49 protein-coding genes (1 of these 49 running past the window's edge) are annotated in these 57,671 nt (G+C 43.5%); 24 read left to right on the top strand and 25 right to left on the bottom strand.

Annotated features, from left to right (window positions below):
* Positions 1-732 carry the 3' portion of a DUF4139 domain-containing protein gene (locus JMX07_RS11360; RefSeq protein WP_201608024.1) on the top strand. The gene continues 921 nt to the left of window position 1, outside the view, so only the last 732 of its 1,653 coding nucleotides appear in the window; its start codon lies beyond the left edge, outside the window; the stop codon is at positions 730-732.
* A gap of 108 nt (positions 733-840) precedes the next feature.
* Positions 841-1,662: an NRDE family protein gene (locus tag JMX07_RS11355; RefSeq protein ID WP_201608022.1), complete on the top strand. Its 822-nt coding sequence runs from the start codon at positions 841-843 to the stop codon at positions 1,660-1,662.
* A gap of 91 nt (positions 1,663-1,753) precedes the next feature.
* On the opposite strand, the gene JMX07_RS11350 is transcribed toward JMX07_RS11355, so the two are convergent.
* Positions 1,754-2,272: an RNA pyrophosphohydrolase gene (locus JMX07_RS11350; RefSeq protein ID WP_057761956.1), complete on the bottom strand. Its 519-nt coding sequence runs from the start codon at positions 2,270-2,272 to the stop codon at positions 1,754-1,756.
* A 475-nt stretch (positions 2,273-2,747) separates the two neighbouring features.
* On the opposite strand from JMX07_RS11350, the gene JMX07_RS11345 reads away from it, so the two are divergent.
* Positions 2,748-3,161 (top strand): OsmC family protein, encoded by a 414-nt coding sequence (locus JMX07_RS11345; protein ID WP_102078166.1) that lies wholly within the window; start codon positions 2,748-2,750, stop codon positions 3,159-3,161.
* Positions 3,162-3,172: 11 nt separating this feature from the next.
* Positions 3,173-3,601, top strand: a complete 429-nt coding sequence (locus tag JMX07_RS11340) for an MAPEG family protein (protein WP_371548080.1) — start codon at positions 3,173-3,175, stop codon at positions 3,599-3,601.
* 217 nt (positions 3,602-3,818) lie between these two features.
* Here the strand turns inward: JMX07_RS11340 and JMX07_RS11335 are convergent, their stop codons facing one another.
* The 7 genes from JMX07_RS11335 to JMX07_RS11305 all read right to left on the bottom strand — a co-directional run bounded on the left by JMX07_RS11335 (position 3,819) and on the right by JMX07_RS11305 (position 10,230).
* The gene (locus tag JMX07_RS11335; protein ID WP_201608020.1) at positions 3,819-4,853 is read right to left on the bottom strand and encodes a tRNA dihydrouridine synthase; all 1,035 of its coding nucleotides are present in this window, start codon (positions 4,851-4,853) and stop codon (positions 3,819-3,821) included.
* Positions 4,854-4,926: 73 nt separating this feature from the next.
* Entirely contained in the window at positions 4,927-6,426 is a 1,500-nt protein-coding gene (locus JMX07_RS11330; protein ID WP_201608019.1) for a UvrD-helicase domain-containing protein, read from the bottom strand.
* Positions 6,427-6,639: 213 nt separating this feature from the next.
* The gene (tatC, locus tag JMX07_RS11325; RefSeq protein WP_413786683.1) at positions 6,640-7,377 is read right to left on the bottom strand and encodes a twin-arginine translocase subunit TatC; all 738 of its coding nucleotides are present in this window, start codon (positions 7,375-7,377) and stop codon (positions 6,640-6,642) included.
* 149 nt (positions 7,378-7,526) lie between these two features.
* Positions 7,527-8,237: a Sec-independent protein translocase protein TatB gene (tatB, locus tag JMX07_RS11320; protein WP_201608017.1), complete on the bottom strand. Its 711-nt coding sequence runs from the start codon at positions 8,235-8,237 to the stop codon at positions 7,527-7,529.
* Positions 8,238-8,263: 26 nt separating this feature from the next.
* A complete protein-coding gene (gene tatA / locus JMX07_RS11315; protein WP_057761945.1) occupies positions 8,264-8,503 on the bottom strand; it encodes a Sec-independent protein translocase subunit TatA in 240 nt (79 codons plus the stop codon).
* A gap of 231 nt (positions 8,504-8,734) precedes the next feature.
* Positions 8,735-9,592: a phosphoribosyl-AMP cyclohydrolase gene (gene hisI / locus JMX07_RS11310; RefSeq protein WP_201608016.1), complete on the bottom strand. Its 858-nt coding sequence runs from the start codon at positions 9,590-9,592 to the stop codon at positions 8,735-8,737.
* Positions 9,593-9,786: 194 nt separating this feature from the next.
* The gene (locus JMX07_RS11305) at positions 9,787-10,230 is read right to left on the bottom strand and encodes an acyl-CoA thioesterase (RefSeq protein WP_201608013.1); all 444 of its coding nucleotides are present in this window, start codon (positions 10,228-10,230) and stop codon (positions 9,787-9,789) included.
* 443 nt (positions 10,231-10,673) lie between these two features.
* Between JMX07_RS11305 and rpmI the strand changes: the two genes are divergently transcribed.
* From rpmI to JMX07_RS11280, 5 genes are all read left to right on the top strand, one after another.
* Complete coding sequence (gene rpmI, locus JMX07_RS11300; protein WP_057761939.1) at positions 10,674-10,871, top strand: 50S ribosomal protein L35; 198 nt, start codon at positions 10,674-10,676, stop codon at positions 10,869-10,871.
* Between the two features lie 119 nt (positions 10,872-10,990).
* Positions 10,991-11,347 (top strand): 50S ribosomal protein L20, encoded by a 357-nt coding sequence (rplT, locus tag JMX07_RS11295; RefSeq protein WP_011281252.1) that lies wholly within the window; start codon positions 10,991-10,993, stop codon positions 11,345-11,347.
* A gap of 326 nt (positions 11,348-11,673) precedes the next feature.
* Positions 11,674-12,729, top strand: coding sequence for a phenylalanine--tRNA ligase subunit alpha (gene pheS / locus JMX07_RS11290; protein ID WP_201608011.1), 1,056 nt, complete (start codon positions 11,674-11,676; stop codon positions 12,727-12,729).
* Between the two features lie 188 nt (positions 12,730-12,917).
* Positions 12,918-15,335 (top strand): phenylalanine--tRNA ligase subunit beta, encoded by a 2,418-nt coding sequence (pheT, locus tag JMX07_RS11285; RefSeq protein WP_201608009.1) that lies wholly within the window; start codon positions 12,918-12,920, stop codon positions 15,333-15,335.
* A 215-nt stretch (positions 15,336-15,550) separates the two neighbouring features.
* Complete coding sequence (locus tag JMX07_RS11280) at positions 15,551-15,850, top strand: integration host factor subunit alpha (protein ID WP_057761935.1); 300 nt, start codon at positions 15,551-15,553, stop codon at positions 15,848-15,850.
* 245 nt (positions 15,851-16,095) lie between these two features.
* On the opposite strand, the gene JMX07_RS11275 is transcribed toward JMX07_RS11280, so the two are convergent.
* Positions 16,096-16,449: a hypothetical protein gene (locus JMX07_RS11275; protein ID WP_201608008.1), complete on the bottom strand. Its 354-nt coding sequence runs from the start codon at positions 16,447-16,449 to the stop codon at positions 16,096-16,098.
* A 543-nt stretch (positions 16,450-16,992) separates the two neighbouring features.
* Between JMX07_RS11275 and JMX07_RS11270 the strand changes: the two genes are divergently transcribed.
* Positions 16,993-17,880, top strand: coding sequence for a neutral zinc metallopeptidase (locus JMX07_RS11270; RefSeq protein WP_102092076.1), 888 nt, complete (start codon positions 16,993-16,995; stop codon positions 17,878-17,880).
* A gap of 194 nt (positions 17,881-18,074) precedes the next feature.
* On the opposite strand, the gene JMX07_RS11265 is transcribed toward JMX07_RS11270, so the two are convergent.
* The 3 genes from JMX07_RS11265 to trxA form a co-directional block, all read right to left on the bottom strand.
* Positions 18,075-18,302: a hypothetical protein gene (locus tag JMX07_RS11265; RefSeq protein ID WP_057761930.1), complete on the bottom strand. Its 228-nt coding sequence runs from the start codon at positions 18,300-18,302 to the stop codon at positions 18,075-18,077.
* A 319-nt stretch (positions 18,303-18,621) separates the two neighbouring features.
* On the bottom strand, positions 18,622-19,890 hold the full coding sequence (gene rho, locus JMX07_RS11260) for a transcription termination factor Rho (protein WP_055125334.1): 1,269 nt from the start codon (positions 19,888-19,890) through the stop codon (positions 18,622-18,624).
* Positions 19,891-20,415: 525 nt separating this feature from the next.
* The gene (gene trxA / locus JMX07_RS11255) at positions 20,416-20,742 is read right to left on the bottom strand and encodes a thioredoxin (protein ID WP_057761928.1); all 327 of its coding nucleotides are present in this window, start codon (positions 20,740-20,742) and stop codon (positions 20,416-20,418) included.
* Between the two features lie 494 nt (positions 20,743-21,236).
* On the opposite strand from trxA, the gene JMX07_RS11250 reads away from it, so the two are divergent.
* Together JMX07_RS11250 and JMX07_RS11245 are read left to right on the top strand one after the other, a co-directional pair.
* Positions 21,237-21,950: an RluA family pseudouridine synthase gene (locus JMX07_RS11250; RefSeq protein WP_201608007.1), complete on the top strand. Its 714-nt coding sequence runs from the start codon at positions 21,237-21,239 to the stop codon at positions 21,948-21,950.
* 217 nt (positions 21,951-22,167) lie between these two features.
* On the top strand, positions 22,168-23,670 hold the full coding sequence (locus tag JMX07_RS11245; protein WP_413786682.1) for a flavin-containing monooxygenase: 1,503 nt from the start codon (positions 22,168-22,170) through the stop codon (positions 23,668-23,670).
* Between the two features lie 21 nt (positions 23,671-23,691).
* Here JMX07_RS11245 and JMX07_RS11240 read toward each other — a convergent pair whose 3' ends face one another.
* Positions 23,692-24,639 (bottom strand): D-2-hydroxyacid dehydrogenase, encoded by a 948-nt coding sequence (locus JMX07_RS11240; RefSeq protein ID WP_201608038.1) that lies wholly within the window; start codon positions 24,637-24,639, stop codon positions 23,692-23,694.
* A 427-nt stretch (positions 24,640-25,066) separates the two neighbouring features.
* On the opposite strand from JMX07_RS11240, the gene rapA reads away from it, so the two are divergent.
* Both rapA and JMX07_RS11230 read left to right on the top strand, forming a co-directional pair.
* Entirely contained in the window at positions 25,067-27,955 is a 2,889-nt protein-coding gene (rapA, locus tag JMX07_RS11235; protein ID WP_185156624.1) for an RNA polymerase-associated protein RapA, read from the top strand.
* A gap of 360 nt (positions 27,956-28,315) precedes the next feature.
* Entirely contained in the window at positions 28,316-29,218 is a 903-nt protein-coding gene (locus JMX07_RS11230; RefSeq protein WP_057761915.1) for an acyl-CoA thioesterase, read from the top strand.
* An 87-nt stretch (positions 29,219-29,305) separates the two neighbouring features.
* Here the strand turns inward: JMX07_RS11230 and mutY are convergent, their stop codons facing one another.
* The 5 genes from mutY to JMX07_RS11205 all read right to left on the bottom strand — a co-directional run bounded on the left by mutY (position 29,306) and on the right by JMX07_RS11205 (position 36,887).
* A complete protein-coding gene (mutY, locus tag JMX07_RS11225; protein ID WP_201608005.1) occupies positions 29,306-30,553 on the bottom strand; it encodes an A/G-specific adenine glycosylase in 1,248 nt (415 codons plus the stop codon).
* Between the two features lie 147 nt (positions 30,554-30,700).
* The gene (locus JMX07_RS11220; protein ID WP_201608004.1) at positions 30,701-31,639 is read right to left on the bottom strand and encodes a GIY-YIG nuclease family protein; all 939 of its coding nucleotides are present in this window, start codon (positions 31,637-31,639) and stop codon (positions 30,701-30,703) included.
* Between the two features lie 23 nt (positions 31,640-31,662).
* On the bottom strand, positions 31,663-32,619 hold the full coding sequence (gene ylqF, locus JMX07_RS11215) for a ribosome biogenesis GTPase YlqF (protein ID WP_201608002.1): 957 nt from the start codon (positions 32,617-32,619) through the stop codon (positions 31,663-31,665).
* 124 nt (positions 32,620-32,743) lie between these two features.
* Entirely contained in the window at positions 32,744-35,977 is a 3,234-nt protein-coding gene (locus JMX07_RS11210; protein WP_201608000.1) for a DUF2339 domain-containing protein, read from the bottom strand.
* Between the two features lie 172 nt (positions 35,978-36,149).
* The gene (locus JMX07_RS11205; RefSeq protein ID WP_102078159.1) at positions 36,150-36,887 is read right to left on the bottom strand and encodes a dienelactone hydrolase family protein; all 738 of its coding nucleotides are present in this window, start codon (positions 36,885-36,887) and stop codon (positions 36,150-36,152) included.
* A 235-nt stretch (positions 36,888-37,122) separates the two neighbouring features.
* Here JMX07_RS11205 and JMX07_RS11200 point away from each other — a divergent pair, with 235 nt between their 5' ends.
* Entirely contained in the window at positions 37,123-37,656 is a 534-nt protein-coding gene (locus JMX07_RS11200; protein ID WP_227684803.1) for a YcgN family cysteine cluster protein, read from the top strand.
* Positions 37,657-37,663: 7 nt separating this feature from the next.
* On the opposite strand, the gene JMX07_RS11195 is transcribed toward JMX07_RS11200, so the two are convergent.
* Positions 37,664-39,013, bottom strand: coding sequence for a DUF4105 domain-containing protein (locus tag JMX07_RS11195; protein ID WP_201607998.1), 1,350 nt, complete (start codon positions 39,011-39,013; stop codon positions 37,664-37,666).
* 288 nt (positions 39,014-39,301) lie between these two features.
* Here JMX07_RS11195 and JMX07_RS11190 point away from each other — a divergent pair, with 288 nt between their 5' ends.
* The 5 genes from JMX07_RS11190 to JMX07_RS11170 all read left to right on the top strand — a co-directional run bounded on the left by JMX07_RS11190 (position 39,302) and on the right by JMX07_RS11170 (position 46,810).
* Positions 39,302-40,201, top strand: a complete 900-nt coding sequence (locus tag JMX07_RS11190) for a CBS domain-containing protein (RefSeq protein ID WP_201607997.1) — start codon at positions 39,302-39,304, stop codon at positions 40,199-40,201.
* Positions 40,202-40,477: 276 nt separating this feature from the next.
* Positions 40,478-42,052: an apolipoprotein N-acyltransferase gene (gene lnt, locus JMX07_RS11185; RefSeq protein ID WP_201607991.1), complete on the top strand. Its 1,575-nt coding sequence runs from the start codon at positions 40,478-40,480 to the stop codon at positions 42,050-42,052.
* 179 nt (positions 42,053-42,231) lie between these two features.
* A complete protein-coding gene (locus JMX07_RS11180; RefSeq protein WP_201607987.1) occupies positions 42,232-42,687 on the top strand; it encodes a hypothetical protein in 456 nt (151 codons plus the stop codon).
* 318 nt (positions 42,688-43,005) lie between these two features.
* Positions 43,006-44,574: a peptide MFS transporter gene (locus tag JMX07_RS11175; protein ID WP_201607986.1), complete on the top strand. Its 1,569-nt coding sequence runs from the start codon at positions 43,006-43,008 to the stop codon at positions 44,572-44,574.
* Positions 44,575-44,992: 418 nt separating this feature from the next.
* Positions 44,993-46,810, top strand: coding sequence for an aminopeptidase P family protein (locus JMX07_RS11170; RefSeq protein WP_201607985.1), 1,818 nt, complete (start codon positions 44,993-44,995; stop codon positions 46,808-46,810).
* A 138-nt stretch (positions 46,811-46,948) separates the two neighbouring features.
* Here the strand turns inward: JMX07_RS11170 and JMX07_RS11165 are convergent, their stop codons facing one another.
* The 3 genes from JMX07_RS11165 to JMX07_RS11155 all read right to left on the bottom strand — a co-directional run bounded on the left by JMX07_RS11165 (position 46,949) and on the right by JMX07_RS11155 (position 50,690).
* A complete protein-coding gene (locus JMX07_RS11165; protein WP_201607984.1) occupies positions 46,949-47,770 on the bottom strand; it encodes a hypothetical protein in 822 nt (273 codons plus the stop codon).
* A 130-nt stretch (positions 47,771-47,900) separates the two neighbouring features.
* Positions 47,901-49,235 (bottom strand): beta-ketoacyl-ACP synthase II, encoded by a 1,335-nt coding sequence (gene fabF / locus JMX07_RS11160; RefSeq protein WP_201608036.1) that lies wholly within the window; start codon positions 49,233-49,235, stop codon positions 47,901-47,903.
* A gap of 153 nt (positions 49,236-49,388) precedes the next feature.
* Positions 49,389-50,690 (bottom strand): anhydro-N-acetylmuramic acid kinase, encoded by a 1,302-nt coding sequence (locus JMX07_RS11155; RefSeq protein ID WP_413786681.1) that lies wholly within the window; start codon positions 50,688-50,690, stop codon positions 49,389-49,391.
* Positions 50,691-50,890: 200 nt separating this feature from the next.
* Between JMX07_RS11155 and tyrS the strand changes: the two genes are divergently transcribed.
* Positions 50,891-52,102, top strand: a complete 1,212-nt coding sequence (gene tyrS, locus JMX07_RS11150) for a tyrosine--tRNA ligase (protein ID WP_201607982.1) — start codon at positions 50,891-50,893, stop codon at positions 52,100-52,102.
* 103 nt (positions 52,103-52,205) lie between these two features.
* Positions 52,206-52,433, top strand: coding sequence for a DUF1653 domain-containing protein (locus tag JMX07_RS11145; protein WP_101204922.1), 228 nt, complete (start codon positions 52,206-52,208; stop codon positions 52,431-52,433).
* 87 nt (positions 52,434-52,520) lie between these two features.
* On the opposite strand, the gene JMX07_RS11140 is transcribed toward JMX07_RS11145, so the two are convergent.
* The gene (locus JMX07_RS11140) at positions 52,521-53,489 is read right to left on the bottom strand and encodes an alpha/beta fold hydrolase (RefSeq protein ID WP_201607981.1); all 969 of its coding nucleotides are present in this window, start codon (positions 53,487-53,489) and stop codon (positions 52,521-52,523) included.
* A 223-nt stretch (positions 53,490-53,712) separates the two neighbouring features.
* On the opposite strand from JMX07_RS11140, the gene JMX07_RS11135 reads away from it, so the two are divergent.
* Positions 53,713-54,393: a hypothetical protein gene (locus JMX07_RS11135; protein WP_201607979.1), complete on the top strand. Its 681-nt coding sequence runs from the start codon at positions 53,713-53,715 to the stop codon at positions 54,391-54,393.
* A 69-nt stretch (positions 54,394-54,462) separates the two neighbouring features.
* On the opposite strand, the gene JMX07_RS11130 is transcribed toward JMX07_RS11135, so the two are convergent.
* Positions 54,463-55,212: an SDR family NAD(P)-dependent oxidoreductase gene (locus JMX07_RS11130; protein WP_201607977.1), complete on the bottom strand. Its 750-nt coding sequence runs from the start codon at positions 55,210-55,212 to the stop codon at positions 54,463-54,465.
* A gap of 73 nt (positions 55,213-55,285) precedes the next feature.
* The gene (upp, locus tag JMX07_RS11125) at positions 55,286-55,945 is read right to left on the bottom strand and encodes a uracil phosphoribosyltransferase (protein ID WP_057761878.1); all 660 of its coding nucleotides are present in this window, start codon (positions 55,943-55,945) and stop codon (positions 55,286-55,288) included.
* Between the two features lie 358 nt (positions 55,946-56,303).
* On the opposite strand from upp, the gene JMX07_RS11120 reads away from it, so the two are divergent.
* Positions 56,304-56,993: a DNA glycosylase gene (locus tag JMX07_RS11120; RefSeq protein WP_227684799.1), complete on the top strand. Its 690-nt coding sequence runs from the start codon at positions 56,304-56,306 to the stop codon at positions 56,991-56,993.
* The last annotated feature ends 678 nt before the right edge of the window (positions 56,994-57,671 follow it).

Here is a 57,671-nt window from a genome sequence, read left to right as displayed (position 1 = left end):
CGTAAACTACCTATGATGGATGCGTCCCCTGTTATGATGGAAGAGCCTGCTTATAATAAAGGAGCAGGGGCAGCTATGGCACCGCTACCTAATTTCACGGTCAGTAGCCAAAATAAAAATGGCATCATCGAGTATCGTTTACCGCAGTTGGTCAGTATTCCGAGTGACGGGAGGCGCGTACGAACAGTGATTGGGGAGCAGTCAGGTAATAGTAAGCTCTGGATTCGCAGTACGCCAAGTGTTGAGACTGCTGCCTACTGGTATGCGTCAGCGCCGTTTTTGACGCCGGACTGGGTCGATGGTTCACTACAGTTGTACCGTGATGACAACTATGTAGGTCAGTCACGTTATAATTATCAAGTGCTAAAAGAGCAGGGGATTGGATTTGGTCGTGACTCAAATATGCTCGTAAAAGAGCTGACCAATGAAGATAAGCAAGGTGAGAAAGGCGTGCTAAACCGTACGCAAACACTGACGACCACCAAAGCCTATCAGTTTACCAATCAGCACAATCGTAGCGTACGCTTACAAGTACTGGGCAGTGAACCTATCAGTCGTGACGATAGTTTAAAGGTTGCGGTGACGCATACGCCGCCTGTGACTGAGCGAGATTGGAATGATAATCAAGGTATGGTGGCGTGGGAATTTAACTTACCAAGTAAACAATCACAAGTAATACGTTCAACCTCCCAAATTAGTTATCCTGCCAATAAATTGCTAACTGGCAATTAATAAGTACTGCCTGTAAGTGCTACCTTATTAATAGGTAAAGTCTGAAATAATATCTTTGCCTCTATTAAGAATTACTCGCATAACGAAAATTATTATAAAAGGAAAGCTATGTGTATTGTCGCTATTGCTTGGCAATTATTTGATGAGTTACCGCTGGTACTACTGTCTAATCGTGATGAGTTTTTGCAGCGCCCAACTGAGCCGCTCCACCAGTGGTCTGACCAACCTATTTATGCTGGTCGTGATAAACAAAGCGGTGGCACGTGGTTAGGCATTCATCAGAACGCGTCACCAGCGCAGAGTGCAGAGTATTATGAACAGAATGGGCGCTGGGCTGCGGTGTTGAACTTTCGTGATGGGGTGCAAGCAAGCAGTGATGAGCGCTCGCGGGGCGCGCTGGTCACCGAATTCTTGATAGGAACTCTAAGTCCAATGGATTTTGCACGGCAGATTGATTTGCAGAATTATGCGGGTTTTAATCTGATCATTGGCGATGCTGCGCAAGCTGTGATCGTCAATAATCGTGGTCATGCACCTACGCCATTATATGCAGGTCTACATGTTATCTCTAATGGTCAACCAGAGGACAGCTGGTTTAAGACAGAGCGGTTGCGCGGGCGACTACGTCAAGAAGTGCTGCCATTGATTGCGGAGGATAGCTCACCTGCGTACTGGCAAGCGGCGGCTTTTAACGTTTTGTCAGATAGTACCAAAGCACCAGAAGATAAACTGCCTGTTACTGGCGTGGCAATTGAGGTGGAGCAGATGTTATCGTCTGTTTATATTGAACCCGTCGCTTTTGGCGATACTGAAACTAGCAAACCTACTTATGGTACCCGCACTCAAAGCATCTTAACGTTGCGCAAACAGAGCGATGCAGATTGTATTGCTAATATTATTAGCCGTGAGTTTGACAATCATTCAAAGTGACCGTTAAGAGATAATAAAAAAACACCCACGGTAATTGCTAATATTCTAGCTACTATCGTGGGTGTTTTGCATTGTACTATTGAGTGATTCATTACATAAGCAGATGATTATTTTGCTCAGGAATGATCAGCTCTTGCTTTAGCGGGAGTTCGCGTACCAATTCTTGCAAGGCACGACGATAAACGCCTCGTTTAAAGTGAATCACTTGTCCAAGTGGATACCAGTAGCTGACCCATTGCCAATGGTCAAATTCAGGTTTCCCTTCATCAAAGCGGATATGTTGAGTATTTGGCTCATCTAAGCGTAGCAAAAACCATTTTTGTTTTTGCCCAATACATAAGGGATGCTGACCATGACGTACATAACGTTTTGGCAAACGATAGCGCAACCAGTCTTGCGTGACTGCCAATAAGTCTACGTGACGCGGATGTAAGCCGACCTCTTCCCAGAGCTCGCGATACATTGCATCCATCGGCGTCTCCCCGCGGTCGATACCACCCTGCGGAAATTGCCAAGCGTTGTGACCAATACGTTTTGCCCACAGAACCTGCCCTTGTGTATTTGCCAAGATGATGCCGACGTTGGCGCGAAAGCCGTCTGCATCTATCATGACTAAACCTTTTAATTTGTTTAAAAATAGCTTGTTTTGACTTGAAACCGTGACAGCAATCGTAATTATTATAAGGTGATTGTTATCGGTATTCGCTCAAAACAAGATTCATTACCGTTATTAAACCAAGAAACAAGCAAAATGTGTAACAGTATTTTGCTATAAAATGTTTCACGAGTTTTACCTTTTAAAATCAACTATTTAAGAGCGAACTTTTGTAGGTTTTTATGAGGAATTTTTAGGCAAGAGTTGAAGAGTAGTAATAGACGTATGGACATACGATTATTTAGTAAGCTATCGAACTTCAATATTCCGATATGTATAAAGTGGTAAAAGTACAGAGTTCACTGGCGAGCTAACAGCAAAACAATGAGCCTATAAAATCTTGCTTTGGCTTGTGCTACACTAGCTGAGCAATATATCATTCACACAATAATAATAGGCAATACGCCATTTAAAATAAGGAACATCTACAATGTCAGAATCAAAAGCAAGCGTCATATGGCAAGAGAACAAAGCTTTTATGGGCGTGTCACCATCAGGACATAATGTACAAATCGATGCTGATAAAGAAAAAGGCTCAAGCCCGATGGAGCTTATTTTGTTAGGATTAGGTGGTTGCGCCAGTTATGACGTCGTAGAGATTTTACAGAAATCACGCCAAGCAGTGACGGATGTACGTTGTGAGCTAACCGCCCAGCGCGCTGAAACCGTACCAGCGGTCTATACCGATATTCATATGCATTTCGTTGTCACTGGTCAAGGTGTCAAAGAAAAACAAGTCGAAAAAGCCATCCAGTTATCAGCAGAAAAATACTGTTCTGCCAGCCGTATGCTAGTAGCAGGTGGGGTCAATATCACCCATGACTTTGAAGTGGTTGCAGGCTAGGGACTTATATAATGATAAGTGCATTTTTTGAGTTGGTAACTGACAAAGTGGCGTCAGCCATTTTGGCTATGGTGGTAGCAAGCCTACTGCCATGGGCGGTGTCAATCGTTGCAAAAGTATCTGGTGGCTTTAGAATCAGAAATAATGCACATCCTCGGGAATTTTTTCAAAATGCGACAGGCATGGCAGCACGTGCTAATGCAGCACAGCAAAACAGTTATGAAACCTTGCCAGTGTTTTTGGCGGCAGTGATAGTTGCTATGCTGTTCTTTGTACCGCAGTCGATTATCAACGTATTGGCTTGGCTCTATGTGATGATACGAATTGGTTTTTGTGTGGCGTATATTACTAATTTGGCAATGTTCCGCTCTATCCTCTGGGTACTATCAATGGCATGTTGTCTAATGCTATTTTATTTAGCGATACGAGTCAGCGTCTAGGGCATGTCCTCAATTCAAACGACAGTTATCTAAACGGATTAAAAATGGCTAAATTTTACCAAACAGCGTCAAATCGCTTGCTAGTATCTCGATATTATCTACGCTATTTTTCTCGTTTGACGGCAATTTATCTCATTTTTATCTCCATTTTTGAAATGAGGACACACCCTAGTAAAAATATCCGTAACTGCCAAAACGCTCAAATACAAGCAGGTGATTAATCTCGTACGCTTGCTTGTAGGGCGCTAATAATCACCGCTTTATTTTTCTCTCGTTTAATACCTTCCCACACTGTTTGCGCCTCAACGTAGCCTTTGGTAAGCATACCTAGCCATTGTTTATAACGACCGACCAAAACCACATCGTTCTTTGCCTCACCTTCCAAGAACTTAATCTGATGGGCAATCAAATCTTGCCATGACAACGTAGCCGTATTCTCTACGCTGTCAGTACTTTTTTCAGTATCATTATCAACCTGTGCCACTAAATCAGGACGTGTTACTGCGCCGCGACCTAACATTAAATGCGGTGTACCTGCTTGCGTCATACAATTTTGCGCATGCTCAAAGTTCCAAATTTCTCCATTGGCAATGACTGGAATATCGAGCGCATTAAAGCTCTGGATTTTGTCCCAATAGGCAGGCGGCTTATAGCCTTGGGTCTTAGTGCGTGCATGAATGGTTAGCCAATCAGCACCGCTAGAAGCAATCGCGCCGCGAATATCATCCATTCGGCTAGTGTCGGTATAGCCCAGACGAATCTTAGCTGATACTGGTATATGGGCGGGAACGGCTTGACGTACGGCACTGATAATCTGATACATAGTTTCAGGTTCATCTAACAATACAGAACCACCGCGATGGCTGTTGACCGTTTTTGCAGGACAGCCAAAGTTGATATCAATCGCAGGCGCACCGAGCTCACAAGCGTACGCGGCGTTTTCTGCCATAAGCTGCGCTTCGCTACCGAGTAGCTGAACATGAATAGGCGTACCAGAGGCCGTTTTGGCATTATGATGTAGCTCAGGCACATATTTATAAAACACGTGCGCAGGCAAGACGTGCTGTGTGATGCGAATAAATTCACTGACTGACCAATCATAAGGACGACCCAAGTCAGACGCAATTTGGGTTAATATTTGGCGCATTAATGGATCGGTCAAGCCCTCCATAGGTGCGAGCAAACGCACGGGAGATGCAAATAACTGATTAATAGTATTTTGACGCGTTTGAAGTTGCTGGCTATTATTCATGCTGGTGATTCACTGCTAAAGGGTCGTTATAAGAGATTGAATAAAACTTGAGGCTGACAGAGGTGTAGGGTAATTAAGTATTACCAAAAATCACTTTTTTGCCCGTCTGTAATCCTGATATCAAGTCTTTAATATTATGAATATCCAAATTGCTTTGCGCGCGCGTGCAAGCAACGTAGAGCAAACGCAACTCTTCTGGGCTTATTTTGACCGCGTTGGTGGTCACATCGTAGTAAAAATCATCATCTAGTTGTACTTTGCCCCATTCTAGCCCTTTGGCTTTATGAGCGGTGGAGATGACATAGTCAGCGTTTTCAATGCTAGTCAGACTATTGACCGCTTGGCTTAGTACATTTGTACCGTGGTCATCGACCAGTTTGACTAGTGTTTTGAGATCGCTACCCTCATTGGTTTCGGCGTACTCTTGCACATCACCCCAATTATAAAAATACGCCAGCTCAGGTACACCATAAGCCGATTTACCATTTTTTAAGTTTTCGGCTGCTTGACAGAATTTTAGCATACGATCGGTATCCGCTTGTAGCGCCACACGATGCCCGTGCTTTAATCCTGTCAACAGTTGTGACATGGCAGCAGCATTGGTACGGCACAAAATAGCATCTTTTTTGCTATGTACCATGCCCTTATCGGTAGAGGACTGCTTATTCGGATTGCCTTTTAACGGTACGTCCTCTTGTAGTGCTTTTAATAAGGTGTTGGCCACTTCTGCAATCGGCTCACCAAAGCGAAAAGACTGCGTCAATAACGTCTGAGGCAATGGCAACTTTTTCATCGCATTGACCGCACCGCGCCATTCATAAATCTGCTGATGAGCATCGCCCACATAGATGACTTGTCTCGACTGCTGGGTCAAGATACCCATCATCAATGGGTCAGCATCCTGTGCTTCGTCAAATAAAATAAAGTCCGCTGGAATACTAGGTTTAGATAGTGCCCAGAGCTTGAGATAAATATCATGGCCAATACCAGCAGGATGACGCGCATCAATCGACTGTAACCAGCGCTGCTCAACAGCAGGGTAGAGCATCTCGCGTAGCTGCTCTGCATCTGAGTCATCGAGCCAGCTTGGGAATAGTATGTGCCTTGGCGCAGGGTAGCTGGCATGCGTGCTACAAAAATTACTTACTGCATCGCTGACAAACCGCGATAGTCGTGCTGGCGTCAGCGTAATGTATTTATTAACCCCATCCATTTGTCGACGCACTTGTACAGGCTGTAGTCCCAAATCATCACCAAGGCGTTTAGGTGAAAAGCGCGGCAGAGATAGCTTGGCGGTAATATCACGAGCAACATGACGATAAGCTAATGAGTGAAAAGTACGACACTCTACATGCGGCGGAAACTTTGAACGAGCATCATTGGCAATTGCTTTGTTAAAAGCCAGATACAGGCCGCGTCCACGTAGGCGCTCACCGATTAGCTTGAGCGTCGTTGTCTTACCGGCGCCCGCATAAGCAACCACTTTAAACGACTTGTGATCCATCGCCATATTCAGCGCGTTCAGCTGCTCGTCAGTGGGATCGCTCATATAAGCTGGCATAGATGCGGACATAATAAAGCTACCTAAATACAAAAATTGATTAAAAATAAAAGGGGCAAAAAAAGCCACTGGGTAAACAATGGCTTATAGATGATGATGCTAAAACGTGATAGTAAGCAATCAGCTTACTAATGAGGCAAGAATAAAACGGTGTAATGGTAGTTTAACGCATAGCTATATGTAATCAATAACTTTATTTTAGTCTGGATTAGACTGATAAGTGTTTTATTCTTTGTCTGTCGATATGAGAGTAGGACTAGGCTCTTCTTTGATTAGAATCTTCGCCAAAAACAAACCAAGCTCAAACAACAACCACATCGGAATCGCCAACATGAGCATCGATACGCCATCTGGCGGCGTAACAACAGCAGCCACAGCAAAACAGCCCACAATGATATAACGACGTTTTTCTTCTAAGCTCTGAATGGAGACAATACCTGCCAATATCAATAGCAAAGTGACAACTGGAATCTCAAACGTTAAGCCGAATACCATAAATAATTTTAAGGCAAAACTGAGATAGCTGTCGATATCCGTCATGGGTAGTACGTTTTGTGGGGCAAACATGATAAAGAACTTTAAGACCCCTTTGAGCACAATAAAGTAAGAAAAAGCCACACCAGCATAGAATAAAAATATAGAAGATAGCAGTACTGGAATAGCGATTTTCTTTTCTTTTTTATACAGGCCGGGCGCTACAAATGACCAAATTTGATAAAGAATGTAGGGCATCGCCAAAAACGCGGCTACGAATACGGTCAGACGTATTGGCGCCATAAAGTTTGACGTGATATCAGTGGCAATCATGGTCGAATTGGCAGGTAACTGTGCCACCAATGGATCAGACAACAAGTTATATAGCTCGCGCGAATAGCCGACCAAGCCTAAAAATATTATCAGTATCGCCACACATATTTTGATCAAATGCCGACGCAGCTCAATCAAATGCTCGGTAATAGGCATATCAGCCAAAGGGCTTAAAACATCATCTGATTTTTTATCTTGAGTGGTATTGGTTTTTGTTTCAGTCTCTTGATCAATAACATCTTGGTCAGTAATGGCAGAAACAGCGATTTTCTCTTGACGACTTTTTTTGCGCTTGAATAATGGCATCAATCAGTCTCCTGCTTATGGTCAGAAGTCTGCATGTTGGCAGGACTGTTGAGTAGGGCGTCAGCTTTATAATTTGGCACATATGGTGGCATTGGGAGCCGACGTGCTTTGTCATAAGCACCCAGTCGAAACCACATGTTTTCCCATGGACGGGTAGTGATGGTCTGAACAACTGGCGCTGCCTTGGCGTTGTCACTCACATTTGTATCGTTTACATTTGGATCATTTAGATTGTCACCGCTGTGACCGCCTTTCGATAATCGGCCATTTTTCAACGTATCTGTCTGCTCGTCAGTGGCATAAGCATAGTCGAATGCTTTTGGCGTGGCTGATTGCTGCTTTTGTGTGCGGCTATTTTTATGAGCTTCGTCGCCTTTGCTATTTTCAGCATTCACAGCGGTTTCAGAAGCTATCGAAGAAGGAATATGTGAGCTTTCAAAAGCTTTCATATTGCCTCGCATTTCAGCCATCTCACGCCTCATTTCAGCTTCGGTCTGGCGAATTTTGGCAAGCTCTTTTTGCATTTGCTGACGCGTCTCAGCCAAGTCAAGCTCAGCCTCTATTTCAGATTGCAATGTTGAAACTGTACGTCGAATTTTGGCGTACCATTGCCCAGCCGTGCGCGCTGCCTGTGGCAGTTTTTCTGGGCCCAGTACGATTAGGGCGATAACGCCAAAGAGAAGTAGTTCAGAAAACCCGATATCAAACATAATGGTCCGATGTCACTGTTTAGATGCTATACGTTATGCTTATCATCAACCTTGGTGGTTGAGCGCTCTTCAGTGTGTGCCGTTGCATCGTGGTCAAGAACCGCGTGTTTTTTGGCATGCTCTGTATTTTCATCTTTAACAGCTTCTTTAAAGCCTTTGACAGCACCGCCCAAATCTTTACCAGCATTTCTGAGTTTTGAGGTGCCAAACACGACAACGACAACGACCAATAGTATCAGCCAATGTGTAATAGAAAAACTACCCATAATGGTATCCTTGTGACCTGGTTTTGTGACCTGGTTTTGTGACCTAGTTTTGAGACTTGGTTTTCAGTCTTTATATGCCTGCTTTTAGTTTGCAAAAGGGTCTATCTAGCAAACAAAAAGCATCGACATATAATGCGAGATAAAACAGAGCTATATTATAACCTGCACTTATTACAAATAGGTGAAAGCAACAATAATCAAATAAAATAGACGTTTATTTTTTATTTAGGCTTATCTAGCGGCTTTTTCATCGATACCGGATAACCCAAAACGTCTGCCTAGCTCATTTAACACAGCATCCGACTCTATATCAAACCAGGCCAGTCCGACTAAGGTATGGAACCAAACATCGGCGACTTCATAGATTAGCTCATGACGAGCTTCATCGTAGCTGGCTTTGTCTGTACTCTCATCACAGTGAGCAAAATCTTTGGCAGCGATGATACTTTCTGTACTCTCTTCACCGACTTTTTCTAATATTTTATTTAATCCTTTGGCATACAGACTGGCCACATAAGAGCTGTTGGCATCGGCTTGTTTGCGCTCTGCTAATACGCTATCGAGCTGCTGCAATACAGAGGCTTTATCGACTTGTGCTTGAGCAGTATCAGCTTGTGCTTGGATAGTATCAGAGTCAGTATTCGAACCAGTGTTTTCAATTTCAAGAGTTTCGCTAGTAGAGTCATGAGAATGATAAATATCTGCAGGGTCTTTTAATACTTTATCGACAGTTTGCCATTCAGGCGTTTGACCTGATAAATCCAAACGCTGATAAAAGCAAGATTCGCGTCCCGTATGGCAAGCAATGCCGCCAGCTTGAGTGACACTAAGCACAATCACATCTTCATCACAGTCTAGACGAATATCATGTACGGTTTGCGTATGACCTGACGATTCACCTTTATGCCACAGCTTGGCACGCGAGCGCGAAAAATAAACCGCTGTTTGTGTTTGTGCAGTGAGCTGTAATGCGTCTGCATTCATCCATGCCATCATCAAAATACGACCTGTCTGATGATCTTGAGCAATTGCAGGAATCAAACCATCATTATTAAAAGTTACGGCAGTCAGCCAAGCAGGTAAAGTCATAATGTATTTGTCGTCTTATAGGTAGAAAGTGAAAAAGAGTGATAAGCAATTATACTACTTATGATTAAAGCGGGGAGATTATCTGAAATGCTTTGCAAGATGCTGACAGCTAGCAATATCAATATGATATCAACTAAATGCGCTATAGAGTGCAACTATGCTAAATGACAGCATACTATTTATAACAAGCGATTCTACAGTCTAAATAAATGCGGATACAGTGCTTCTTTGATCGTATTATCAAGCTTAGTCACTTTATTGAGGCTAAAGTCGTAACCTCTAAAATGCTGACGCGCTTTTGCTACTATCTCGCCCGTATGCATTCGCGTGACCTTTAGGATTATATTACCGCCATTATCATATATTGGCTCAACACCAACTTCAAATAGCAGCTCTTCTCGTACGCGGATACGGCTTACAATATCTAGCTGCAATTTATCAATAATCAAGCCTTGATGGTCTGCGTTGATTTCTTTGACACCTTTAGCGTATAGAAACCTTAGCCGTGCTTCGGACAATAGCGCTGTCAGAGATTCGACCGTCATGTGCTGTCCTGCGTCACCTTCCGTATGACGCACACGCATCACTGTCTCAAAAACAAACAAGTCGTCGTCGAATACTAACTCTTGTTTTGACACACTATCTCCTAGAGTGATGGCCAAAGATTGTTCTATTTATCATGCCGTAGGTAGCAGCACTGTTATTGTTATCGTCGTTATGACTGTGCATTCTAGCTTAAATATTCATGGTAAATAAGGTGGTTTTAATAGTGTTGATATGAAGATATAGCTCAGTCTCTACTTAAGCACAGCTTAGGCTGACATTCAATCTATTTGGATAAAAATCAGCCATTTTATTGGTGCTTTTAGGAGAGCCGCTATCGCTTATTTGATGCTGGTGACTTGTCTATATTGACTACTAAAACCTCGCCAAAACTTTACTTGGCAAAACAAGGCACTATCTGCTAAAATAGCGCCTCCCACCTCGAGGCAAATAGAGGTTTAGTGGTTATTTATATAACGATTATTCAGCATGACTATTTGACGACCAGGTTCTAAAACAGAAAAAGAGGCAAATCATCATGAAAGTTAAGATGAAAACCAGAAGCGGCGCAGCTAAACGCTTCAAAAAAACAGCGAATGGCTTCAAGCGTAAGCAAGCATTCAAAAGCCATATTTTGACCAAGAAATCAGCTAAGCGTATTCGCCAATTGCGTGGTCTTAAGTTGGTGCACAAGTCTGACGAAGCAGCAGTTCGTCGTATGTGCCCATACATTTAATAGCCTACCGTCATCTATCTTTGATTGAAAATATTTGACTTTGCAATCTGACAATGATGTTTGTTATTTGACAGCATCATCACTCGCTTAACAGTGATTAAAAAATCTTGGAGTAAATTATGGCCCGTGTAAAACGTGGTGTACAGGCAAATCGCCGTCACAAAAAAATCTTAAAGCGCGCAAAAGGCTACTACGGTGCCCGTTCACGTGTTTACCGCGTAGCGGTACAAGCAGTGACCAAAGCTGGTCAATATGCTTATCGTGATCGTCGCAACAAGAAACGTACTTTCCGTCGTCTTTGGATCGCACGTATCAATGCTGGTGCACGCTTAAACGGCTTAAGCTATAGCCGCTTCATCAATGGCATGAAAAAAGCAAACATCGCAATCGATCGTCGCGTTCTAGCAGACATCGCTATGCATGATGCAGCGACTTTCACAGCATTGGTCGAAAAAGCAAAAGCGGAATTGGCCTAAATATTAACCGTCCTTTAGACAATTGCTTTTAAATAATTATTTATAAGCAATTGTCTAAATGGATAGGACTAATATTGATTAATAGTATGATATTAATAAAAGCTACCGCTGGTCGGTGGCTTTTTTTATATTAAATTATTTTAAGCGTGCTCTATATTGAACTTTATTGAGTAAAAATACGCTTATCATCGTCTAAATATTCAAGCCATTCTTATAACCAGCCTTTATATTAATCTTTTATATAAACATAGCTGGATAAATGGTTTGCAATATTTGGTCAAATCCCTACAATTAATAGTCCGTTCAAATCAGGAATAATGCGTCTTATGACTAACCCTGCTGCCACCAACGACTTGTCGGCGCTACCGACCTTGTCTTCAGAGCTTAATGAGCTTAACGAAGCTCAGCTTACCGAATTTGCAAATGCTGCTGAAGCTCTAATCCTACAAGTAACTGATGCGCGTACACTGCAAGATTTGCGTGTGCAATTGACTGGTAAAAAGAGTCCGTTAACGGGCTGGTCAAAGCAGATGGGCAAGCTCGATGCTGATGATAAAAAAACTTATGGCGGCTGGTTGCATCAAGTACGTAGCCGCATTCAGCAAGCACTGACAGACCAACAGCAGCAACTAGAAGTTGCAGCGCTCAATGCCAAGCTAGAAAGCGAAAGCATTGATATCACTTTGCCTGCTCGTGGTGGTCAAAAAGGTCATCTGCATCCAGTAACTATGATTACTCAGCGTATGCAGCAGTATTTTATTCAAGCAGGTTTCAATGTCGCAACTGGCCCCGAAGTCGAGAGCGACTACTATAATTTTGAAGCGTTAAATATCCCGTCGCACCATCCTGCGCGCGCGATGCATGACACCTTTTATTTTGATGCGCATTATCTATTGCGTACGCATACCAGTCCTGTCCAGATTCGTACCATGGAAAAAAATGAGCCGCCGATTCGCATCATTTGCCCAGGTCGTGTTTATCGTAATGACTCAGATCAAACACATTCGCCGATGTTCCATCAGCTAGAAGGCCTTATGGTCACTGAGTCGAGCACTTTTGCTGAGCTAAAAGGTTTAATCAGTGAGTTTCTAGAAGCATTTTTTGCCAAAGAGCTGACCGTACGTTTCCGTCCGTCGTTTTTCCCATTCACTGAGCCTTCAGCAGAAGTGGATATCTTAGATGATAATGGCAAATGGCTTGAAGTGATGGGCTGCGGCATGGTACATCCACAAGTATTGACCAATTGCGGTATCGATAGCGACAAATACACAGGCTTTGCTTTTGGTATGGGTATCGAGCGCTTTGCGATGCTGTATTACGGTATTGATGACTTGCGCTTGTTTTTCCAAAACGACGTGCGCTTCTTAAAGCAATTTGGCTAGAGTTTTCCTTATACCTATATAGTCAGTTCAAGATAATTTAGATCCAAGGAAGGCGAGTGAAAGTGCTACAAATCGTAGACTGAGCGAGCCTGACGCTGTATCTGATTTATATAGGATTGACTATAGCAAGTGAATTCGCCAAGCTTTACTCCAACATCTTTATTATAAAATTCTGATCCGAGATATTTATGAAAATTAGCGAACAGTGGCTACGTCAGTGGGTAAACCCTACAAATACTAGCGAACAGTTAGCCGAACAGTTGACTATGGCAGGTCTTGAAATTGATGATCGCTATGCGGTTGCCCGTGCTTTTAGCGGTGTGGTTGTCGGTGAAGTCATCAGCATTGAGCAGCATCCTGATGCAGATAAATTACGTGTTACTCAGGTAAATATTGGTGATGCTGAGCCGCTACAAATTGTCTGCGGCGCGCCTAATGTGACCGTCGGTATGAAAGCACCGGTTGCTACCGTTGGTGCGGTATTGCCAAGCGATGATGCTAGTAATGGTAAAGCGGGCTTTAAAATCAAAAAGAGCAAACTACGCGGTGTGGCCTCAAATGGCATGCTATGTGGCGCTTCTGAAATTGATTTAGTCGATGATATAGATGGTTTGCTTGAGCTGCCTGAAGATGCACCAGTTGGTACAGATATTCGTGAATATCTAGGTCTAGATAATCAAGTATTGGATATCTCAATCACCCCAAACCGTGGTGATTGCTTTAGCGTACGTGGTATCGCTCGCGAGATTTCAGTCATCAATGACTTGCCTGTACAGTTGCCAGAGATTCCTGACAATGTAGTCGCTTCTGATAATGGTGCAACGCCCGCTGTGACAGTCGATGCAAAGGAAGCGTGCCCTCGCTATCTGTTGCAATCGATTCGTAATATTGATCGTAGCATCGATACTCCGAAATGGATGCAAGATGCACTGGTACAGTCAGGATTACGTTCACACAACTTCTTGGTCGATGTGACCAACTATGTATTGATGGAATTAGGTCAACCGCTACATGCGTTTGACGCAGACACGATCGAAGGTGATATCGTGGTACGTTTGGCAAAGCCTGATGAAACCATTACTTTGCTAAATGAGCAAACCGTTACCTTGACCGGTGATGAGCTTGTGATTGCTGATGATAAAGGTGCCTTGGCACTGGCTGGTATCATGGGTGGTCAGCGTAGCAGTGTCACCGATAGTACGACCAATATCGTGGTAGAAAGCGCTTTCTTTAATCAACTGGCTATCGCTGCACGCGCACGCCGTTTTGGATTGCACACCGATGCCTCGCAGCGTTTCGAGCGTGGGGTCGATTTTGAATTGCCAGCATTGGCGTTGGCACGAGCTTGTGATTTAATCACCAGTATCACTGGCGGGAAAGCAGGTCAAATAGTCACGGCCGAAAACCTTGAGCATTTGCCAGCACGCGCACCGATTACATTGCCAATCGCGAAAGTTCGTGATGTCATTGGGATTGATATTGAACCAACTGAGATGGTACGTATCTTGACCCAATTGGGTTTTGACGTAGAGCTGCAGAGCGATTCACTGATTTGCAAGCCGCCATCTTATCGTTTTGATATGAGTATCCGCGAGGATTTAATCGAAGAGATTGCTCGTATCTATGGCTATGACAATATTCCAAGCGTCCTGCCACATTTGCAAGTCAGCATGGATTATGATGATACTGCAGATTTAACCCATGAAATGAAGCTATCATTAGTCGACAACGGCTATATGGAAGCGATTAGCTTTAGCTTTAGTGATGCAAAACTAGAAGCATTGCTTGACGACGAAGCGCTAGGGGAGGTATTGGCACTGGCAAACCCTATCTCTAGTGATTTAGCCGTTATGCGTCGTACCTTGCTATCGAGCCTACTGCCTTGCGTGCAATATAACTTGAATCGTCAGCAGCCACGTGTACGCTTCTTTGAGACAGGTCTTAGCTTTGTTGGACAAAGTATTAGTGACTTAGTACAAACGCCAAGTATTGCTTTAGTCGCAGTTGGTGATATATGGAGCGAGCAAGCTTATCAGAATCGTGCGTTAGATTTTTATGACCTAAAGCATGATATTGAGCAGCTATTACCAGCACAAATCGATAGCGCACGTATCCGCTATGAGCGTAGTACGCTGAGTTTCCTGCATCCAGGACAAAGCGCTGAGTTATACATCGATGATATATACGTTGGTTGGTTGGGTCAGTTGCACCCAAATACTGCTAAGCAATTAGATCTGCCGACTACATGGGTCGCTCAATTGTCACTGGCACCGCTATTGACGATTGCACGTGAGCAGCATGCTATCACGACACCAAGCAAGTTCCCGCAAGTACGTCGCGATATTGCTATCTTGGTAGACAGTGACATCAGTTTGCAGACGTTAGAGACAACCGTGCGAACTGCGGCAGGTGATTTGTTGACTGATCTTTGGTTATTTGATGTCTATCAAGGTGACAAAGTACCAGCAGGCCAGCGCTCACTAGCGTTTGCACTGATATGGCAAGATAGTACGCAAACGCTGTCTGATGAAGCCGTCAAGACTGCCACAGATAAAGTGGTACAAGCACTAACTGATCAGCATTCAGTACAACTGCGCGACAGCTAACATTTAGTAAGTATTATACCCAATGCTCTGTAGTCTTTTTACCATGAGGCTACGGAGCATTGCTATTCATAGAATAAGTTAAGTGGTTATTAATAAAGGATTTTAATGAAGACTTTGTTAAAAAATGGTCAAAAAACCTTTATAATAGCTAGCCTTAACCCTCATACCGCTAAACCATGATATTCGACATCACGACATAGCATAGGAGTCGTACTGTGAGCACCTTAACCAAATCTGACATGATTGAGCATTTGATGAGTCACCTAAACCTAACACGCCAAGAAGGCCGCTGTCTGGTGGAGAACTTTTTTGATGAGCTGTCAGAGAGTTTGATTGATGGCAAAGAGGTCAAGCTTTCAGGCTTTGGCAACTTTGAGCTTAAAGATAAGAACAGCCGTCCAGGCCGTAACCCGAAAACAGGGGAGCCTGTTGCAGTATCCGCACGCCGTGTGGTTACTTTTAAGACAGGGCAGAAATTTCGTCAGAAGGTTGACGAGCGTTTGTTTGATAGCTAATACCTAGTTTGGCACTGCGCTGAACGATAGTGTGTCTGTTTTATCGTGAGTTTATAAGAATGCTAGTGCGTATTTGCACTTAGTTATTTTTGCGTACATCTATATATTTCGATATTGCAGCACGCATCTTATATTAGAGTTATCTATAAAGTAGAAACCTACTAAAATCATAAATAATAGACATAAAAAAAGAGAGCATAGGCTCTCTTTTTTTACTACAGTTTATCTATTGTATGAACAATAAATTACTGAGCTTCTTCAACAACAACTTCGTCAGAAGCGTCAACAGCAGCAGTATCAGTTTCGCTAGCTACGTCAACGCTAGTAGTAGTACCGTCTACAGGAACTTCAGCGTCCATTTCGTCAGTAGCAGTTGCTTCTTGAGCATCAGCGATGTCAGCTTCAGCAACAGCAGCGTCAGCATCAGCAGGGATAGCTTCACCGTCAGCAGCGCCTTCAGCTAGCTCTTCTTGTGCGTCTTGCACTTCTTCTTGCGCGTCAGATAAATCTTCAGCAGCGTTTTCTTTGCTGCTATCACAGGCAGTTAGGCCCATAGTTGCAGTCATGATACCAGCTAGAGCAAGTAATTTAAGTTTCATATGGTTTTCTCCGGAAAAATGAAATGAGCAGTAGCAGCAACAAAGGTCGAAATCCGAGATTTCTCAGAATTCAACTAGTCTTAGTCGCAGCTACTCAGCTTCCACGCATTCTATAGGTTTTCTAAGTAAATAGAAATAGCCTGTACAATTAAGTAACAATAAAATTTAAAATAATATTTTACTTTGTCTGTTCGATATACTTTTTAATACAAGAATCTAGATTAATCGACGTATAATCAATGACATCAGAGGGATTGAGCGCTTTTCTGCTCTTGTCTTTTAACTCGAATTGTCGATATTAATCCCGTTTTTATGGATAAGAATTGAATTAAATAGTCCGATTATCGTCCTATATTACATAATTCCTAGTTAATTTAGCAATTTTATAGGTTTCTACTTGCTTTTAGGATAGTAGACTAGGTCATAGCGTAAATTGACTGGCTAAATAATATATAACATAAGTAATAATTAATAAAAGTAGTGGCTAGTAGAGATAGTAGTTAATAGAAATAGTGAATCAATCTATATTTGAGGAATAGAATTATGAAATGGCAAGGTAGACGCGGTAGCTCGAATGTGCGCTCTAGCACAGGTGGCGGTAAGATGATCGGCGGTGGTATTGGTGGTATTATCATCGCTGGTATTTTATGGTTGGTATTTGGGGTAAACCCAATGACCGCATTACAGACAGGACAAGCGGTCACAGGCGGTGGTAGTGAGTCATCTACCGAGCTTGCAACCAGCACAGACCGAGACACGCAGTTTGTGAAAGTTGTACTAGCAGATACAGAAGAAGTCTGGCATCAAATCTTTAACGAAGCTGGTAGCACTTATCAAGAACCGTCATTGATTTTGTTTAATGGTCAGGTTAGCTCTGCATGTGGTAGTGCTAGCTCTGCAACAGGTCCATTTTATTGTCCAGGGGATCAGACTGTTTATTTGGATACGTCATTCTTCGTAGAGATGCGTCAGAATCTTGGTATTTCAGGCGATCAGCAAGGCTCTGGTGGTGAAGAGAACCAAGGTAAGGCTGGCGATTTCGCACAGGCCTACGTGATAGCACATGAGGTAGGTCATCATGTTCAGACGTTATTGGGCATCAGCCAACAAGTCAATGAAGCTCGTCAGCAAGTGACCCAAGCACAGTCCAATAAGCTATCAGTATTGCAAGAGTTGCAAGCGGATTGTTTTGCTGGTGTATGGGCCCAGCGCAATCAAGAGCGCGTACAGTTTTTAGAAGCTGGTGACCTTGATGAAGCGGTGAATGCAGCTAGTCAAATCGGTGATGATCGTCTAGCAAAAGCGAGTGGTGGTGCAGTAGTGCCTGACAACTTTACTCATGGTACCAGTCAACAACGTGTCGAATGGTTCACCCGTGGTCTAGAAAGCGGTAATGTCCAATCTTGCGATACGTTCAGTGGTGCACTTTAATGCCCATACATATTAATAATCGTGTATTTGACTAATGATGTTTTTTCATACTAACGTTTTTGATTATAAGTCTAGCACATGGACTTATAATCAAAATTAAGACATAGAAAAGCCTGCAACGAATTGCAGGCTTTTTATCATCTTTTATCTAATATTACTCAATCAATTGTCAAATAATATCAGCGTAGAAAGATTTAGTTGTTATCAAGAACATAACCACCAGCACCGCCAATCGCTGCACCAGCCAATGCGCCACGAGCGATATCTTTGCTATCGCCTTTGCTTTTAATAAGAGCACCAGCTGCTGCGCCAGCAGTAGCACCTTTAGCGGTGTTGCTCATACCACTATAAGAGTTACAACCAGTCATGATTAGTGCTGAGCTAGTAATTGCAGTCATTGCGATCGTTTTAGCAAATTTCATATTATCACCTATTAAGTCATCAAGTTTAAAATACAATACCTTTAAAATACTGTGTCCATGATATTTTCAAGTATATTCCTACTGTCTGTCATAATAGTCGGTTACTAATAATATAGTCGTAGTAAAAACGCTAAACTTTGCAAACGAGATGTAAGCGATGTTGCCGTACTGTATCATCGGCAATGGCTGTGAACGACAGAGCGGATTACGTTCTAATGGGTTTAACTATTAATATTTTGATGCTGTCATAAAAAAGACTACCTATAGGTAGTCTTAATATTGAATCAAAGCTGAATAAGTCTAGCAAACTAACTAAGAATTAGTTTTGTGATTTACGCTTCATTTGCTCGAAGAATTCATCATTGGTTTTCGCTTCTTTTAGGCGGTCCAACAAGAACTCAGTGGCTTGTACGCCATCCATCGGTTGAAGCAGTTTGCGTAAAATCCATACTTTACGCAGCTTGTCTTCGTCCAATAGACGCTCTTCGCGGCGTGTACCAGATTTTTTGATATTAATCGCAGGGAATACACGTTTTTCAGCCAAGTCACGTTCAAGCGTGATCTCTTGGTTACCAGTTCCTTTAAACTCTTCAAAAATGACGCTATCCATCTTACTACCAGTATCGATAAGAGCACTGGCAATAATGGTCAAACTACCACCTTCTTCCACGTTACGCGCAGCACCAAAAAAACGTTTTGGACGTTCTAGGGCGTTGGCATCCAAACCACCCGTCAATACTTTGCCTGATGATGGGATAACCGTATTATAAGCACGTGCTAGACGCGTAATTGAATCAAGTAAAATCACCACGTCTTGCTTATGCTCGACCAAACGTTTGGCTTTTTCGATGACCATTTCTGCAACTTGTACGTGACGCTGTGGCGGCTCATCAAAGGTCGAAGCAACCACTTCACCGCGTACCGTACGTACCATCTCGGTGACTTCTTCTGGACGCTCATCAATCAATAGTACGATTAGATAGCATTCAGGATTATTACGAGTGATTGATTGCGCAATGGTTTGTAGCAACATCGTTTTACCCGCTTTTGGCGGTGCGACGATGATAGAGCGCTGACCTTTACCAATCGGAGCGATTAGATCGATGATACGACCAGTCAAATCTTCAGTGGTTCCGTTACCAAGCTCAAGCTTTAGATGCTCAGTTGGGAATAGGGGCGTCAGGTTCTCAAAGATAAGCTTATGACGTGAGCGATCTGGCGTATCAAAGTTAATCTCGCCAACTTTTAATAATGCAAAATAACGCTCAGAATCTTTTGGTGGACGAATCGTACCAGCGATACTGTCACCAGTTTTTAGACTGAAACGGCGAATTTGGCTAGGGCTGACATAAATATCATCAGGACCGGCTAAATATGAGCCTTCTGATGAGCGCAAAAATCCAAAACCATCAGGAAGAACCTCAAGTACGCCGTCACCATAAATGGCTTCACCGTTACGCGCATGGGTTTTTAGAATAGCAAAGATAATGTCCTGTTTACGGCTACGCGCCATATTATCAAGACCCATTTCTTTGGCGATAGCCAATAGCTCAGCGATTGATTTTTTCTTTAATTCAGTAAGATTCATAGATAGGTCATTAGCAATTGATCAGATGAGAGATGCCATTAGCAGCACAAGTCACGACAGTGATTAAAATAACGGTAATATGATGATATGGGTGTGTGCACAGCGCTGTAGTTTATGTAGTTTTGGTTTTATATGTCTGCTTATGTACGCATTGCCATCATTGGATGCAAGGTAATAAGAAATAGGGATAAAAAAGGCTACATAAGAGTCTGCGTCAAAAACTCAATATCAGTAATTGCGTTTAGTCATTTTGTTCAGCAATGGTGTTTATAATGACGATTGTGTTTTTGTTGATAAACACGAGGAGAATAGCGACAAGATACTTAGGAAAACAGTTGGTTTTCTCTTGTCAGCAGACTATACGGTTTTCACGATAGCGTTGTCAATAAATTTTGCCAAAAAAGTCATATTATCGAGTTTTTTGCACAAAAAACAAGCAAAAAAGCCACTATCTCAGTCAGATAATGGCTTTCTCAGTTATTCTATTTTACCCGCTTGAGATAGTCTGGAGCGAGCAAATTTAACTTATAAATGCTTGTCTAGTACTTTAGCCAGTTCAGCTTTTGGCTGTAAGCCCATTACTGAATCAACTTTTTCGCCATCTTTGAATACAAATAACGTTGGGATGTTACGAATACCGAAACGGCTAGCCGCTTGTGGGTTGTTGTCTACGTCTACTTTAACGATTTTAACTTTACCTTGGTACTCAGTCGCTAGATCTTCTAAAATAGGGGCGATGGCTTTACAAGGACCACACCATGGTGCCCAGAAGTCTACTAGTACAGGTACGTCTGATTGTAAAACGTCTTGATCAAAGTCTGTGTCGGTAGTATGTACAATAAGGTCTGACATAATTTTATCTCTCTTGTTTTATTACTTCTATCACCACTCATCAACCTATATATTTGTTTAATAATAAATCAGTTGGTGGTCAAAGAATTGTTTAGAAGGGGTGAAAATGTGCCATTATATTAACATGTTTGCCCTAATTTGACAGATACAGGCTGGTTAAATTGTTTAACAACTAGTATTAGCACAATAAATCGAAACGGTGCAGCACAAGCGTGTCTAATCTGTTATTTAATACGATTATCCTTATCAAAGTATGTATCTCAGCACGATAGAAGCTTTATGTTTACCTCGTTTATATAGTAGTTATTGATTAGTAGCTAGTGATTAGCGGCTAGCGATATTAATAACGTTAAAAATCAGCCAAATTTTTGCTCTTTTGTCCAAATAACCATTGTTCTTAAAATGGCTATCGTGCCAAATATAGCTATCATGTCCAAAAGATTAACCATCAAAAATCCTTATCTTAAAACCAATTTACATGAGTAGTTAAATTTATGCCTTTTACCGATGAAGAAGTTAATGCCCTCAATGCCCAAGAAAGCGCTTATCCGCTTGAGTTTTTTAAAAATTTTGCACAAGAAATTACGGTTTATGAAGACGATGATATTTGGGTGGTTGATAAACCTGCAGGCCTATTAAGCGTCGATGGTAAAACACTCAAAGTCAGTCTGCTTGCTCGTCTTGAGCGTGCCAATCCAGCCGTTAAATTAATTCACCGCTTAGATATGGACACGTCGGGACTGCTTATTTTTGCAAAAAATGCAGCAGCGCAAACCAATATCAGTAAGCAATTTATCGAGCGTCTACCGCAAAAGAAATACCAAGCGCGTGTCTTTGGTAAGTGGGAGCATGTCGGCGCAACTGGTGAGATATCAGTACCAGTGCGCTATGAGCCAAGTACCAAACCGCGCCATATCGTCGATCACGACTGGTCAAAGCATGCGCTGACGCTATACGAAGTTGTGGCTCATGAAACCTGTAATGGCGAGGCAGTCACTCGGGTCATGCTAAAGCCAGTCACGGGACGCAGTCATCAGCTACGCGTACATATGGTGCACGTCGATCATGTGATGATTGGCGATCCGATTTATGCTGAAGGTGCCGCACTAGAGATAGCCCCTAGGCTCAACTTACATGCACAGCAATTGCGTTTAAAGCATCCGGTACTGGGTGCTTGGATGGATTGGGAAAGTCCTTGCCCATTTTAAATTGTTGGATTTTACCGCGTGCTGTTAATAGATGCGATAAGCGGATCTAAAGCCAGCTATAAAGTGCCAGTCATACAAATACAAGGATGAAATTATGCTTGATATCACCACTACTAAACAGGCCATTAAAAACCGCCTTAAAGGTAAAAAGTTAAAGACGGATAAGGTAGCCGACTATGAGGTATTGATTATCGGTGCGGGTATCGCAGGTATTGGTATGGCTTGCCGTTTACAGCAACAGCAGCATAGAGGCCTATTCGGTCATAAAGCTCCAAAAAAGCAAAAGCAGGCAAAACCGACTAATAAGCAAAAACCTCTACAGCGCTTTGCTATCTTAGAAAAGCGTGCTGATTTGGGTGGTACATGGGATTTATTTACCTATCCGGGGATTCGCTCTGACTCTGACGCCTTGACCTTTGGCTATAACTTTAGGCCGTGGCTTGATTATAGAATGCTTGCAGCAGGCGATGATATCAAACGCTATATCGCCGATACGGCACGCGAGTTTGGGGTGACCGAACATATCCATTATCGGCATGAAGTTCAGCAGATATCATGGTCTAGTGAGGATCAACAGTGGTCAGCAACCATCAAAAACTATGCAAACGGTGAGAGGTTTGTTAAAACTGCCAAGTTTATCGTAGGTGCCACTGGTTATTATGATTATGAGCAAGGCTATCGCCCTCATTTTGATGGAGAAGAGAATTTCCACGGTCAAATCGTTCATCCGCAGCACTGGAATAATCTAGACTATAATGATAAAAAAGTCGTCGTTATTGGTAGTGGTGCCACAGCGATGACGTTGCTACCTGCGCTAGTAGACAAAGACAGTGATCAGTGTGCGCGTCATGTCACGATGCTGCAGCGTACGCCGACCTATGTGGCAAGCGTGCCGGGTGATGACCATGCTATTGACTGGCTATCTGGCAAGTTTTCTCCTTTATCAAAAGAGCAGGCCTATACGGTATTACGCGCGCGCAACGTGTTACGGCAACAAGGCCTGTACAAAGTTGCGACTCATGCACCCAAGGTGATGAAGGCAGTCTTAAGAAGTGGGGTGAAAAAAGAGTTAAAAGGTAGCGACGTCGACAGCAAGCATTTTATGCCTGACTATAATCCATGGGATCAACGAGTATGTGCGGTACCTGACGGTGATTTATTCAAAGCCCTGCAGGACAAACGCGCAACAGTAGTGACCGATCAAATCAGCCACTTTACGGCAACGGGAATTATGCTGCAATCTGGCCAGCATCTTGAAGCTAATATCATCTTCACAGCAACTGGATTGAAACTGCAAATGCTAGGCGGAGCAGCGGTATATATCGACGGGCAGGCCATTGATATCGGTACGCGCATGACGTATAAGGCAGTCATGATCGAAGGCGTGCCTAACATGGCGGCCTTATTTGGCTATACCAATGCCTCATGGACGCTAAAGATTGATCTGGCTTGTCAATATGTGGTGCGGCTGTTGAGTTATATGCACAAAAACCGCTACCAAGTCGCGCTGCCACAGGCACAGGCGGCGAATGCTACCGCCTACGCCCAAGCAGATACGGTGATGGGCTCGCTATCGTCTGGATATGTCAGACGTGCCCAAGATAGACTGCCGAAGCAAGGCGATCGCTACCCGTGGTACGTGACCAACAACTATCTTAGCGACCGTGTGATGCTCAAATACCGCAAAATAAAAGACGACTGGTTGCGGTTCAGTCGTTAGGTTTTAATTGATCGATAGTCGCTATTGATGCTGATTATCGATAAAGTCAGCTACTTGCTTGCTTAATATCTGCCACAAGGTCTCTTGGGCGCTTTTGCTGCCCCAAGCATTGTGCGGGCTAAATATGACGCGTGGATGGTCGCTGAGACTGAGTAATGGGTCATCGTTCGCGATGGGCTCTTGTTCAAATACATCACTGGCATAACCGATGATTTGCTCGTTGTTAATCGCATCAGTCAATGCTTGGCTATCAACGACGCCGCCACGAGCGACATTGACGATGAGCGGTTGTTTGCTCATTTTTGCCAATGTGTCTTTATTAATGAGGTGCTCGGTTTGTTCAGTCAATGGGCAATGCAAACTGAGGACATCTGCACGAGCTAATACCTCATCAAATGCCGTATAATCATCGTTGCGCGGCGTGCGTCCTTGATGCTCCGCCCATAGAACTGTCATACCAAATGCACGCGCGATTTTGGTCACGCGCTTGCCAATGGTGCCAATACCAATGATGCCTAGCGTCTTGTCTTCCAAATCTATCAGCGGAATATCCAGCAGACAAAAATTCCCGTTTGCTAGCCATGTGCCATCAGCGACTTTTTGATGGTAATGAATACCGGCACGCATCGCAGTCAGCATGAGCATAAAGGTATGCTCAGGCACGCTTTTTACCGCATATCCTGCCACATTATAAAGTGCTACGCCATGTTTATCGCAAGCGGCTTGATCGACGTTATTCATGCCAGTGGCGGTCAGTTGAATCAATTTTAGCTTAGGTAGGCCAGCGATCACCTCCGCGCCAATTTGCACTTTATTAGTGATGATAATATCGGCATCTTTACAGCGCTCAATAATGAGGTCTGTGTCTTTTGGTGTATCGTTATAAGTGACGTAATCGCTTATGCCTGCTGGTGCGGGCAAATCAATGCCATCAGAAAAAGTGCCTTTATCCAAAAAAACGGCTTGCATCATGATTCCTTATTTATTGTTGTCCTATAGATAGGGGGTGTATGGATCATTGGCTAATGAATGGTTATCAGTTTAATGTAGCACGTTGGCATTTTTAGTCAAAAACGAATCCATTAAATATTGGCTAAGTGGTGATAAGCGTTTAAAAACAAAGTAATTTATATCATGAGCGGATTTACTGAGCATGATTGGGCCCAAATACCTCATAAAGTCATGGGTAACAGAAACCGCCTCTTGAAAATTGAACTTAACGCACTCATCTAGCCGCTAACGTTATATAATGGTAAGGCTTGGCTATTGGTTTCACTAACATTATGACACTGCGTTTGCATCTATTGATGATTTGCATCATTGTTAATTTGGTTACTATCACAAGCCACCATTGCTATCTAATTTTTAATTATCTGAGTACAAAAGACATCGCCTTATGACTATCTCTATTGCTTCATTGCACAGTACTGAATTCGCCGTTGGTCAACGTTATTTATCTGATACGGAGTCTGAGCTTGGCTTAGGTGTGGTCATCGATGTTGACGACCGATGTGTGCATATTTTATTTCCGCAAAGTGAAGAGACACGCGTCTACGCAAAAAACTCTGCGCCATTATCGCGCGTGGTGTTTAAAGTAGGCGATAGCATCTACGATCAAGATGGCAAAAGCTATACGGTCAATGCCGTTGATGAAGTGATGGGCGTACTTAAATATGGCGTCGATGAGCACGAGCGCGGCATCATGGAAACCCGCCTTGCTGCCAATATCACGTTGGCCAAGCCGCTTGAGCGTTTGCTTGCTGGCCGTATTGAGCGCGGTGATTGGTATGAGCTGCGTCAAGATATCTTGCGCATGCAGTCAGCGTTGGCAGGCCATCCACTAAAAGGCCTAATGGGTGCACGTGTCGATATCATCGAGCATCAGCTGTATATCGCACATGAAGTCGGCAAACGTATCGCGCCGCGTGTACTACTGGCTGATGAAGTTGGCCTTGGTAAAACCATCGAAGCGGGCATGATTATTCATCAGCAGTTACTAACGGGCAAAGCTGAGCGTGTATTGATTTTAGTACCCGATAGTTTGCAGTACCAATGGATGATTGAGCTGCGTCGCCGCTTTAACCTAAACTTTGCATTGTTTGATCTAGTACGTACTGCGGCTATCAAAGAACACGATCCTGAACAAAACGTCTTTGCCACTGAGCAATGTATCATCGGTGGTATGGATCTGTTACTCGATCACCCAGACTTATACGATCAAGCGATGGATGCAGGGTTTGATTTATTGGTCGTTGATGAAGCGCATCATCTGCATTGGGATGAAGCACAGGGCGGCAATGATAAGTATGACCTGATTGCGGATTTCGCAGAAGAAACGCCAGGTGTGATGCTATTGACAGCAACGCCAGAGCAACTCGGTGCGCAGAGTCACTTTGCCCGTCTGCGTTTGCTTGATCCAGATCGCTTTGATGATTTGGATGAGTTTATCGATGGGCAAGAAGCCTTTGCAGAGACAGCAGCAGTTGCTGGCGTCTTAATAGAAGAAAAGCCATTGAATGAAGGCCAAATTGCTGCCTTAAGTAGTCTATTAGACATCAGTATTGAAGAGCTATCCTCAATCAATGAAGATGAAAAACTACGAACGCATGCGCTAAACGAGCTACTAGATCGTCATGGTACAGGTCGTATTTTGTTCCGTAATACTCGTGAGAGTGTGAAAGGTTTCTATGGCCGCAGTAGCCAGCCATATCCATTGCCATTACCTGAAGCATGGAAAGACAGCTATCAAACCAATGGTAAGTTGCGTGAGCAGCTATGGGGCGAAGAAAACCAACCAGATGGTGGCTGGCTAGAAGATGATCCACGTGTTTCTTGGTTGATTGATATTTTGCGCGGTGAGCTTAAGCATCAAAAAGTGCTATTAATCGCTCGTAGTGGTGCGACGGTAGAGAGTTTGGAAGCAGTATTGCGTCTGCATGCAGGTATCAAAACAGCCATCTTTACTGAGCAGATGACTTTGCTTGAGCGTGACCAAGCGGCCGCATTCTTTGCTGATAGTGAAGGCGCGCAGATATTGTTATGCTCAGAGATTGGTTCAGAAGGTCGTAACTTCCAGTTTGCAAGCCAATTAATACTATGGGATCTACCTGCTAATCCAGATACATTAGAGCAGCGTATTGGCCGTCTAGATCGTATCGGTCAGACGCAGCAAATCATGCTACATGTGCCTTATGTACAGGGTACAGCGCAAGAGCGTCTGTATCAGTGGTACAACGATGCGCTGAACATGTTCAATCAGATATCGCCAACCGCGCAAAGCGTGCAAGAGCAATATATCCAAGAGCTAAAACCAATGCTTGAGGGTGCTGATACCGCTGAAAACAATGTCATCTTGCAAGACATCATTGACGAGGCGCTACAGACACGTTTGGGACTAGAAGCACAGCTACAAGCTGGTCGTGACCGTCTGCTAGAGTATAACTCATGCCGTCCGCGTGTCGCTGGTCGTATCGCTGATGCTATGCGTGACTTTGATGGTAATAATTTGCTGCCGCACTTCATCGAGCGTTTCTTTGCGTCTGCCAATATCGATCATAACATCCAACGTGATGGCTCGTGGGTGATCGCACCGATCGATAGCACCGAAATTAGCGACTATATTGATGGTTTGCCACTTGGTGATGAAGACGGTATGACCCTGACCTTTGAGCGTGAGCAAGCGCTTCAGCGTGAAGACATCGAATTCATCACTCATGAGCATCCATTGATGCGGGCAATTTATGAGCTAGCGAGCACCAGTACCTTTGGTAACACGACAGTTGCTATGCTAAAAAGTGCCGCTGTTCCGCAAGGTATGGTACTGCTAGAGGTAAATTTCCGTGTTGAAGCAATCGCGCCAAAAGTGCTTAACCTGCCAGCGACTTTGTCCACGCAAAACATCCGTGTCTTTATCAGTGAGCAAGGTAGTGATTTATCGGCTCGTATCAGTGCTGAGATGATTATGCCGCACGTTGAGCGTTTGGACAAAAACCGTGCCCGCCAAGTCATTAAAGTACGCGGTGATGTGATTGAGCAGCGTTATTACGAAGCTGAAGACATCGCTCGTCAGCAAATTGCTGAGATTGGTGAGCAAGCAAGTAGCCGCTTTAGCCAGCAGTGGTCACGTGAAATAAAGCGTCTAAAACATCTACAGACGATCAATCCAAACGTACGTCCTGAAGAGATTGAGCGTTTAGAACAGCTTAAAGCTCAAGGTGAGCAAGCACTTGGTAACTTATCGTTAGTGCCGGATTCTATTCGCGTACTCGTAGCAGTTAAGCCATAAACATCGACGTATTTTTCAAAAACGAGGTGTTATTATACATCTCGTTTTTTTATGGTTGAGATTACTTGTTTTGATCTTTAGTTGTGATTTATCTGGCAAAAATAGACAAGCAATACTTATAAGTAAGCCGACAGTAACTAGTCAAAGCCACCAATATTGGGTAAGATGTTTACCTTTTCTATAGAAAATAAATATTCGGTGATAACATCGCTAACGATGTCTGTATGTTTATTTTAAGGTCTCCTTCGACAGATCTTAACAAATGATCTCGCATTATTTTACATTCAAATATGATGGCTATATGGCATCAATATCATCAGATGCTGAGCGTTTTTGATAAAAATAAGGAAACATATCGTCATGTCCGATAATCTACAACTGATTGATGAGCTGCTGGCTACTATCGCGCTTATTGAAGTTACCCCTGATGTGTTTGAGGGTAAAAGCCATGACTATGTGGGCAGTCGTATATTTGGTGGGCAAGTGCTCGCTCAAGCGATTATGGCAGCGGCGCATACATTAGATAAAGACAAACCTTGTCACTCACTGCATGGATATTTTTTGCGTGGTGGCGATATTAACCAACCGGTGATATATCAAGTTCGTCGATTGCGTGATGGTCGTAGCTTGTCTGCACGTGAAGTCACCGCTATTCAGTACAAAGAAGTACGTGGTAAGCCGCCTGTTGAGCAAGTGATATTTTCAATGATTGCCTCGTTTTCGCCGATGGAAGATGGGCTTGAGTATCAAGAAGACATGCCTGTCTATCCACCACCAGAAGACTTGCTGACAGAGCAAGATTTAAAAGAAGAGAATGTCGGAAAAGTACCAGAAGCGCTAAAAGCAAGATTTATGCGCCGCCGTCATGTCGAGATTAAGCCAGTAAAGCCGCGTAATCCGATTAGCCCAGAACCTATGAAGCCTAAGCAAGCAAACTGGCTACGTATTCGTGAATTGGGCAATCAGCCAGTGGCTATTCAGCAAGCACTCTTGGCATTCTCGTCGGACTTTTATTTGGTTGGCACAGGGCTGATGTCACATGGTGTTAGCTTTATGACAAGTGGTCTACAGGCTGCTAGTATCGATCACTCGATGCATTTCCATCGCGATTTTGACTTGAATAAATGGATGCTGTACGACATGTGGAGCGATACCACGTCTAATGCAAAAGGCTTGAATCATGGCCAGTTTTGGCAAGATGGTAAACTGGTCGCTACCGTTCAACAAGAAGGACTTATGCGTTTACGTGTGCCAAAGTCTTAGAGTTATTTAGACCCAGCTATCTTTATACTATCATCATAAAAAAGCGACTCATTATTAATAGTGAGTCGCTTTTTTTATTCCAATTTCTTACTCTAAGATTTTAACCATCGCGCGAGGCAGTCCTAGGCTGTCTTGCGCTTTTTGTTCGGTTAACCACTTAAAGTCAATTTCAGCCGCTGCTAATTTTTGATTTAGCTCAGTTACCTGCGTCGCGTCAATCGTCAATTTACGCGGGGTCAAATACCAGTGAAAGTGCGTCAGCGAATGCTTGATAGGCGCATCATCGAGCAAGGTATTGCTAACTGATTTTGCGACCAGTTCATTTTTTATGAGCCACTCATTAATGATTTGCTCAGCAGTGGTAAATTCTGCTTCGTATACTTTTTCATTACTACGTACGTCATTTGGCATATTCGATAGTTTGTCATCGTTAGCTTCTACTTTCTTCGCAGTGTTACCACTCGTTTTACCATCAACTTTTTCCACGAACTGTAATGGTAAGCTCCATAATCCGCCCCAGATACCGTTGTCAGGGCGCTGTAGCCATAGTATGTCACCATCTGCACTTTCGATCAGCAGGGCATCACTGAACTTACTAGGTTTGGGCTGCTTTTTCGCTTTGACGGGATAATCAGTCTCGCGCCCTTGCGCATGGGCTAGGCAGTCTTCTTTCAATGGACATAATAGACACGCAGGCTTGCTACGGGTACATAATGTCGCACCCATATCCATCATGGCTTGCGCAAACAATCCTGAGTTCTCTGTCGGTGTTAGGCGTTCTGCCAATGCCCATAAATCTTTGGTGGTAGCAGATTTAGTGATATCGCCGTCAATTGCCGCCCAACGTGTCAGTACTCGTTTGACATTACCATCGCAGATGACACCATAATGATGCAATCCCATCGCCATAATCGCCCCAGCAGTCGATGGCCCAACGCCCGAAACCGCCTCCCATCCTGCTAGTGTCTGCGGAAAGTCCCCCGTTTCATCAATGACTTCGACCAGTTGCTTAGCACCTTTATGTAAATTACGTGCGCGTGCATAGTAGCCAAGCCCTGCCCAATGCTCTGCTACGGTATCCCATTCTGCTGCGGCCAAGTCCTGCACGGTTGGAAACGACGCCATAAAGCGTGCAAAGTAGGGCAGTACGGTAGTCACTTGTGTTTGCTGAAGCATGACTTCTGATAACCAAACAATATAAGGGTTGGGCGTATCGGTTTGGTGCTGTTGCCAAGGTAAGTCATGACGACCATTTTCGGAAAACCAATCGAGAAGGCGCGGGGCAAAGGAGTTTATAGCAGTAGGTGATTGAGAGAATTGAGTAGGCAAAAGCATTCCTTGTAAGTTGAACAGGGATATATAGAGTTTGGAGTTGTAGTTGTTAGGCAAAAAGGTAAATAGATAAAATTATTTAACAATATATGAGGCTTAATTGTTTATAAATAAAGGGGATAGATAGTATCACTATAGAGAAGTAAGAGTTTATCGATAGACACTGTCTAAAGTCTCACCCAATTCATTTTTCCACTCAATCCATCCGTTGGTCGAACGTCCTGATACTAGAGCACTAGCTCCACTGGGTGTTTTAAATAAATGGTTTTCAGTGAGTTTATAACTTTTATCGTTTACGGCTACGAGTTTGCCGCTACTGAGCAGACTCTCTTTTAATTTAGTCACAAATGGCGGAGCTGATGACGTTTGTGTTTGCCGTATTAGAGAACCTGCTAATATTACAAAGCCATCGTCGTCATAGTATCCTTTAGCATCACCATCTTTTACCTTATAGTAAAACAGAGCTGGAATAGTTTTCGTTGGAGCTTCATCGATTATTTGAGCAACTTTAGCAATGGTGGAATCAGTCGATTTGCTTTTATAAGTCTCGTTGCTATAAAGGCTATCATGAATAGCCAAGGACTCGAAAATAGGCTGTCCTAAAGTGGATAGTAAAACATCAAGAGTGTGGAATAATTCCTCGCAATCAGCCTTTAATGGGTCAGGTGTATGCGGTTTATTACCATTATTTCCATTTTTTAGTTCGTAACGTCCCACCTCAATGGCAGTTGCGATAGCCTTATGTTCCATATATAGCGCATGGGTTTGTGTCATAGAGTTATTGGTCGAAAGCATGACAAAAGCCCGTGTCCAGAAGTCTTTGTCATCGTGTTGGTTAAGACGTCTTTTAAGATCACCAGTTTGTCCAACATAAAGTAACGGCTTCTCTACACTATCGGTATCACCAATTAAAAAATACAGACCAACTTGATTGGCATCGGGCATCGCAAAAAAATCGTCAATGTGGATACGTGGGATTTCAATCAATCTTACTGTGCGCGTAGTCATCTCTGCCAAACGCAACCCACGAGGGTTACCTTTTGGCAGATAGATTTGGATGGTTTTAGCCGATGGTATTAATGGATTCATAGTAGCTTATATTATTGGTGAATCTACTTCCGATTCTGACGTGTACGCTTTTTACGTAAACGTTTCTCTTCTTCCTTAGCTTTGCGCTTCTCTTCTGCGGCAAGGCGTTGTTCTGCGACGACGATTTCTTCAGCTTCAGTCATGGCTGGAGTCTCAAGCGTGATACGACCAATCTTCGCGCTACGCAGCTCGTTAATTAGAATCTCAGACATACGGTACGTATCGACTTGATTGCCCGAACGTACACAGCCGCGATTGCGTCCAGCGACTTCAAAAAACTCCCAATCGGTCTTTGGTAGTTCTTCAATTTTATAACGGGTTTTTAGCAGCTCAGGATAAGCATGCATTAGGTACTCAGCGGTGTAACTGGCCACATCAGCGAAGTCAAAAGCCGTATCACGGATACCGCCCGTCGCTGCTAAACGATAGCCAGAGTTTTCGTTTTCAACCTTTGGCCATAGCATACCAGGTGTGTCATAGAGCATGATGTCATCGTCGAGTTTAATCAGCTGCTGCGACTTGGTCACGGCTGGCTCGTCGCCTGTTTTTGCCACAGCGCGTCCTGCTAGCGTATTGATCAGCGTTGATTTGCCAACGTTTGGAATACCCATAATCATCGCTTTGATTTGACGACCAGTCCCGACTTTATTGGGTACAAGATGCTTACAGATGGCGATGATGCGTTTTACATCATTGGCTTTTTCAGTATCGCAAGCAATGGCTTTGACCCCATCTTGCTGCTCGAGATAATCCATCCATGCTTGAGTCAACTCAGGATCGGCAAGGTCAGCTTTGTTCAGGATTTTGATAACAGGTTTTTCGCCGCGTAGTGCTGCGACCATTGGGTTTTCACTACTATATGGAATACGCGCATCGATGACCTCGATGACCAAATCCATCTGCGGCATGACTTCTTTGATTTCGTTACGGGCTTTGTTCATATGCCCAGGGAACCACTGAATACTTGCTCTCTTATCCATCTGCTTTCATAACCTTTTATAAAAAATGCTAAAAGTAAAACAATCAACGTTTACTTTCTAATGGTGCCAGTTTACTACAGAACCTGCTTGCTCACGGGACAATTTCACCCAACCAGCTTTGTCATTACGCTTGATTTTGGTTTTCTGTTTCCTCATGCGCGGGTGGTAATGGGGCCAAATAACCAATTAATAGTATTAAACTGCCTGCGCCAAGGAAGGATATCACTCGCCAAATCGCTTCGGTCTGTGACAAATCTACCAAGACCAGCTTGAGAACGACAATACCTAATAATCCAATACCCATAAACCAAAGCGCACGCTGCCAATAGCGACTCGCTATGATGGTGGCGACCAATGCCAAGAGCGTCCACAAAATCGTCAGTCCTGTTTGTACTTGCTCGCTCTGCCATGCACCACCTTGATAGTCATTCCAAAGTAGCGTGCCAATAAAGGCGTGTAGCGTTCTGACCAACATGCTGGAAATCAACCAAAAGCTGATTAGTCCCAATATAATTAGCAGACTCTCAGTGGTGAATACGCGCTTAGATTTGGCAGCTGCATTTGCTTCGATAAGTGTCTCGTCATGGTTTTTTTGGCTTATATAATAGAGACTAAAGCCAACCAACAGCGTCAACCATGAGGTGAGGTCATATAGGTTGAATAATGGAAAATAAGACAGTCCCCAAATCACACCATCATAAGACCAATTGGTAAGAACAACCCACAGTAAAGCAATGGGAGCAAAAATGGCAGCGCATCCTAATAGTGCCTGTTGCCAATCAAACCAATACAGTAGACCGTGTTTTGAAACTTTATTAGTTGAGGCGTTTTCTTCATTTTGTCTAATATAACGACGATTGAACCATAGTCCAAATAATATAAGTATCGCTGAAAACAAGAAAGCCATTACGCCATCAGAGTCTGGTAGGCCATAATGCGCCGCGGCAGCAATGAGTAAGATACCCGTACCTAGCCAGCTTGCAGCAGTATAACGTGAGGTATTTTTGTTATCGGACCATGTATCAGACCATGTCTTTAACCATAGCTGACCCATGACTAACCAGCCGATTATCAACCCTATTAAGACCAACCATTCCGCTGTTGCCCATGTTAAATTTTGCTCGAATTTTTGCGGTAGTTGCAGTATTAGCATGAAGTAGAACAGGGCTAATAATCCATGACTAAGCTGTCTAATTTCCGCCCACGGACGATAGCGATTGATAACCCAATAAGCAATCAAGCTGATGAGTGCTGCCAGTGCAATTACCGTCGTGCTTGATTGCCAGATATCAAACCAATGATGCAAATCAAGCATCAGTACTTGTAGCATCCAAGCCATCGCGGTCAGTGTCAAAAATTTGATGAATCTAGGGCTATGCCAAACGAATTTGAATACGCGGCTCTGACTATTGATTGAGGTCAGCCATTGCTGCGCCGCTTGCGTACTGACACCTAGCGCACGCGCATAGCTGGTCAATACATCTGATGTGCCGTCCAATGTTTGTGATTGTATGACTGAGGATTGAGATTGGATGACCGAGGATTTTGTAGGAGCTTTATTGTTAAGGCTATTAAGTTTGTTACTACTATCTAAGCTATTAAGCAGCACAGCAGGGGAGTTGCTAGCGCGTAAGATAAAGACGGTCGCCAGATAGCTGAGGGCTGAAATACTAAAGGCTAAAACGGGATAGTCTTCGATAGAGAATATCGCTGTCGTTACTAGTATAACAATACTGACGAGCTGCAATAGTAAGCCGAATAACACCGACCAAGACCGCAGCGAACGCCTGCCAAACCATACTAGCGCCAACCCTTGTACTGACCAACCAAAAGCAATCCATTCAGCATCTAGCGCCAACGGAATAACGAGCGCAAAAAATCCTAACCCTAACGCTAGCATGCCTTCGGTGATTAAAGCATAGCGTCTACTGCGCTGGATAAACAACCAGCCTATCCCAAGATAAACCGTAGCCAAAATGCCACTGGTAATCGTGAGGGCGTTAGAGATATCATTTAATAAGGCAGAAAACAAACCAAAAGCCAGTAGCGGTACTGAAAACAGTAAACCAGTATCAATAGGGAATACATAGGAGCTGTTTACATGGGCTCTGTCAAAGTGTTTTGTGTCATCTACATTATCAGCATGACTGAGGTCTTTTTCGTTTAGCGCATTATAGGTAATGATTTGCTGCGCATAACGAATGACGACAAACAAGTAAAGCAGCCAGTGTAAGGTTACTAATGCTACCAATGCCCAGCGCTGCGTTTCAATAACGACGCTCAGGTTTTCGCTGATGCCCCAATAGTATGCCAAGCCAAATGTCACAGTCACACCGAATAAATTTAATATTTTCCACGGTCGATAGTGAGCAATGACGGCAATCGTGACGTTTAGTAGTAGATAATAGCTAAACAACGTGACTAAGCTGCCAGTATCTTCACTGGTCAAAATCGGTGCAAAAAAACCACCCGATAATGCCAGTAATGCCAATGGGAAGGCGTTCTGACGTACGGCGAGGGCAATGGTAATGGCAGACAATAACCCAAGTCCGATAAAGCTTGGGACACTAGGAATGATTTCATAAACACTGTAAGAAAAAAAGGTACTTAGATAGGCAATTGCTAAACCTGCACCTTGTAGCGTGATCCCATATGAAAAGCGTTTTGCCGTCAGCTTTAACCCAAGCGCTGCCAATGCTAACCCTGTAACGCCAACTGCTATCAACTTCGTGGCAATTGAAATCTCGATATATTCGCTTAATAAGCGAAGCAGGAGCACCACACCTACCAACAGCACCAGTACGCCGACTCGCACGACTAAATTGCCACCGAAAAACCAGTTTTTGATTGAGTGAATGAGTGAGGTCACAATAGGTAGTGAGCGTTCATCAGGCTCAATCGATGCGGTAGGCGCTGTGTTTTCTGTATTTATAGGGGCATTATTGTCTATAGATTTATCGTCATAGATGTTTGATGCTGCATGTATGGTCGAGTTTGAAGCAACGGTAGGAAGCGGTGGTGGTGATACAGGCAGCTGATTATCTGGAGAAGAGTGTTGTGAGTCAAAAGCTATTTCTTTAGCATCATGGTCTTTAGCGTCACTGTCTTTAGGAACATTGCCTTTAAGATGAGGATCGTTAGTAGCAGTGTTGCGTGCATAATCATTTTTATCGACGAAAGGTGCAGACGGAGGCGTCATACTACGATGTCTTTGTTGCTCAAGCTCAGCTTGCAGCGTCATCACATCGCGGCGTAGATGCTCGATTTTTCGAGTTATCCTAGTATATAACGCGACCACCACGATCAATAAAATCGTAAAAGCCAGCCAGCCCAACTGGGTCACCATTAGATACAACATCTTCGTCACTCAATCCAGTTTATAGTAAAGTGATAATGACGTGATTTGATAAGAAGCACAAGACTACTCTAATTACTGGGCTAAAAGACAAATGCTAGAATGACACTCAAAATAAAAGGGTAGCTTAATAATTAAGCTACCCTTTTTAATAGTCTTTATACCAAATCGTTTTTTATGCTAAATTGGCTTTCATAAACTCAAGCATGTTTTCCCAGCTTTGTTTAGCAGCAGCTTCATTGTAGCCAAGATCTACTTCATTTTTGGCTGCACGCTCATCAGCATGCGGATTGGTAAAGCCATGTTTGGCATTGTCATAAACGTCGATAGTGTAATCAACATCGGCTGCATCTAGCTCTGATTTTAGACCTTCGATAGCATCCATTGATACCATTGAGTCATCACGTCCATGAGCGACCAACACTTTTGCTGCAAAGTTTTTGTCTGCAGGCTGTTTTGGGGTTGGGTTACCATGGAACGTAGCAACCGCTTTTAACGGCATGCCTTCGCGAGCCATATCTAGTACAACTTTACCACCGAAGCAATAGCCGATTGCGCCTAGGTTGTCACCATCGACTGATAACTGATCGCTGAAGTCATTAAGGATTAAGCGGCAGCGTGCCATTAGCATGTCTTGATCGGCCAGTACTTGCTCCATCCACATGTTTGCCTGCGCTGCATCAGTGGTTAGTTTGCCTTCACCATAGACGTCCATAGCGACTGCTGCATAACCTGCCTCTGCCAAGCGCTCAACCACTGATTTTGGATGATCGACCACGCCCCACCATTCTGGCGCAACCAAGATACCTGCTGCTGGATTTTCATCTGAAGCGTTCTCTGGTAGTGCTACATAACTGATAAGTTCTACACCATTCTCGGTGGTACTGATTAATTCAAAAGTCTTAATTGACATATTATTGTCCTTTTTTATGTTGTGAGTTTTAATTATTCGTCATTGTGATGGTTCGTTTTTCTAACTCGTACTACCTTAACGCCCATGTCTAGCAAAAACAGCTATAATACTGTAACGCTCTTTATCAAAATGCTACTGCGACTTTATGACTATAAATTTGTTAAACAAAAATAATGACCAATCTGACTTGAACCCAGGTCTCGATGCAGCGGCCACGCCTGCGCAACCGGTCACTTTGTTCCCTGACAGTACCGATGTCGATTCTAATGCTGACTCTAAGTATGAGTCTGAGCCACTACGTCCGCAGTTCTGGTCGCGATTTTCATTAACAGAACTAAACCATAGCGAGTGGGAAGCGTTGTGCGATGGTTGTGGCAGTTGCTGCTTGATTAAGTACATCGATGAAGATGAAAGCGGCAATGTGGACGAGGAGATGGTCGAATATACCGATGTTACCTGCCAGTTGATGGACTGCGCGACAGGATATTGCAGTCACTATGCAACGCGGCAAGAGCATGTGCCAGATTGCATTCAGCTGACTATGGACAACTTGCCCAAGATGATGTGGCTACCATCGCACTGCGCCTATAAGCGTCTGTATAAAGGGAAGGGCTTACCAAGTTGGCATTTATTATTGACTGGGGATGCGGTGGTGACACAACAACAGATGCGAGCGGCCAACGTAGGCGTCGCTGGTCGCTGTGTCACGGAAATCGGTATGTCTGATGAAGAAATGGAGACACGGGTGGTTAACTGGGTCAATCCTTAGTCTACAGTTAGTTAGATGCCTGAGCAGTAGATCTAGCCTTCGCTTCAGCACTGGCTTGCGAGTTAGCCAATGCTGGTATCGGAATATCTTGACGAATCTGCTGTGAAAAGTTACGGCTGTTTTTATCTCTACTAACGCTAGTTAGTTGGTTAGCCTGATTATCAAAGCCTTTTGCTTTTGGGTTGATATGAGTGCGCTCATACCACGTGTTCATTGACCAAGGCTGGTTGTCCTTTTCTGGCGCCGCATCCAACATGCCTACATCATATAGATAGTTCGGTAACCAACCAGACACCCAAATCCGATAATCCCATGGCAAACGATCGCCACTGACGATACGCGCCATATAAAAGATAATATTGGTACAGTTGCTGAGCAATGTATTGTACCAAGCAGGTTTAGCGTTCAAATCATCAGCCGCAGTCAGATAAGATTCAAACAGCGACCTCACTTCATGCTGTTGCAAATTGCTAATAGGAAACAGATAAACCTGCTCGCCGCGCGCATTGCTGCGAGTGTAGATAATATCGCGTTCTTCTGCAGCAATCAGGCTCAACTCATAACGTCGAAAAAACCCAGCCAGCGCTGAAAAAGACTCGCCGTCTTCTTTACGTATCTCAAATGAGAAGGCAAGTGGTCTATCACCTTCAAATCGAAAGCTAACTAAAGTATGAGCGATTAGCGGTCCCATCCAATAAGAATTGGTCACATCAACGCCGGATAACTTAGACAAATCAATCGTACGGGTATCCCAATGTTCAATGGCGTCTTCTTCAGTTTGCCAATCAAAGTTACGAACATTGGTTAAAGTAATCAAATCAGGGTTGGTCGCATCGCGCTCATAGGAGACTCGCTGGTCGACTTCAGCCATCCATTCTCGATCTTGTTGCGGTTCGATAGAAAGAAACCAACCTAAACCTATGAGCCAAATAGCGCTATATACGCCGATAAGCAACTTGGTTGCTGTATTTTTGCTAATTGATTTTTTATTAGACAATGAGTCACTGTGCAATACTCTTGTGACGGCATCCCAATAACGCGTACTTAGCAGCGCAGCTAATATACCTACAATCGCTATCGTTGCAAGCCAAGTCAATACTGAGCTGACGCCGTACTGATACCAAATCGCGAGTAACAACCATAGCGCCGATAACAATAACGTAACGGCAATTAAAAAAGTCACAAGAAGCTGGCGCCATGTAGGCTTTGGCTGATTGCTATCTAATGAGCTGTTTTTTGATATTTCGTGTTTTAAGTCAAGGCTCTCTAAACCAAGGTTCTCTAAGCCACGACTGTCTGACCGTCGACTGCGTGAACGCGACGAGAGTAAGCGAGAAAAAACGGAACGTAGCGACATAGGGTTTGCTTTGATAAATAAAGGCTTTGACCATAGCAAAGTTTACAACACGCTGACAATACAATTTGAGTGAATTTGTCGTTGAATGTCGGTGAGCCTTGCGATAAAGTGAAGCTAATTTGTACTAGCAAATTTGTTATTCATGCATTAATTAATAACAAACCAGCTATTTTATTTGTTACTTTTATCCCCATCTAGGCTTTACTTGTTTTTTTATTGAGTATTGTTCGTTTTTCTATTGAATACTATTCTAATTTTTATTAACTAAAGAGGTTAAATCACACCACCATGTCTGACGACACTCCCAGCCCGAGTAGTTGGTCGATGCGCGGCTTAAAACGCTGGCTATCGACCGCCCCCGAAACCCGTGATGAATTGATTCGTCTGGTACAAGACTCGCGCCAGTTTTTAGAGCCTGATACGGTCGATATGTTAGAAGGCGTGCTCGATTTGCCTGCGACACAAGTCCGCGAAATCATGACACCGCGTCCGCAAGTGATTGGTCTGCACGAGAGCACCAGCCTTGCCGAAGTTATGGATATTATTCTTGAGACCACTCACTCGCGCTATCCTGTTTTTGACAGTCAAGATGATGATGCCGTCATCGGTATCTTATTGGCAAAAGACTTGATTCCAATTTTGGTACATATGGTTCGCAATCAAGAAGACAAAATTGACAGTAAGCGTCTTAGAGACTTGGTGCGCCAGCCGTTGTATATCAGTGAGACGGCTCGTTCTGATACCTTGCTACGCTCATTGCAGCGTACTCAGGTACATATGGCGATTGTCGTTGATGAGTTTGGTAACTTTGGTGGTGTGGTCACCATGGAAGATTTGTTGGAAGAAATCGTTGGCGATATCGTCGATGAGCATGATGACTTTGATGAAGATAGTGATATCAACAACATCATTCCTGACCCAGAAAAGCCAAATACATGGCGTGTGCAAGCGTCTACAGTAATCGAAGACTGTAATGATGAGCTGGGTAGTCGTTTTGACGATACCGATGTTGATACGATGGGTGGTCTGGTCATGCAAGCACTTGGCTTCGTTGGTGATTTAGAAGGCGAGAGCGTCGTGATAGATGATTGGAAAATCACCATTACCGATGTAGAAGGTCGATTTATCCAAAATCTAGAGCTGACCAAAACGAATGCTGAGCAACAGATATTGATAGGCAGCCACTAGCTTGCTTATAGTGTCACGATAATTGGTCAATGAAAAAAACTTGTTAGCAAATTCCATAAAAAACACGATGAAAAATCGTGTTTTTTGCTTTCTGCCTTTTGGTCTTTAGAATGAGGTTTTAGCTACGCAAATTTACCCACTTGTAGGTTTTGACTGGTATCATGGGTGGGTTTTATTTGTGGCCCTGCATAAAGCATTGTGCAGTCAGGTTTTGCGTGAGTGTTATCTCATCGCTTAGCTGAGAAATTTTAGAAAATATGGTTTTGGATAACTGCTATGCGTCTGTCTACTGTTGATTTGCAAAAACGTCTGAACCCTGATAAGCCAAAAGGTTTACACATGGGGTTGACGGTACTAATAGCTTGGCTGGCAGGGGCAGCTTTTATACTCGCGCTCGCGCCTTATGGCATTTGGCCAGTTGCCTTGGTATCACTTGCCATCTTATATGCGTTATTGGTACCAGCGATGACAGGTCGCCGCGCCTTTATAATCGGTCAGGCCTACGGTACAGGGCTGTGGTGTGTTGGCGCGTTTTGGCTATACACCTCGATACACGTTTATGGTGATACACCCGCATGGCTTGCTTTGATTATGATTGCGCTCATGGGTCTAGGCATGGGTTTGTTCCATGGATTTTTGGCGCTAATCTTTAATCGTGTGGTCGGCAAGCAGCCGTTATCTTTTGCCGCCCTGTGGATACTCCAAGAGTGGATGAAAACGTGGCTGTTTACTGGTTTTCCTTGGCTATTCGTTGGTTATGCGTTTACTGAGCAGTATTGGTTGTCTTCGCTCGCGCCTGTGGCTGGCGTTTTTGCAGTTTCTTTCGTAGCGGTATTATTGGCTGCCAGTATTGTTGAGCTATTGCGTCGCCGCGGTGGCTATATGATTCCATCGATAGCCTTGTTAATCATTAGTAGCACGCTATGGTTGATCAATCCGCAGTGGACCAAACCAAAAGGCACTCCTGATTTATCGGTGTCTTTGATTCAGGGTAATATCCCACAAGACCTAAAATGGCTCACTGAATATCAAATTGAGACGCTAAAAATCTATGCAACGTTGACTCGTGACGAGTGGGGACGTGACATCGTGCTGTGGCCTGAATCGTCTATTCCTATGTTTCAGACAGAAGCTGTTGGTTTTATCAGTGAAATGGTCGCGATGGCCAAAGAGACTGATACGACATGGGTGACAGGTATTCCTTATAAGGACGAAGCAGCGTTTGATGCCAGTACAGATAAATATCCGCCGTTCTACAATAGCGTGGTAGCGCTAGGGGCACAGGCAGAGGGGCTGTATAAAAAGCAACGTCTGGTGCCATTTGGTGAATACATTCCATTCCAAGGCGTGCTCGATATTCTGCCAAATCTAGCAGGTAGCCAAGACATTATGAGCTATAGTCGCGGCAGTGATCAGCAGTCGCCGCTACGTGTGCGAGGGCATAATTTAGGTGCAGCCATCTGTTATGAAGTGGCTTATCCAGATACCACGCGCAAAAACGCCATTGGCACGGACTTCTTATTGACCATCTCAAACGATGCTTGGTTTGGTACGTCGGCAGGCCCATTACAGCATTTACAGATGGTACAGATGCGAGCATTAGAGAACGGCCGCTGGTTTATGCGTGCGACCAATACAGGTGTGACAGCTATCATTGACCACAAAGGTCGTATCGTAGAGCGTGCACCGCAGTTTGAGCGTACTGTATTGCGCGGTGATATTCAGGCACGAGTTGGCAACACGCCATTTATGCGCTTTGGTCAATATCCTATTTTGTTTATCATGGCACTGTTGCTGATACTCAGCTATTTGGGTAAACGTACTAAGTCTCCAGTACGTTTGGTTAAGTAAGATGTGACGATAGTGAATAATAGATAACTGATTAAATAGTTAGCTGACCCAAGTGCCAAAAATGAATAGTTAAATTGTGGATAATAAACCCTTTAAATACTTAAGGGTTTTCACAAATCAGTATAAATTGCGATATAATAGGTCAATATTTCAAATATTTTGTGCAAGGTGGATAAGGTATGTCAGAAGGTATCGTTAATAACAATCCAAAAAAAGAGCTGTTATTCGCTTTAGGTGGCATTGCCATGTTCTTAGGTATTGTCTTACTTATTGGTGTTTCTGCATTTTTGCGTCCAGCAGGCGAGCATATCACTGCTGAGACAACTGAAGCATCAGCCGCGGCAGATGAAGCAGAAGCCACTGCTACTGAAGAAGCGGCTCCAGCTGATGCAGAAGCTGCAGCAACAGAAGAAGCGTCAGATGCTACAGCGCCTGACACTGCAGCAGATGCAACCGTAACACCAGCGGCAGATGCAGATAGTGCAGTTGTCACTGCAGAAGCTGGTACCGCAACTGCTTCTGGTACTGTAAGCCAAGCCGCTGTTGCTGATGCTGATTTGACAGCTGAGCAAGCGGATGGTGACTTAGATGCTGGGAATGCTGGCGACGCTACTGATGAGGCCGCAGCACAGTAAGCTGTGGCATGATTATGTAACTGACCTAAAGTAGTGTAAATGATCCAAAATGGTGCCACTCGATTGTTAAATGAGCTGCATTATGAAGTCTGTATCAACAGTGCTATAAGCATAATATTACTGTCCTAGATACCTATAAAAAGAGTCCGTTCTCAACCATTGAGAGCGGGCTTTTTTTATGGGTATTTGTGTAATTTTTGACCAATTCTTTCTTTACTTGATTATAGCCAAGTGAAACAATGTTCCGCCTATATGACCGTCCATCTGGATAATCAGGGGTTTGGTCATTACAAATATGATCTTTAAAGGAATAAAGTTATGGGCACAGAAACAAATTCGGGGGCTAGTGCAGCAGAGTTAGAAGCTCTAGACAATGGCTTTATGGGACATCCTGCGCCCTTACGCTCATTGTTTTTTACCGAAATGTGGGAGCGGTTCTCCTATTATAGTATTCGTCCACTATTGGTTTTATTTATGGTGGCAACAGTGAGCAGTGGCGGTTTTGGCTTTAGTGAAGTCACCGCTTCTGCTATTTATGGTATTTTCGCTGGTTCGTTATACTTAGCAGCAGTACCAGGTGGCTGGTTAGCAGATAACTGGCTAGGTCAAGAGCGTGCGCTGTGGTGGGGTAGTATCATTATTGCCCTTGGTCACTTGTGTATCGCGCTTTCAGCGATGTTTGGTATGACGCTGTTCTTCGTTGGTTTAATCTGTATTGTCTTGGGCTCAGGGTTATTTAAGACCTGTATCTCAGTGATGGTTGGTGCCTTGTATCCTAAAGGCGACTCTCGCCGTGATGGCGGTTTCACCTTATTTTATATGGGGATCAATGTCGGTGCGTTATTAGCGGCACTTATCGTCGGCGTATTCAAAGAAAAAGGCATGTGGCATGTCGGCTTTGGCGTTGGTGGTTTGGGTATGTTGGTCTCATTACTGATTTATCGTTTTGTCGCGCAAAAGAACTTAACGCGTTATGCACGCGTCAAAGGTATTTCTGCTGAGTGGGAAAAATCTAACGACCATTACAAAAACATCGGTCGCTGGGTTGGTGGTTTCGTTGCGTTGCTAGTAGCCGCAGTGCTACTAGTGTCTACTGGCATGATATCGTTTAATCCTGAGATGGTTGCAGAGTATATGACGTACATCATTGCTGCGGTGGTTATCTTATATTTCGCTATTATGTTTATCTCACCGCGATTGGATAAGACGGACAAACTACGCTTATTAATTTGTTTTGTCTTAATCATTGGTTCGACGCTGTTCTGGTCAAGCTTTGAGCAGCAGCCAACGTCTTTTAACTTATTTGCCGATCGTTATACCGATCTAAATGTTTTAGGATTTGAGATACCAAGTATTTGGTTCCAGTCATTGAACCCACTATTTATTTTAATATTGGCACCTATCGTTAGTATTATTTGGGTCAAGCTTGGTAACCGCGGTCTTGAGCCTAGCAGTATGGCTAAGTTTGCACTCGGTATGCTACTGGCAGCTGCAGGTTTTGCCTTGATGATTTTTGCCTCAAAAAGCATTTTAGCGCCTGGTGCTGGCTTGGCATCGCCGCTATGGTTGGTAGGTAGTTTATTATTATTGACGCTAGGTGAGTTAGCATTAAGCCCAGTTGGGTTGTCTGCCATGACTAAGCTAGCGCCAGAGGGTATGCAAGGTCAAATGATGGGCCTGTTTTTTGCTTCTATCGCTATGGGTAACTTGGTTGCTGCTTTCTTTGGTGGGCACGTATCTGCTGATAAAATCGAAGGCTTACCAGGTCTATTTACTACCATGACCATCTTTTTGGTAGTTACCGCTGTACTATTATTGATACTAGCAAAACCTATCAATAAAATGCTTAAGGAAAGCGAGCATGAAAAACAACTGGCCAAGCAATAGGATAGTCTGATGTACATTTGTGATTAACAACAGCACAAGTGACATATGATGAGACGTGTTACCATTACTGGTAGCACGTTTTATTGTTTTAGTTGGTGAGATATTTGGCACAAGCCATTGAAAGCTTATTGTCTGCCCAAACATCTAATGATAGCTCACTATAAATAGCAGTACAGCGTTTTATAAGCCTATATTAATTCAATTTTATATTCTCAATAAGTAGAAGCAACTATCAAAGCAAACATAATTAGATAGCTAAATAAGTAGACTGTTTGCTTGAATAATTGCTATCAATAATAAATGTCTTATTAAAACTAAAGCGGTATCAACAACTCAAACAAGACGACTATTAGAACAAGACGATTGTAAATAATCGCTCCAACATCAAATTTTTATAACTTCTATAAGGACACATTCAATGAATAAACAAGCCATTCACGAACGTATTGCTAATTTACGTAGCACCTTAGCCGCGCAAGATCTCACCGCAATCATCGTACCGTCTGCTGATCCACATTTATCTGAATATCTACCAGAATACTGGCAAGCACGCTTATGGCTGTCAGGGTTTACCGGTTCTGTCGGCACGCTTGTTGTAACTGCTGATTTTGCAGGTCTATGGACGGATAGCCGTTATTGGGTACATGCTGCCGAACAGCTAGAAGGCACAGGTATTACTTTAGAAAAGCTTGCGCCAGGTCAGCCAAATCATATCGACTGGCTAGCCGACCATTTGCAAGAAGGGGATAGCGTAGCAGTAGATGGCAATGTGCTATCTATCGCTGAGCAAGATCGCCTGTTAAATGCTTTTGATGCCAATGACATTACTTTGATCACTGAGCGTGATGTGCTGACAGAGATTTGGACAGATCGCCCAGCACTACCGGCGGCCAAATTATATACTCATGATGAACAGTTCCTTGCTCAGTCTGCCCCCTCAAAACTTGCAGCAGTACGCGAAGGCATGGCAAAAGCAGGTGCGACCCATCATTTACTTTCAAGCTTAGACGACATCGCTTGGTTGACGAACTTGCGCGGTGCGGATGTTGATTATAATCCGGTATTCTTGTCACATATGTTGATTGACGCAGACAAAGCAACGTTGTTTGTTGATACTGATAAAGTAAGCGAAGATATTGCACAAAGTCTAAAAGACAGCGGTATCACACTGGCTGACTATTCTGCTGTGCAAGAGGCATTGAGCGCATTAACGCCAGACGATTTATTATTGTTAGATCCGAGCAAAGTCGCAGTAGGTACGCTTTCAAAAATGGCAGATGATGTTGGCTTCATTGAGCAAATGGCACCTAGCACATTACTCAAATCTGTAAAATCAGATGCAGATATCGATCATGTGCGTGAAGCGATGCGTCAAGATGGCGCTGCTTTGGCTGAGTTTTTTGCGACATTTGAACAGCGTCTAGCAAACGGCGAGCGTTTAAGTGAACTAGATGTTGATAGCATGCTGATAGACGTGCGCAGTCGTCAGCCGCATTATGTCTCGCCAAGCTTCCCAACCATCGCAGGCTTTAACGAAAATGGCGCATTGCCACATTACCGTGCAACGCCAGAAAAATTCAGCTACCTTGATGTGGCCGAGGGCGAAGGCGGATTGCTACTGATTGACTCAGGCGCACAATATCAGAATGGTACGACTGATATCACCCGCGTAGTTGGTATTGGACAAGTCACTGCTGAGCATAAACGCGACTTTACGATTGTGTTAAAAGCCCACATTGCGCTGGCTCGCGCTCATTTCCCTGATGGTATCGCCTCACCGTTGATTGATGCTATTTGCCGTGCGCCGTTGTGGCAAGCACAGATGGACTATGGTCATGGTACAGGTCATGGCGTTGGTTATTTCTTGAATGTACATGAAGGCCCACAAGTCATTGCCTATAGCGCTAGCACGCCAAAAGAGCGCGCGATGAAAGTCGGTATGATTTCTAGTAATGAGCCAGGTCTGTACCGCGAAGGCAAATGGGGTATTCGTATCGAGAACTTGGTAGTAAATACGCCAGTTGCTAAGCCTACTGAGACAGAGTTTGGTAATTTCTTAAACTTTGAGACCATCACTTACTGCCCAATTGACACGCGTCTGATTGAGCCGTCACTGTTGGACCAAACCGAGATTGATTGGCTAAATAACTATCATAGCCAAGTCTTCGCAGAGCTAAAAGATCGTGTTGAAGGTGCAGCGCTTGAATGGTTGACTGAACGTACTAAAGCCATTTAATCCCAAGCTTAAAGCATTAACTAAAAGTACTAAAAAGCCCCGTAAATTATTTACGGGGTTTTTTAGTGTGTGTTATCTAATAATTACTACTAAGCGACTGTTTCTAACTATACGTCTAACACTGAAAAATACGCACTGTTAGTGAATACTTTTCTTAGCAGCTTCATTATTAGTAGTTGAGTCATTCTGTTCGCTAAAGTGTTGGGTTACCTCAGCACGGAGCCAAGACTTTAGGTTTTCAGACATTAGCATCATTTGCTCACTTAGATAGTCATCGACCTGAGTTTCTAGCTCGCGGATTAGCTGTTGGTGTGTTGCATCTAGCTTCGCGTCTTTTAAGGCCAAATTAATCGCGGCACTGGCTTTATTATTAATATCTTTAATGTGGTTATCACTAAGCGTATGTGCCTGTTCGCTAATGGTTTTGTTATCAGTATTTTTACTATCGTTAGTATTGCCTTCAGTATTTTTTGCTTCTGATATCGCTTTTTCAGTCTTTGCACTAGAATTATCAGTAACAGCGATATCTGCCACGACTTTATCTGTGTTTGATTTAGCTACGTCGGTAGCAGCTATTTCTTTGTCGTTGTCTGCCTCTAACGCTGACTGTTCATTTTTCTCTTGCTCTTTTTGAGTCGCTTCTGCCTTGCGTGTGGCTTCTTTTTTCTTCTGCTCTTCTTCTAGCTTTTGTTTTGCAGCGGCCGCGTCTTCTAGATCTTGTTTGTCCGTGATTGCTTTAGCAATGGCTTGCTCTGCATTGTAATTGTCATATAGCTCGTCTACATGCGCATCTAAATCATGGGTGTTAAAAGTGAAGTCTTCAAATGAGGTATCAGATTGCAGTAGAGTAGTAATATCTTTTAGTTCTTGGGTAATCGCTGCGCGTACTGGCTCAGGTGCACACGTCCAGCGTTGATAAAACTGATGGGAAAATGAGTAGCTTGACATGGTATCTTCCATAAATGTTCCAAAAATTACCCCTTATCATACGCAAGTACGATAAGGGGCTGCAAGTGGACAAACGTAGCAAATCTGACACCAACGTTACAACGCACTCATTACCATGCGCTGCGCTGTAGATGGATGGCTGTTATTGATTGACAGGCCAGCGAGCAAATACCAATGAGCCATTGGTACCACCAAAGCCAAAGCTGTTGGATACTGCATACTGCAGGTTATCAACTTTGCGTGATTGATTAGCCACATAATCAAGGTTACAGTTGTCTTCGATATCATCTAGATTGATCGTAGGCGGCACATGCTGATGCTGTAGCGCTAGTACTGTAAAGATGGCTTCAACTCCGCCAGCGGCACCAAGTAAGTGACCGGTCATCGATTTGGTTGAGCTAACTAAGATGCTGTCTTTTACAGGAGAAAAAACAGTTTCGATAGCAATAGACTCAGCAACATCACCAGCAGGGGTACTAGTGCCATGAGCGTTGACATAACCGACGCTTGATGACTCGATACCAGCATCGTTTAGCGCATTTTGCATCGCTCTTGCCGCACCGCTACCGTCTTCTGGTGGCGCAGTAATATGACTGGCGTCATCACTCATACCAAACCCGACTAACTCTGCTAATATCGTTGCACCGCGCGCTTTGGCATGGGCAAGGCTTTCTAATACCACCACGCCAGCACCATCACCAAGGACGAACCCATCACGACCTTTATCAAACGGACGTGAAGCTTTAGTTGGCTCATCGTTGCGCGTAGAGAGTGCATGCATCGCACTAAAGCCAGCTATACCAAGTGGGCTAGAGCCTTTTTCACTACCGCCTGCTAGCATAACATCAGCATCACCATAAGCGATCAAACGAGCAGCAAGACCCATAGCATGAGTCGCCGTGGTACAAGCCGTTGATGTCGCAAGGTTCGGGCCTTTTAACTTATGCTTAATCGCTACCAGTCCAGCGGCCATATTGACGATAGAGCCTGGGATAATAAAAGGTGAGACTTTGCCTGCGCCTTTTTCGTGTAAGGTATCACGGCTGTTTTCAATCGTTTGAATACCGCCAATACCTGAACCTAAAATAATACCAAAGCGATCTTGGTCAACACCTTGTACAGGCGCATCAGCAGCACTGACTTCCTCGATAAAACCAGCGTGCTTTAGGGCCATTGCCGAAGCGGCAACCCCATAATGCATGAACTCATCATAGCGACGCGCATCTTTGGCATTCATATATTGCTTGGCATCAAAGTCTTTGATCACGCCTGCGATTTGCGCACGGTAGCCGGTGGCATCGAAATGCGTAATCGGTGAAATACCACTCTCGCCATTGAGCAATTTGGTCCATGAGCTATCGACGTCTAGACCGAGCGGCGTAATGGCGCCCATACCTGTGACTACCACACGCGTATCATCAGAACGCTCGTAGTGAGGTGGTTTTTGACGCGATTTATGTACAGGTGCTGCAGTCATATTATTTGTGTCATCAGTGGTGGCTTGGTCGATAGGTGAACTACTATTCTGGCTCATGCGATATATCCTATACTTACAGGTCCTAAGAGGATGGCGTTTCAAAAGTCATTATAAAACACATAAGTGCACGTATGTAAACTAAAATTTAACTGGTCAGGCAAAACATACTTGACCCAATACCACGCCTTTATTTGCACCAGTCACCGCTGGTAAATTACCAGTTTCACCCATCAATGTTTGTCTGGCTAACCATGCAAAAGCAACGGCCTCGACCCATGTTGGTGCAAGCCCTAAATGTTCAGTGGTTTTTACTGTGCAATGGGGTAGGTGTGCTTGCAAGCGTGTCATTAAATAGTCATTCAATGCGCCGCCACCGCAAACATAAACCGAGCTGTTTTTTGAATGATTGATAAACATGTTGATTTGTGTACTGGCACTGATAGCCGTTAGCTCAGTTAAGGTAGCTTGCACATCGGCTGCTGAGTAACTGATATTAGCATTGGCTTGCTCAAAAGCCTGTAGCTCACCCTGCAGCCAAGTTAAGTTAAAATCCTCACGACCTGTACTTTTTGGATGAGATTGAGCAAAAAATGGATGTGCCAAAAGTTGCTGTAATAATAACTCAATGATGGTGCCAGACTGCGCCCAATCGCCACCTGCGTCATAGCTATTATCAGTATGCAAAGATATCCATGCATCCAATAATAAGTTGGCAGGACCCGTATCGTAACCAACAACTTGATCTTTTTCATTGGCTGGCAAGACCGTTATATTGGCAATACCACCTAAGTTTAATAGCACACGGGTACTATCAGGCGTAGCAAATAATGCCTGATGAAACGCAGGTACTAAAGGCGCGCCTTGACCACCAACCGCCATGTCACGACGTCGGAAATCATTGACCACGCTGATGCCTGTGCGCTCAGCGATAATATTGGCATCGACCAATTGCAACGTGAAACCCATCTGCGGGCGATGGCGTACGGTTTGTCCGTGACAGCCAATCGCTAGCACTGACTCAGGATCGGTATTTGATTGCTGCAATAGCGTATTGACCACTTCGCTCGCGAACTCAGCGTACGCGCGACTTGCCCAGCCGAACCAATCCAACTCACTGCTTGGTTCATCGGCCTCTGGTACGAGTTGATTCACGCCATTCGGCTGACATAATGCCAATAGTACTTCACGCAGACGTGGCGGAAAATCTTGGCTATAGGTTGCAAGCAGTCGCAACGGCGGTTGAGTGTTATCTTCGTTGCTTATCTCAGGATTAAACTGACAAAGAACCGCATCCATACCATCCAAACTGGTGCCAGACATCATGCCGACATATAAGCCATCATCGAAGCTTTCAAACACCGTTTGCTCAAGGGCATCGGTCAACGTGGCATAGTTCGAATTATCAAAGGTCAAATCATCAATATCTTCTGAACTATTATCCAAACCATTATTCATAAGCAAGTCTGCGAGGGCATTATGGTCAGTATCAGCAATCGATGCGGGGTTGGTCATGGCAATTTACCTTAAAAAACGCTAGTATATCCGTCAAATTCTAGCATTTTTTCCAACCTTTTGAGGTTCTAAACTTCCTAAGGTGTTGAGCCAGTAACCGTCATTCATAAAAATCCCAATTAAAGTGATATATAGAGAGCATCATGACCAATCAAACTTACACCCTAGAAGAACAACTGGCCCTTATTCAGCGTGGTACGCAAGAGATATTGTCTGAAGATGACTTAGTGGCTAAGCTAAAGCTCAATCGTCCACTACGTATCAAGGCTGGCTTTGATCCTACCGCCCCTGATCTGCATTTAGGTCACACAGTATTGATCAATAAGCTTAAGCATTTTCAAGATTTGGGTCATGAGATTTATTTTCTAATCGGTGACTATACCGCCAAGATTGGTGACCCTTCTGGTAAAAACAGCACGCGTCCACCGTTGACTGATGAGCAAATCAAAGCCAACGCCACGACTTATGCTGAACAAGTATTCAAAATCTTGGACAAAGAAAAGACTCGCGTGGTCTTTAACTCTGAGTGGTTCAATGACATGAGCGCTGCTGACATGATTCAGCTTGCCAGTCAGCAAACCGTCTCGCGTATGCTAGAGCGTGATGACTTTTCAAAACGCTATGCATCACAAACGCCCATCTCAATCCATGAGTTTCTTTATCCGCTAGTACAAGGCTACGATTCTATTGCGCTTAAAGCAGACGTTGAGCTTGGCGGTACCGATCAGACCTTTAACTTGCTAATGGGTCGCACGTTGCAAGGACGCTATGGCCAAGAGCCGCAAGTTTGTATCACTGTGCCAATCTTAGAAGGGCTAGATGGTGTCAATAAAATGTCCAAATCACTGGGCAACTATGTCGCTATCTATGATGCACCAGGCACCATGTATCAAAAAATCCTGTCGATGCCGGACACACTTATCCATCGTTACTTTGAGTTTTTAAGCTTTAAGCCAATGGAAGAAGTGGAAGCTTTATTGGCGGAGATGAAAGAGGGTCGTAACCCACAAGAAATCAAACGTATCCTTGCCGAAGAATTAATCGAGCGCTTCCATGATGCTGATGCCGCTGCTAATGCGCACAAATCTGCTGGTAACGTCTTAGCAGATGGCGAGCTACCAGTTGACTTGCCAGAAATTATGTTAGATATAGAAGGGCAAGATGCGTTATTTATCACTCAGATCTTGAACCAAGCTAAGCTCGCTAAAAACAACTCAGCTGCCAAAGACATGGTAAAACGTGGCGCGGTAAAAGTAGATGGCGAAGTCGTTGATGGTGGTTTTAGTCTAACCTCAGGTCAAACGGTCGTGATTCAAGCAGGCAAAAAGGCTTATGCGAAAGTGACGGTTGGTTAGATAATCTACAAAAATAATTAAGAGTGAGGTCGGCAGTAATTGTCGACCTTTTTTATGAAGCGATAATTAGCAGCCATTTTTATTTTAATATTAGGAGTTTGCTATGACTAAAACCATCCCCCAAGGCATTTACCGCCACTATAAAGGCAGCTTGTATCAAGTATTGCATACAGCGCAGCATTCAGAAACCGAAGAATCGCTAGTGGTATATCGTTGTCTGTATGGTGAATATGGCGTGTGGGCACGTCCGCTTGCGATGTTTGCTGAAACGGTTACGGTCGATGGTAAGGAAATTCTGCGATTCGAATTGATTAAGCCATTAAATGATTAATACTTAGCCACTAATTTAGATTGAATTTAGCGCATAAAAAACGACCCGTTGAGGTCGTTTTTTTTGTGCATTATTAAACACCCATCATTAAGCGTTCAGAAACTCTTTCAATACTTTATAAAAACTAACAGGTGCATCCATCGGCACGGCATGGCCTGATGTCGGCAAAATAATACTGTGCGCATTGGGCAGCAGAGTGATCAAACGCTGTTGCCACTCTGCACTATATAACTGCGAGCGCGCACCAATCAGCAAAGTAGTCGGAATATTGACAGTGGGCAAAACCTCGCGGTAATCGTAGGGCAATGCAACATAAGCTGATAGGCAGCGCAGTTTATGTTGCCAAGTCGCGTGTTCCATTAATGAGATTTTGTGCGGTGCCCGATAACTGAGGGCTTTTACCAATAATTGCGAAGGTTTGCTGCTGACAGAGAGTAGAGAAAAAGAGCGTTCCATGTCTAACAAATTCACTTTTAATCGATAGGGCAGGTGACGGAAGTCAACCACTTGTTCGGCTTGTAGATAAGGGGCAGTGTCAGTAATCAACCGTGTAAATTGCGCAAACAATTCGGTTTGTCGTGTACCGAATACACCGCCACCTTGCCAGTCTGGCTGATTATGAATAATCGGTGCTTGATCAATATTCAGATAGTGACTCACGCGCTGAGTACCAAAGCGCTGAAAATATGCCCACATGACTAATGCACCCATCGATATCGCGGCAACAGGAAAAGCCTCAAAGCCGGTCTCTTTGCTCACGTATTCAAACACATCTTGGGTATCTTGTGCATATTGCTCAATAAAATCAAACGTTGGCAACGTTTGATGACTGGCCAAACCAAAACCTCTAAAATGAGGCAAGTAAAAGCAGTAGTGCTGAATTAGCGGTAAAATAAATGGTAGAAATTGCCGCGCATCCATACCAAAAGCGTGCATTAATAGGACAGGTTTACCTTTGCCGATGACAGAGACGGGCAGCAACGTTCCATCAGCTGTTTGGACAGTAATGGTCTTTAGCTGGTAAGGAGTAGGAAAGGGTATGAGGTCTTTTTTCATAGAGTGATATCTCTTTGATTTTTCAAGCTGTCTCGGTCAATTTAGCTAAGAAAGTATTGCGGTAGAGTACACCGCTACAAAATAGTTATACCGAGAATAAAAGACTGCTATATTAAAGCTGTCACCTGACAATAGCATAGAATTTGGCTGGCGGTAAAAGTCAACAGTGATACTATACCAGTGCTATATAGGGGCTGAAAATGATTGTTGAGGATACAAGTGCATGAGTAGATCAACATTGCCATTACTCGATAGTAGCCTATATCCACAAGTATGGCAGCAGCAGATATTTACCAGTCCGAAGGCGCTTTTGCTGTCGATGTTGTCTGCTACTTTGAGTAGGAAGGTAACAATTGATGCCAGTGCTTTCACCAAACAGTTATTGGCAGATGATGTTTATCAAGAATGGATTAATACCACAGTATTTGGGCGTTATTTGCATCGTAACTTCACCGCATTTTATCAGCAGCAAGAAGACAGTTTTAATACAGATATGCCCGCATTGTTCCGACAAGAATTAGTACGCCATGCGCAGTATTTACCATTAGGTCAAGTATTGTTTTTTGCAGGAGATATGTCCAAAAGTGTACGACAGACTAAGATGTTAACCACGACGGTGAATCCGGCAACGACAATAATAAATACTCAGAAAATGTCTCATAATCTGGCACAAAATCTGACCGTGAATACGTCAAGGTTAATCATTAATCAGATAACCATCACTGGTAAGCAAGTATTGGGGTTTGCCATACGTCATAATAAGCGCACTAGTGAACGTCTGCGTAACGAAGTGCTGATTTTGGACTTTCAGGATTTGCGTTTGGTCAATGAGCAAGCTATTGAAGACATAAAAAAAAGCAATATAGATGACTCTATATTGCTTCGATCGTATGAGATACGCTAACAGGTTCGGTGTTAATAAGTAATATATCGATAATCAACATTGATACTAAAACTAGCCGACCAGCTAATATTAATTTTGCTTGGCAATCGTCAGTCCATTATAGGTCTGGGCGACTGGCATTACTTCTAAACGGTTGACGTTAATATGAGCAGGTGATTCGATTAGCCATAACAAAATATCGCCGATATCTTCACCTGTCATGGTTTTAAAGCCATCATACACCTTGGCCGCTTTGTCATCGTCGCCATGATAGCGCACGTTTGAAAACTCAGTACCAGCCACATTACCAGGTTCAAGATTGGTCACACGCACTTGGGTACCAATCAGATCTGCTCGCAAGTTTAAGCTGAACTGTTTTACAAACGCTTTAGTTGCGCCGTAAACGTTACCACCAAAGTAAGGCCAGCTACCAGCAATCGAACCGACATTGATGACATAGCCACTGTCACGCTCAACCATCGCTGGCAAGATCGCATGGGTCAACGCCATCAAGCCTTTAATGTTGGTATCAGTCATACGCATCCAGTCATCTAGACTGGCCTTGTGAGCAGGCTCTGTACCCAGTGCCAATCCTGCATTATTGACCAAGACATCGATTTGTTTAAAATCATCAGGCAAGTCAGCAATGATTTGCGGAATAGAAGCTGTATCACTTACATCCATAACCACGGGTAAAAAAGCCTCACCTAAAGTTTCTGCCAAAGCATTCAGTTTATCAAGGCGTCTGGCGCAACCAATCACGCGATGGCCGTTAGCAACCAAACGTTCTGCCAACGCTTTACCAAAACCCGCGCTCGCTCCTGTAATCAATACGTTCATGATCTATCCTTATTATTGATGTTGTCTGCTATTGCCATAATTTTGATGACGGCTTTATTTACCCTAATGAGACTTATCTATTCGATAACTGCTTACCAAAAATCTTGTCGCCCGCATCACCCAAACCTGGAATGATATAACCATGTTCATCCAAATGACTGTCTAGCGCAGCGGTATAAATGGTCACGTCAGGGTGCGCTTCATTCACCAAACGTACGCCTTCAGGAGCAGCCACGAGTACTAATGCTTTGATATTGGTACAGCCATTTTTCTTGAGCATCTCGATGGTCGCTACCATCGAGCCACCTGTGGCTAGCATTGGGTCAATAATCAGCGCAGGACGTTTGTCCATGTGGCTGACGAACTTTTCAAAGAACGGTACTGGCTGTAACGTTTCTTCATCACGTTGTAGACCGACCACAGAAATCTTAGCGGTAGGGATTAGATCGAGCACACCATCAAGCATGCCAATACCTGCGCGCAAAATCGGTACGATCGTCGCCGTCTTACCGATGATTTGCTCACCAGTAATTTCGCCACACCAGCCTTCCATTGGAAAAGTTTCAATTTCAAAATCACGGCTCGCTTCATAAGCCATCAAGCGCGCAAGCTCTTTGGTCAATGTACGAAATTTATAAGTACTACAGTCTTTTTCGCGCATAAGGCTGAGTTTATGACGGACTAGTGGATGATCGATTACCGTAATTTTTAAATCGCTGTTTAAGTCACTCATAAGTACTCTCTTGGTTTCTTGTCTGATGCTTGCGCAGTTACTGCGGTTGCTATTAGTATAAAAGATACAAACACTTACCGCACTTTAACCATATCTTTAGCTCATAAATAGTAAAGTTAAATCCTTCACAATCAAGCCAATTAACTACTTTACGACAGTGCTCATTTATCGCAATGACAATATTTGCGTTCACAGCTGCCATCAAAGCCTAAGCAATTCAGGCCAAGTAAAAAGATATCGCGCTATTTAAGTCAACTGATTGAACCGACTAAGTTTGGCTATATAGCGTGATTATAAGTGAGGTAGTGTTCAGACTTGCTATGATACCAAAAAAACCGCTTTTCTGATGAAGAATATCATGACTATAAAAACACCAAGCACTCAAAAAACCACTGATACTGAATCGAAATTGTCTAATGACAAAGCCACAGAGCTCGAAACCCATCCTTTTGAGCCTGTCTTACCACCCAATGCAACGGTCATGATGATGGGTACGTTTCCACCGACTGCTGATAAATGGGCGATGAGCTTTCATTATCCTAATTTTTATAATGATATGTGGCGGATATATGGTCGAGTGTTTTTTGACGATGCTGACTACTTTAGAGTAGGCGATGAAAAACGCTTTGACCCTGAGCGCATTCGAGATTTTATGTTTGAACGTGGCATTGCTTCTTGCCCGACAGTAAAGCAAGCCATCCGTGAGACGGGTAATGCTTCAGATAAAAATCTAACGGTAGTCACACCTGTTGATCTAGATGTTATCTTGCCGCAAGTGCCAAAGGTAGCGACATTGTTTACGACAGGAGGCAAGGCGACCGAAGTACTACTTGGGTTATTAGACGAGCCAATTGCCAAATCAAAGCATCCAAAAACCAATCAAAGTATGGATTATCCTTATCAATGGCAGAGTACAGACGACCAGAAAGCTGATGTGAATAATCTAACCTTATGCAGATTGCCGTCAACCTCACGTGCCTATCCGCTATCGTTGGATAAGAAAGTAGCGGCGTATAAAGCGTTTTTCGAAAAAATGGGTAAGTTGTAAAGTGCAACTAGAGAAATGATTGCTTCAATAGAAGACAAGGCTTAGAGAGAGTAAAAAGTGTTTATCTAGCAAAGCTAAACGTTTTTGATGTTAGAAAGTATAGTAAATAGCACATCTATAACTAGTCTCTAAACATATTGAAATTAGTTGAACTATAACCTATTGAAAAAGTTGGTAATTTATTCATATCCTAAAATAAGATTAAAAACATTAATAAAACGGGTTGACACAAAAGTTAAAGCGTCTATAATACGCACCTCATCAAGACAAGCTGGAAGTAGCTAGTGTGTAGATTACACATTAATAACCCAGTTAACTTGTTGAAACAAATTAAAAAAAGAAGTTGACAGACTATTAAAACATGATATGATGGTCAGCTCGCTAAATAGGATAAGCCACATTGGCTGACTTGTTTAGTTTGAAATACTAGCACTGGACGACAGTGTCAGACATTATTTAAAAGCATAACTAAAGAACAACTTGTGTGGATTTTTGCTGATTCAGAATGCTAAAAAATAAAGTTGACTATCTTTTCTTTTCGGGAAGATTATTAACTATAAAAATTATCATTTAAGACAGCAGAAAAACTCAAAGTTAATTCATTACGAACATAATTTTTAGCGATTTTGCCAGATTAGATGAGCCAAGTTTAGAAGCTTCTTTAAAGAGCTTCATAGC

The organism is Psychrobacter immobilis, assembly GCF_904846235.1.
GTDB classification, from domain to species: Bacteria; Pseudomonadota; Gammaproteobacteria; order Pseudomonadales; family Moraxellaceae; genus Psychrobacter; species Psychrobacter immobilis_C.
This window is presented reverse-complemented; position numbering and strand designations above follow the sequence as displayed.

Coding starts and splice junctions, on each gene's coding strand:
- JMX07_RS11355 (WP_201608022.1), top strand. CDS start 841: ATGTGTATTGTCGCTATTGCTTGGCAATTATTTGATGAGTTACCGCTG.
- JMX07_RS11350 (WP_057761956.1), bottom strand. CDS start 2,272: ATGATAGATGCAGACGGCTTTCGCGCCAACGTCGGCATCATCTTGGCA.
- JMX07_RS11345 (WP_102078166.1), top strand. CDS start 2,748: ATGTCAGAATCAAAAGCAAGCGTCATATGGCAAGAGAACAAAGCTTTT.
- JMX07_RS11340 (WP_371548080.1), top strand. CDS start 3,173: ATGATAAGTGCATTTTTTGAGTTGGTAACTGACAAAGTGGCGTCAGCC.
- JMX07_RS11335 (WP_201608020.1), bottom strand. CDS start 4,853: ATGAATAATAGCCAGCAACTTCAAACGCGTCAAAATACTATTAATCAG.
- JMX07_RS11330 (WP_201608019.1), bottom strand. CDS start 6,426: ATGTCCGCATCTATGCCAGCTTATATGAGCGATCCCACTGACGAGCAG.
- tatC (WP_413786683.1), bottom strand. CDS start 7,377: ATGCCTATTACCGAGCATTTGATTGAGCTGCGTCGGCATTTGATCAAA.
- tatB (WP_201608017.1), bottom strand. CDS start 8,237: ATGTTTGATATCGGGTTTTCTGAACTACTTCTCTTTGGCGTTATCGCC.
- tatA (WP_057761945.1), bottom strand. CDS start 8,503: ATGGGTAGTTTTTCTATTACACATTGGCTGATACTATTGGTCGTTGTC.
- hisI (WP_201608016.1), bottom strand. CDS start 9,592: ATGACTTTACCTGCTTGGCTGACTGCCGTAACTTTTAATAATGATGGT.
- rpmI (WP_057761939.1), top strand. CDS start 10,674: ATGAAAGTTAAGATGAAAACCAGAAGCGGCGCAGCTAAACGCTTCAAA.
- rplT (WP_011281252.1), top strand. CDS start 10,991: ATGGCCCGTGTAAAACGTGGTGTACAGGCAAATCGCCGTCACAAAAAA.
- pheS (WP_201608011.1), top strand. CDS start 11,674: ATGACTAACCCTGCTGCCACCAACGACTTGTCGGCGCTACCGACCTTG.
- pheT (WP_201608009.1), top strand. CDS start 12,918: ATGAAAATTAGCGAACAGTGGCTACGTCAGTGGGTAAACCCTACAAAT.
- JMX07_RS11275 (WP_201608008.1), bottom strand. CDS start 16,449: ATGAAACTTAAATTACTTGCTCTAGCTGGTATCATGACTGCAACTATG.
- JMX07_RS11270 (WP_102092076.1), top strand. CDS start 16,993: ATGAAATGGCAAGGTAGACGCGGTAGCTCGAATGTGCGCTCTAGCACA.
- JMX07_RS11265 (WP_057761930.1), bottom strand. CDS start 18,302: ATGAAATTTGCTAAAACGATCGCAATGACTGCAATTACTAGCTCAGCA.
- rho (WP_055125334.1), bottom strand. CDS start 19,890: ATGAATCTTACTGAATTAAAGAAAAAATCAATCGCTGAGCTATTGGCT.
- trxA (WP_057761928.1), bottom strand. CDS start 20,742: ATGTCAGACCTTATTGTACATACTACCGACACAGACTTTGATCAAGAC.
- JMX07_RS11250 (WP_201608007.1), top strand. CDS start 21,237: ATGCCTTTTACCGATGAAGAAGTTAATGCCCTCAATGCCCAAGAAAGC.
- JMX07_RS11245 (WP_413786682.1), top strand. CDS start 22,168: ATGGCTTGCCGTTTACAGCAACAGCAGCATAGAGGCCTATTCGGTCAT.
- JMX07_RS11240 (WP_201608038.1), bottom strand. CDS start 24,639: ATGCAAGCCGTTTTTTTGGATAAAGGCACTTTTTCTGATGGCATTGAT.
- rapA (WP_185156624.1), top strand. CDS start 25,067: ATGACTATCTCTATTGCTTCATTGCACAGTACTGAATTCGCCGTTGGT.
- JMX07_RS11230 (WP_057761915.1), top strand. CDS start 28,316: ATGTCCGATAATCTACAACTGATTGATGAGCTGCTGGCTACTATCGCG.
- mutY (WP_201608005.1), bottom strand. CDS start 30,553: ATGCTTTTGCCTACTCAATTCTCTCAATCACCTACTGCTATAAACTCC.
- JMX07_RS11220 (WP_201608004.1), bottom strand. CDS start 31,639: ATGAATCCATTAATACCATCGGCTAAAACCATCCAAATCTATCTGCCA.
- ylqF (WP_201608002.1), bottom strand. CDS start 32,619: ATGGATAAGAGAGCAAGTATTCAGTGGTTCCCTGGGCATATGAACAAA.
- JMX07_RS11210 (WP_201608000.1), bottom strand. CDS start 35,977: ATGTTGTATCTAATGGTGACCCAGTTGGGCTGGCTGGCTTTTACGATT.
- JMX07_RS11205 (WP_102078159.1), bottom strand. CDS start 36,887: ATGTCAATTAAGACTTTTGAATTAATCAGTACCACCGAGAATGGTGTA.
- JMX07_RS11195 (WP_201607998.1), bottom strand. CDS start 39,013: ATGTCGCTACGTTCCGTTTTTTCTCGCTTACTCTCGTCGCGTTCACGC.
- JMX07_RS11190 (WP_201607997.1), top strand. CDS start 39,302: ATGTCTGACGACACTCCCAGCCCGAGTAGTTGGTCGATGCGCGGCTTA.
- lnt (WP_201607991.1), top strand. CDS start 40,478: ATGCGTCTGTCTACTGTTGATTTGCAAAAACGTCTGAACCCTGATAAG.
- JMX07_RS11180 (WP_201607987.1), top strand. CDS start 42,232: ATGTCAGAAGGTATCGTTAATAACAATCCAAAAAAAGAGCTGTTATTC.
- JMX07_RS11175 (WP_201607986.1), top strand. CDS start 43,006: ATGGGCACAGAAACAAATTCGGGGGCTAGTGCAGCAGAGTTAGAAGCT.
- JMX07_RS11170 (WP_201607985.1), top strand. CDS start 44,993: ATGAATAAACAAGCCATTCACGAACGTATTGCTAATTTACGTAGCACC.
- JMX07_RS11165 (WP_201607984.1), bottom strand. CDS start 47,770: ATGGAAGATACCATGTCAAGCTACTCATTTTCCCATCAGTTTTATCAA.
- fabF (WP_201608036.1), bottom strand. CDS start 49,235: ATGACTGCAGCACCTGTACATAAATCGCGTCAAAAACCACCTCACTAC.
- JMX07_RS11155 (WP_413786681.1), bottom strand. CDS start 50,690: ATGAATAATGGTTTGGATAATAGTTCAGAAGATATTGATGATTTGACC.
- tyrS (WP_201607982.1), top strand. CDS start 50,891: ATGACCAATCAAACTTACACCCTAGAAGAACAACTGGCCCTTATTCAG.
- JMX07_RS11145 (WP_101204922.1), top strand. CDS start 52,206: ATGACTAAAACCATCCCCCAAGGCATTTACCGCCACTATAAAGGCAGC.
- JMX07_RS11140 (WP_201607981.1), bottom strand. CDS start 53,489: ATGAAAAAAGACCTCATACCCTTTCCTACTCCTTACCAGCTAAAGACC.
- JMX07_RS11135 (WP_201607979.1), top strand. CDS start 53,713: ATGAGTAGATCAACATTGCCATTACTCGATAGTAGCCTATATCCACAA.
- JMX07_RS11130 (WP_201607977.1), bottom strand. CDS start 55,212: ATGAACGTATTGATTACAGGAGCGAGCGCGGGTTTTGGTAAAGCGTTG.
- upp (WP_057761878.1), bottom strand. CDS start 55,945: ATGAGTGACTTAAACAGCGATTTAAAAATTACGGTAATCGATCATCCA.
- JMX07_RS11120 (WP_227684799.1), top strand. CDS start 56,304: ATGACTATAAAAACACCAAGCACTCAAAAAACCACTGATACTGAATCG.